Annotated in this window: 30 protein-coding genes (1 of these 30 running past the window's edge); 11 read left to right on the top strand and 19 right to left on the bottom strand. The window is 66.9% G+C overall.

Annotated elements, in window-relative coordinates:
* Both ACQR3U_RS04835 and ACQR3U_RS04830 read right to left on the bottom strand, forming a co-directional pair.
* A protein-coding gene (locus tag ACQR3U_RS04835) for a dynamin family protein (protein WP_230809846.1) crosses the window boundary here: on the bottom strand, window positions 1-3 show its 5' end (the start). Its footprint begins 1,815 nt before the window's first position; 3 of the gene's 1,818 nt are visible here — the first part of the coding sequence; the start codon lies at window positions 1-3; the stop codon falls past the left edge of the window.
* 71 nt (window positions 4-74) lie between these two features.
* Window positions 75-2,063, bottom strand: a complete 1,989-nt coding sequence (locus ACQR3U_RS04830; RefSeq protein WP_230809845.1) for an IniB N-terminal domain-containing protein — start codon at window positions 2,061-2,063, stop codon at window positions 75-77.
* A 264-nt stretch (window positions 2,064-2,327) separates the two neighbouring features.
* Here ACQR3U_RS04830 and ACQR3U_RS04825 point away from each other — a divergent pair, with 264 nt between their 5' ends.
* The 5 genes from ACQR3U_RS04825 to ACQR3U_RS04805 all read left to right on the top strand — a co-directional run bounded on the left by ACQR3U_RS04825 (window position 2,328) and on the right by ACQR3U_RS04805 (window position 11,147).
* Window positions 2,328-4,148 carry an Hsp70 family protein gene (locus ACQR3U_RS04825; RefSeq protein ID WP_230809844.1) on the top strand — a complete coding sequence of 607 codons (1,821 nt, stop codon included), beginning with the start codon at window positions 2,328-2,330 and terminating at the stop codon, window positions 4,146-4,148.
* Between the two features lie 9 nt (window positions 4,149-4,157).
* Window positions 4,158-6,635, top strand: coding sequence for a LuxR C-terminal-related transcriptional regulator (locus tag ACQR3U_RS04820; protein ID WP_230809843.1), 2,478 nt, complete (start codon window positions 4,158-4,160; stop codon window positions 6,633-6,635).
* Window positions 6,626-8,203 carry a hypothetical protein gene (locus ACQR3U_RS04815; RefSeq protein ID WP_230809842.1) on the top strand — a complete coding sequence of 526 codons (1,578 nt, stop codon included), beginning with the start codon at window positions 6,626-6,628 and terminating at the stop codon, window positions 8,201-8,203. The genes ACQR3U_RS04820 and ACQR3U_RS04815 overlap by 10 nt, the downstream gene beginning before the upstream one ends.
* Before the next feature lie 138 nt (window positions 8,204-8,341).
* Entirely contained in the window at window positions 8,342-9,673 is a 1,332-nt protein-coding gene (locus ACQR3U_RS04810; RefSeq protein ID WP_230809841.1) for a S1 family peptidase, read from the top strand.
* Between the two features lie 166 nt (window positions 9,674-9,839).
* Window positions 9,840-11,147, top strand: a complete 1,308-nt coding sequence (locus tag ACQR3U_RS04805; protein WP_230809840.1) for a S1 family peptidase — start codon at window positions 9,840-9,842, stop codon at window positions 11,145-11,147.
* A 514-nt stretch (window positions 11,148-11,661) separates the two neighbouring features.
* Here ACQR3U_RS04805 and ACQR3U_RS04800 read toward each other — a convergent pair.
* Window positions 11,662-12,348, bottom strand: coding sequence for an ammonium transporter (locus tag ACQR3U_RS04800; protein WP_230809839.1), 687 nt, complete (start codon window positions 12,346-12,348; stop codon window positions 11,662-11,664).
* A gap of 434 nt (window positions 12,349-12,782) precedes the next feature.
* Between ACQR3U_RS04800 and ACQR3U_RS04795 the strand changes: the two genes are divergently transcribed.
* The gene (locus ACQR3U_RS04795; RefSeq protein WP_230809838.1) at window positions 12,783-15,977 is read left to right on the top strand and encodes a heterodisulfide reductase-related iron-sulfur binding cluster; all 3,195 of its coding nucleotides are present in this window, start codon (window positions 12,783-12,785) and stop codon (window positions 15,975-15,977) included.
* A 61-nt stretch (window positions 15,978-16,038) separates the two neighbouring features.
* Here ACQR3U_RS04795 and ACQR3U_RS04790 read toward each other — a convergent pair whose 3' ends face one another.
* The 4 genes from ACQR3U_RS04790 to ACQR3U_RS04775 form a co-directional block, all read right to left on the bottom strand.
* The gene (locus ACQR3U_RS04790; protein ID WP_230809837.1) at window positions 16,039-16,563 is read right to left on the bottom strand and encodes a hypothetical protein; all 525 of its coding nucleotides are present in this window, start codon (window positions 16,561-16,563) and stop codon (window positions 16,039-16,041) included.
* On the bottom strand, window positions 16,524-16,997 hold the full coding sequence (locus ACQR3U_RS04785) for a type IV toxin-antitoxin system AbiEi family antitoxin domain-containing protein (protein ID WP_230809836.1): 474 nt from the start codon (window positions 16,995-16,997) through the stop codon (window positions 16,524-16,526). Before ACQR3U_RS04785 ends, ACQR3U_RS04790 begins: the two co-directional genes overlap by 40 nt.
* Before the next feature lie 87 nt (window positions 16,998-17,084).
* Window positions 17,085-18,269 (bottom strand): alkane 1-monooxygenase, encoded by a 1,185-nt coding sequence (locus tag ACQR3U_RS04780; protein ID WP_230809835.1) that lies wholly within the window; start codon window positions 18,267-18,269, stop codon window positions 17,085-17,087.
* Between the two features lie 213 nt (window positions 18,270-18,482).
* Window positions 18,483-18,686 (bottom strand): cold-shock protein, encoded by a 204-nt coding sequence (locus ACQR3U_RS04775; protein ID WP_006553044.1) that lies wholly within the window; start codon window positions 18,684-18,686, stop codon window positions 18,483-18,485.
* Between the two features lie 166 nt (window positions 18,687-18,852).
* Between ACQR3U_RS04775 and ACQR3U_RS04770 the strand changes: the two genes are divergently transcribed.
* Entirely contained in the window at window positions 18,853-20,109 is a 1,257-nt protein-coding gene (locus ACQR3U_RS04770) for a pyridoxal phosphate-dependent aminotransferase (RefSeq protein ID WP_230809834.1), read from the top strand.
* Between the two features lie 327 nt (window positions 20,110-20,436).
* The gene (locus ACQR3U_RS04765) at window positions 20,437-21,708 is read left to right on the top strand and encodes a YibE/F family protein (protein ID WP_230809833.1); all 1,272 of its coding nucleotides are present in this window, start codon (window positions 20,437-20,439) and stop codon (window positions 21,706-21,708) included.
* Between the two features lie 9 nt (window positions 21,709-21,717).
* Here the strand turns inward: ACQR3U_RS04765 and ACQR3U_RS04760 are convergent, their stop codons facing one another.
* On the bottom strand, window positions 21,718-23,133 hold the full coding sequence (locus ACQR3U_RS04760; RefSeq protein WP_230809832.1) for an Hsp70 family protein: 1,416 nt from the start codon (window positions 23,131-23,133) through the stop codon (window positions 21,718-21,720).
* 181 nt (window positions 23,134-23,314) lie between these two features.
* Here ACQR3U_RS04760 and ACQR3U_RS04755 point away from each other — a divergent pair, with 181 nt between their 5' ends.
* Window positions 23,315-23,830, top strand: a complete 516-nt coding sequence (locus ACQR3U_RS04755) for a low molecular weight phosphatase family protein (RefSeq protein WP_024101937.1) — start codon at window positions 23,315-23,317, stop codon at window positions 23,828-23,830.
* On the opposite strand, the gene ACQR3U_RS04750 is transcribed toward ACQR3U_RS04755, so the two are convergent.
* Together ACQR3U_RS04750 and ACQR3U_RS04745 are read right to left on the bottom strand one after the other, a co-directional pair.
* Complete coding sequence (locus ACQR3U_RS04750; protein ID WP_039585706.1) at window positions 23,801-25,552, bottom strand: polysaccharide biosynthesis tyrosine autokinase; 1,752 nt, start codon at window positions 25,550-25,552, stop codon at window positions 23,801-23,803. The genes ACQR3U_RS04755 and ACQR3U_RS04750 overlap by 30 nt on opposite strands.
* A complete protein-coding gene (locus ACQR3U_RS04745; protein WP_269572327.1) occupies window positions 25,552-44,331 on the bottom strand; it encodes an amino acid adenylation domain-containing protein in 18,780 nt (6,259 codons plus the stop codon). Before ACQR3U_RS04745 ends, ACQR3U_RS04750 begins: the two co-directional genes overlap by 1 nt.
* Before the next feature lie 215 nt (window positions 44,332-44,546).
* Here ACQR3U_RS04745 and ACQR3U_RS04740 point away from each other — a divergent pair, with 215 nt between their 5' ends.
* Both ACQR3U_RS04740 and ACQR3U_RS04735 read left to right on the top strand, forming a co-directional pair.
* Window positions 44,547-46,379, top strand: a complete 1,833-nt coding sequence (locus ACQR3U_RS04740; protein ID WP_372477526.1) for a DUF4012 domain-containing protein — start codon at window positions 44,547-44,549, stop codon at window positions 46,377-46,379.
* Between the two features lie 207 nt (window positions 46,380-46,586).
* Window positions 46,587-47,921: a UDP-glucose dehydrogenase family protein gene (locus ACQR3U_RS04735; protein ID WP_200360242.1), complete on the top strand. Its 1,335-nt coding sequence runs from the start codon at window positions 46,587-46,589 to the stop codon at window positions 47,919-47,921.
* A gap of 30 nt (window positions 47,922-47,951) precedes the next feature.
* Here the strand turns inward: ACQR3U_RS04735 and ACQR3U_RS04730 are convergent, their stop codons facing one another.
* From ACQR3U_RS04730 to ACQR3U_RS04690, 9 genes are all read right to left on the bottom strand, one after another.
* Window positions 47,952-49,073, bottom strand: a complete 1,122-nt coding sequence (locus tag ACQR3U_RS04730) for an acyltransferase family protein (RefSeq protein WP_269065331.1) — start codon at window positions 49,071-49,073, stop codon at window positions 47,952-47,954.
* Window positions 49,074-49,178: 105 nt separating this feature from the next.
* Window positions 49,179-50,234 (bottom strand): nitroreductase family protein, encoded by a 1,056-nt coding sequence (locus tag ACQR3U_RS04725; RefSeq protein WP_200358625.1) that lies wholly within the window; start codon window positions 50,232-50,234, stop codon window positions 49,179-49,181.
* Window positions 50,203-51,702, bottom strand: coding sequence for a lipopolysaccharide biosynthesis protein (locus tag ACQR3U_RS04720; RefSeq protein ID WP_269572326.1), 1,500 nt, complete (start codon window positions 51,700-51,702; stop codon window positions 50,203-50,205). The genes ACQR3U_RS04725 and ACQR3U_RS04720 overlap by 32 nt, the downstream gene beginning before the upstream one ends.
* A 10-nt stretch (window positions 51,703-51,712) precedes the next feature.
* Window positions 51,713-52,879, bottom strand: a complete 1,167-nt coding sequence (locus ACQR3U_RS04715; protein ID WP_200358627.1) for a polysaccharide pyruvyl transferase family protein — start codon at window positions 52,877-52,879, stop codon at window positions 51,713-51,715.
* Complete coding sequence (locus tag ACQR3U_RS04710) at window positions 52,876-54,141, bottom strand: hypothetical protein (RefSeq protein ID WP_230809829.1); 1,266 nt, start codon at window positions 54,139-54,141, stop codon at window positions 52,876-52,878. The genes ACQR3U_RS04715 and ACQR3U_RS04710 overlap by 4 nt, the downstream gene beginning before the upstream one ends.
* Window positions 54,138-55,247 (bottom strand): polysaccharide pyruvyl transferase family protein, encoded by a 1,110-nt coding sequence (locus ACQR3U_RS04705; RefSeq protein WP_230809828.1) that lies wholly within the window; start codon window positions 55,245-55,247, stop codon window positions 54,138-54,140. Before ACQR3U_RS04705 ends, ACQR3U_RS04710 begins: the two co-directional genes overlap by 4 nt.
* Window positions 55,244-56,452, bottom strand: coding sequence for a glycosyltransferase family 4 protein (locus ACQR3U_RS04700; RefSeq protein WP_230809827.1), 1,209 nt, complete (start codon window positions 56,450-56,452; stop codon window positions 55,244-55,246). Before ACQR3U_RS04700 ends, ACQR3U_RS04705 begins: the two co-directional genes overlap by 4 nt.
* 132 nt (window positions 56,453-56,584) lie before the next feature.
* Entirely contained in the window at window positions 56,585-57,367 is a 783-nt protein-coding gene (locus ACQR3U_RS04695) for a WecB/TagA/CpsF family glycosyltransferase (RefSeq protein WP_200358632.1), read from the bottom strand.
* Between the two features lie 141 nt (window positions 57,368-57,508).
* Window positions 57,509-57,671 (bottom strand): sugar transferase (locus tag ACQR3U_RS04690; RefSeq protein ID WP_428692117.1); only part of this gene is annotated, 163 nt, incomplete at its 5' end.

Below are 57,671 nucleotides of genomic sequence, written 5' to 3'. Positions count from 1 at the left end.
CATGGGCTGCGTCGACTCGCCTTCCGTCGGTGCGGGCTCCGGACATTATGTCCCGGAGCCCGCACCGCTGCGGGTCAGGGCAGCAGTTCGTCGAGCTCGGTGGAGTCGGTGGCGCCGAGAGAGGAGTCGCCGCCGAGACCGGAGGTCGCGGTGAGACCACCCTCGCCGAACAAGCCCGCAGCTCCAGAGGCAGAGCCGAAGACGTCCTCGCCGACCGATGCCCAGCTGTCCGCACCGCCCGACAGGGCCGTATCGATCCCGCCCGACAGGGCCGTCCCCACCTGCGTGGACAGCTCGGCACCGAGGTCGGCTGCGCTCTCCAGACCGCCGGAGACACCGAGGTCGGCAGCCGCGCCCAGGTCTGCTGCACCACCGAGATCCAACCCGTTCGCGACATCGGTGGCTGCACCCAGATCGACGGACGTTCCCAGTCCACCGGCCGCGCCGATCCCCGAGCCGATCGCCGCGCCGAGGTCCGCTCCCACGTTCACTCCGGCCCCGAGTTCCGCCGCCGCGTCCAGTGCGCCGTCGAGGGCGTAGCCGAGCTGACCGGTGGCTTCGGCACCGGCATCGAGGCTGCCGCCGATCGTCGACGCGAGTTGCGTGCCGAGATCGGCCCCCGCATCGAGGGACGCCGACCCTGCGGCCGTCTCGAGTGCACTGCCGAGTTGCAGGCCGAGCTCGGCGCCGGCCGAGCCGCCGGTCGCGAAGGTCGAGCCGAGGACGGACGACAGATCCGATCCGAGGTTCGTCCCCGCCTGCACGGTCGAATCGACGGTCGCGCCGATACCGGTGGTCGAGCCGATGGCGACGTTCAGCGCCGACGACAGTTCGGTGGCCGCGGTGGTCTCGAGGCCGAGCGCACCTCCGAGCACCCCGCCGACCAGCGTGCCGAGTTCGACGCCCGCCCCGGCCTCAGCGTCGATCTCACCGCCACCCGAGAGGACCGCGTCGAGGTCGACACCGCCGAGCAGACCGCCCTGCGCGCTGTTCTCGATGACGGTCCCCAGCGCGGCGCCGAGATCGGCCGCAGCTCCACCGCCCGCTCCGAGCAGGGCCGAGAGGGACGCACCGAGGCCGAGCGTCGCGCCCACACCGGCGTCGAGACCGGCGGAAAGGTCGGTTCCCAGTCCGGCGCCGAGATCGGCCACACCACCGAGGACGCCGCCCAGGCTCGTGCCGAGCGCGCCGGTCGGTTCCGTGCCCACGCCGAGAACGCCACCGAGGGTCGTGCCGAGTGCGGCACCGAGTTCGGCGCCGCCCTCGAGGGCCGCGGTGAGTTCGGTCGAGAAGGTGCCGCCGACGTCGACGGCCGATTCCAGCAGGCCACCGAGGGCAAGCCCGATGTCGGCGCCGAGGGTGCCGCCGATGCCCAAGGCTCCTTCGAGGGTCGTGGCGAGATCTGCGCCGAGGCCGCCCGAGGCCTCGACGGCCGCGTCGATCGCCGCGGCCAGGTCTGCAGCGGCACCGACGCCCAGGCCGAGCCCACCTTCGAGCGCTCCGGCCACGGCACCTCCGACGTCGAAGGATCCGCCGAGTTCGAGGCCTGCGTCGAGAGCACCACCGAGCGCTGCACCCAGGGAAGCGCCGAGTTCGCCACCGGCTTCGAGCGCCGCTCCGAGCTGCGCACCGAGGTCGACGACGATCCCGGTCTGCGCGCCGACGGTCCCGCCGAGGTCCAGTCCGCCGCCGAGGTTAAGTCCACCACCGAGACCCAGGCCCCCACCGAGGCCTGCTCCGACACCGAGGCCCAGGCCGGCGGCGCCACCGAGGCCCACTGCGCCACCGAGGCCCGCTGCTCCGCCCAGACCGGCTGCGGCGGTGCCTGCGATCGACGCCCCGACGTTCGCCGCACCGTTCAGCGCTGCGGTCAGTTCTGCTGCGGTTCCGGCGAACAGACCACTGTCCGCAACGAGCGGGGCGACGGCGACGATGTCGGCGTGGCACACGCTGTCCAATCCGGCTTCGGCGAGGACGGCCTCGGGGTTGTTGCAGTACCGGGCGAGTTCCTTCTCGTCACGGAACAGGCTGAGGATGAAGTCGAGTACGGCGTTGGTGGCCATCGCGTGTCTCCTGAGTCGTCGGGATCTACGGACGACGCTACGAAACGGCCGGTCGCGGGCACAGGGGGTGCGGCCCCCTGTCCGCCTTCACCCGTTAGGGGATCGGGGTTCGGGGGCGTGGGGGTCGTTAGGGGGCAGTCCCTACGATCGGGCCGGTGGCGGCGTGGGCGCTAACGGGCCGCGCGGCGCGAACGACAGGCTCATCGAGACCGAACGGTGGAACGAGATCGCGGACCGATGTCCGCCCAGAACACGGGAGCGTGCATGTATTCAGGACTCGGCGTCACGATCGGGTCGGTCAACTCGGTGGCCCTCACCGTGCTCGACCAGCCCCGAGCCGGCGATCCCAGCGTTCTGTCGGTCCCCACCGAACTCCACCTCCCCGAGGGCGGAGCCTTCGTCCTCGGCGCCGGTACCCCGGCCCCCGGTGCGCAGGTGTTCTCCGGCTATGCGGCCCGGGTCGGCGATCCGGTCGGCATCCTCGCCGACGACGGCTCCACCTATCTCGGTGAGGATCTCGTCGCGTCGACCGTGGCCTGCCTGCAGTACCGCACCGGCACCTCCGATGTGCCGACGATGCTGGCACATCCCGCCGCGTGGTCGGCTCACACCGTCGAGACCTTACAGGCGGCACTCGTCCGCGCCGGCGTGACCGCACGGACGATCCCCGAACCGATCGCGGCGGTGCGCTGGCTCGACGCCACACACGGGCCGCTGGGAGACGACGTGACGGTGGTCTACGACCTTGGTGCGCGCAGCCTCGACGTCACCGTTGTGCAGGGCGGCGCCCATCCCATGCTGCTGGGCCGCCCGTTGAGCAGCGACGACGTCTCCGGCGACCATTTCGACCATCTCGTCACGACCTATCTGCTGGAAACGCTCGGCGGGGACTCGACCGGCCTCGATCCGTTCGATTCCGCCACCGTCGCGGCACTCGCCGACTTCCGCGGTCGGTGCCGCGCGGCGAAGGAGGCACTGTCCAGCGACACCGAGACGGTGGTGCCGGTCGCGCTGCCCGGCCTGCACCGCGACCTGCGCCTGGTGCGCAGCGAGTTCGAGGAACTCGCCCGGGAACCGATCGGGGCGTCGCTCGCCGTGGTGCAGGACGCGATCCGCGGGGCCGGGCTCGATCGTGCGGACATCGGACGCGTACTGCTGATCGGTGGTGGCTCGTCCACCCCGCTCGTCGCCGAACTGATCTCGTCGGAGCTGGGTCTGCCGATCGTCTCGTCGGCGCGACCGGCCTTCACCGCAGCGCATGGGGCCGCGCTTGCAGCAGCCGCGGACGGTGCCCCGACTGCCGCGGTGCCGATGGCGCCTCCTGCACCTGTCGTCGACGACGAGCCCGAGACCGTCGCGCTCCCGGTGGTGCCCGCCGCTGAGGCGCCGCCGGTCGCCGCCGCGCATCGGCCTGCGGTCGTCGACACCGGGTCCGGCACACCCTCACGCGCCCGTGCCCGCTCGTTCGCGCTGGTGGGTGCCGCTGTCGCTGCCGTCGTCGTCCTCGCCGGGGGTGGACTGGCGATCGGCACCCTGTCGTCGGAGGCCGAGACACCCGGTTCGGAGGTGGGTCCGTCGAGCGAGGTCGTGGCCGGCAACTCGACCACCACCGCGACCGTCCCCGGTACGACCGTTCCCGGCACGACCGGCGCGCAGCCGTCCGAGGCGGGAACCACCGTCCCGATCTGGGTGCAGGGACCGGACGGCACCGTGACCGCTGTCCCGGTCGCCGCGACGCCCGCTTCCGGCGCCGCACCCACCGGCGCTGTACCTACGCCGGACCCGACCGCACCCGCGCCGGTAGCACCCGGTCAAAGCCCGCAGGCACCCCAGCCTGCGCCGCAACCCGCTCCTGCTCCGGCCCCGGCGCCCGCCCCTCAGCCTGCGCCGCAACCGACCCCGCCGAGCACGGGTGGCAGCGGCGTCGGCGACGCCCTGTCCGGCGCAGGTCAGGGTGCCGGTGCGGTCGTCGAGGGTGTCGGTAACGGCGTCGGCGGGGTGCTCGACGGCACCGGCAACGTGGTCGGGGGTGTCCTCGACGGCACGGGGCAGGTCGTCGGCGGACTGCTCGGAACCGGACGCTGACCGATCCCGATGACGTCCGCTCCCGCTCCTCCGCGACGCCCGGTCCCCCGGGAGGTCACGCGTGCCCTGACCGCGGCCGCTCCTCCGCGACTGCTGCTCGTCGGCGGCGCCGGAAGCGGGAAGTCCGCCGTACTCGCTTCGCTCCGAACCGATCTCGGCGACACCCGCACCGTCGACGACGCGCACCGCATGACCGCCGCGGAACTGCACGAGCTCGTCGACCACGTCCGGAATGCGCCGACCGGAATCGTAGTGGCCACCGAAGCTCGACCCCACCGAGCCGAGATACGTTCGCTGACCGCAGCGTTCGCGGGAAACGGGACAGTGGTGGAACTTGGCTCGTGGACGCCCCGTGAGATCGCCGGTCGCGCGGCATCGTTCGAGCTTCGGCTCGCGCCACCCCAGGTGCGTGCCCTGCACCGCCTGACGGGCGGCGTACCGCATCTCGTCGACACCGCCCTCGAAGCCGTGCGGACGGAGGCCGATGTCCGGCAGGCCGTCGAGGAGGGGATCCGCCGGCAGCTCCTCGCCGATCTCGATCTCACCGCAGCCCTCGCGCTCGTCGATCTCGGTGCGGCGCTCGATCCCGGCGAACTCTCCGCCGTACTCGAGGTACCCGCCGAGCGGGCCCTCGATCTCGTCGACGCGGCCCGCGCGAGCGGTCTGCTCGGGGCCGATGCAGCGAGTCTCACTGCGGGAGCGAGCGGCGTGCCCGCCGCGGTCCTCGGGAGACACAACCTGTTCGCCGTCGCCCGCCGCCTCCTCGCGACACGCATCGACGCCGGAACACTCACGCCGCACCTCGCCCGGGGGCTCGCCACGATCGGCCTCACCGATCCGCATCTCGCCCGACGGCTCGTGGAGTTCGCGGTCGACGCAACGCCGCGCGAGGCCGCCGATCTTCTCGACGCCGCGGTACCGACAGGAGCCGATCCCGATGCCCTCGCAGTGCGGCGCGCCGAAGTCGCCTTTGCGGCAGGGGATCTCGAGCGAGCCGAGCAGGTCACCGACCGGCTGCTCGACCGCGCCGACACGGTGGACGTCGACGACGTGCGCGCCGCCACCCGGATCTCCGCGAGTATCGCCGCGCATCGCGGCATGCTCGACCGCAGCGCCGACCTGTTCGAATGGCTCGGCCCCGAACGGGTCGGTACGGACGCTCCTCTCGCCGCCACAGTGCTGCTCGCCGCCGGACGCCCCTCGGCCGCAGAACGTCTCCGCGGTGCCGCCGTCTCGGGTGCGCCGACCTCTGCGGCCTCCGCCGCACGACTGCTCGAGGAGGGCCTGCGCGAATCCGTCGGAGGCGACGGCCGGATCGCGATGAATCACCTCGCCCGCGCATTGACGAGCCTCGGATCCGACGGTTCGTTGCGCGCCTGGCCCGACACGGTCGACGCCGTCGCCGCACTGCTGTGTCTGCACTCGGGCGAACTCGGGTACGCACGCGCGATCCTCGACCGTCCGGAGACTCCCACCGTGCGCAATCGCATCCTGGTGGCGTGGACCGAGATGCTCGGCGGTGATCTCACCGCCGCCGCGGCGACCGCCGAAGCCGTCGCTCCCGAGGTGACCGGGCAACGCAATCTCCTCTTCTTCCACGCCCTGCAGGTCGGGCTGGCGCGACGCAACGCCGACCTCGGAGCGTTGACGGTGCGATGGCAGGCCGCGCAGGCGGTCGTCGCCGAGTACTCCGTCGACCTGTTCGGATTGCTGCCCCTGGGTGAACTGTGGCTGGCCGCCGTCCGCCTCGGGGAGTCCGCGCGGGTCGCGCACCTCGTCGTCGGTGCCCGTGCGCTGCTCACCACCCTCGGCGAGCCACCGCTGTGGGGTGCGGCGCTGCACTGGTACGGAGTGCAGGCCGCGATCGCCGCGGACCGTCCGGCCGACCTTGTCCCGCACGCCCGCGCGCTCGCCCTGGCCGCGGAGACCACTGCCTACGCCGCGGTGCTCGCGCGGGCCGGGCATGCATGGCTCTCGGTGCTGCGCGGTGAGGTCGACGCGACGCGCATCCGCGAGGCGGCCGAGTCCCTCGCGTCCGTGGGTCTCCCGTGGGACGGCGCGAAGCTCGCGGGAGAAGCAGCGCTCCGGACGGACGACACCACCGTCGCCACCGGATTGCTGCAGGTCGCGCGGACGATCCGGCAGGACGGCCCGGCCGGTCGCGCACCGGTCGACGTCGCCCCCGCCGCTCCCCCGAGCGTTCCGGACGAATCACCCCTCGGCGCACGGGAGAAACCGGGTGCACTGTCCGAGCGCGAGGCGCAGGTGGCCGACCTGGTGGTTTCGGGCCTCACCTACCGAGAAGTCGGGAACCACCTGTACATTTCCGCGAGGACCGTGGAACATCATGTCGCCCGTATCCGGCGCCGACTCGGTGCCGGTTCCCGCTCGGAGCTCCTGTCACTGCTCCGAGCCATGGGGCACGGCGCAGATGTATCCCGTCACATGCACTCCGACCGGAATGGAGGAAAGCCGGCATGTCCGTAGGCGTAGGCTTGAGGGTGGGGACCACCGTGTCGTCGGTTGCGGTCACCTCACCGACGCCGGGACGGCCGGACCCCGCACCGATCGAGCGGTTCACCGCCGTCCACCTGCATTCCGACGGCACCGCGACGCTGGGCGACCACGACGTCGTCGACGGGCACACCAGTTCCTTCACCGGCTTCGTCGACCGCCTCGGCCACTCCGGCGGTGTCCGCGCCAACGACGGGTCACTCTCCCGCGCCGAAGACCTGGTCGCAACGGCCATGGAATGTCTCCTCGCCGACGCAGCCTCCCTCATCGGCGACACCCCGTACACGGCTGTGGCGACGCATCCCACCGACTGGCCGAGCTCGACGGTCGCGGTGCTGCGCAACGCCCTCGACTACGTCGGGTTGCGTCACGTCTCGCTCGTCTCCGACGCCGAGGCCGCCGCGGCATGGTTCGAATCGCAGGTCGCGCATCAGACCGGACGGCTCCTCGCGGTCTACCACATCGACCCGCAGGGCTCGACCGTCACGCTCGTGCGCTCTGGAGTCGCGGCGGGTAAGGCCTTCCGATTCCCTGAGGACGACGCTCCGTCGGTCGCCGCGCAGCTCTCGTCGGCGCTCGGCGCGTTCGGCTGGCTCGTGAGCAACCTCGACGCCATCGTCGTCACGATCGACGAAGCAGTCGATCCGAGCGCCGCGCAGCTCGTCGCACAGTCGGTGAAGACCGGTCTCGGTGTGCGGTGTGCTTTGGCGCCCGCCCCGCACCAGACGATGGTGCGGGGCGCCGCTCTCGCCGCGGCCGCCGGCTCGGTCGACCTCCTCGGTTCGACGCAGATCCTGCCCACCGCCAAGCTCACCGAACCGCGACGCAGCGAACTCGACCCCGAGATCACCGCGGTGATCTCGAAGATCACCGCGACTCCCCCTCCGGGCGCCACGCCCGCTGCCGCCGCGGCGAACACGCCGAAGGCGACGGTCGCCGCCGTCGCAGCCGGAGATGCCGCCGACGAGAAGCCCTCGGGTCGCTCGTCGAAGGTCACGGCCATCGCGGTGGCTGCGGCGATCGCGTTGCTGGTAGGCGTCGGCGCGTTGGTGTTCGGGCTGCGGGACTCCCCGACGGCCACCGCGGGCACGCAGGTCGCCGAGACCCCGACCGCTCCCGCAACCACGACGACCTCGAAGTCGAGCAAGCCGCCGGCTCCCCGCAGCACCGAGGAGACCACCACCGAGGAGTCGACCGAGCCGGCCACCGCCGAGCAGGCGGTCCCGGTGGCCCCGCCGGTCGTGCAGCAGACCTGGGTCGATCCCACCACCGGCACGAGCGAACAGTCCTCTTCGTCGTCGTCGCCCGGCTCGACCACCTCGAGCACGTCCTCAACCACCTCGAGCACCGGCTGGTCGCGGCGGAACCAGCCCGATGATTCCTCGGGTGGCGGACGCGGCAGTGGTGGCAGCGGCGGGAGCGGTGGCAGTACCACCACCACGACGACCCAGCCGACGACCGCCCCGACCGATCCCGACCCTTCTGAGGAACCGCCCTCGCCGGACATTCCGGGAACGACAGAGACTGAGACCGGCAGTTAGACAGCGCGGGTATCCGAGTGGTGACCTACGGCACTATCGGCGGTCGCCGGGCCGTCCCGTAGGCTGTCCCGCGGGTCGGCTCACCGATTCCACGAAGCACCTGTTCAAGAGCACATCGAGCACACATGAAAGGCCTCCATGCGTCTCTCGTCGGCGTCGCGCGCCGCAGTCCGTTCCACCACCCGCCGCGTCGCAGTCGCAGCGGCCTCCGCGGTTCTGCTGGCTGTGCCTCTGAGCGCCACAGCGAACGCCGCGCCCGCCGAACAGTTGCCTTCCGCTGAACTTCCCGCCGAGCTCGTCGAAGCGATCCAGCGCGACCTGGGTCTGACGCCCGAGGAATACCTCGATCGCGCCGCGCGGGCGCAGGAACTCGGTGACTACGCCCGCGACTTCCGCTCCGAGCGTCCCTCCGAGTTCGCAGGCGCCTGGCTCGGCGAGGACGGCAAGCCCGTTATCGCCGTCACGAACCCCGAGGCCGCAGAGAAGGCAGCCCAGGACGGCTACCGGGCGACGGTCGCGCCGGTCTCGGCCGACGGACTCGAGCAGGCCCTCGCCGAACTGAACCGCTGGGTGGCGGGGCTCCCGCGCGAGGTGTCGTCGCAGATCAACTCCGCGTCGATCGATGTGCTCAACAACCAGATCGTCCTCGACATCGTGAACTCGCCGATCGGGCGCGCGCTGAACCTGCCGTCGCTGGTGGCGAACGTGCAGGTCCAGTTGTCGCCGGGCATGCCGTCGAACGATCCGGCCCCGATGGGTGGCGACACCTACATCACCGCCGACGGCGACGTCCGCGCCACGCCCATCGAGCGCATCGGCATCTGCTCGTTCGGCTTCAACGGTGTCGACGCCGAGGGCGACGCCGTCAACCTCACCGCCGGTCACTGCGACGCGGTCGCTCGTTCCGACGGTGGTTCGACGGTCTACCTGCCCAATCGCGCCAACATCGACGAGAGCGTCCGGATCGGCAAGTTCACCGAGTCCACGGTCGGTACCGACAGCACCCTCGACTACGGCGTCGTCTCGCTCGACAAGGCCGGCGTCGAGGCCGGCCTGGACCGCCCGTCGGTTCGCGGCGGCAACGGCTCGACCCTCACGGTCACCGGCACGGCCGTTCCGGTCGTCGGCGCGCCCGTCTGCAAGTCGGGACAGTCGTCGTCGTTCACGTGCGGGCTCGTCGTCGCCGATCGCATCGAGACCCAGCTGACCTACGACTCGGGCTTCTCGAGCACCATCCGCGGCTTCGCGACCTCCGCCTGCACCCTCGCGGGTGACAGCGGTGGTGCCATCGTCACCGGCACCCTCGCCCTCGGCGTGATCAGCGGATCGAACAGCGCCGGCGCACCGAACTGCGTCGAGGCGAATCTGGTACTCGCGCCCAACGGTGGCACCTCCAGCCTCGGCATCCCGATCCAAGAGATCGAGTACGCCACCGGCGCCCGAGTCCGTACTGCGGCGAACCCGTCATAATGCCCGGAACACCCGAGCTGTTCGTCACAACAGTCACACGAGTCTCATACGTAACCGAGAAGTAGCTACATACATCCGCGATCACCCCTTAGGATCGGACGGACGCCGATCCGCGGGGGAACGGCGCCTTCGCGCGTGCATGCGCGAAGGAACGAGAAAGGTATCCATGCGACGCACCTTCGCACGTCGGACGGCCGTCATCGGTTCGACCGCACTGCTGCTCCTCGGCCCTGCCGTTGCCATCGCGCAGGCCGAACCCGAGACCGAACCGGCGCAGACATCGTCTCTGCCGGCCGAGCTCGTCGAGGCGTTGCAGCGCGACCTGAACATCGATGCCGAGCGCTTCCTCGCCGATGCGCAGCGCAGCCAGGATCTCGCCGCGTTCGCCGAGAAGGCACGGGAGCAGTTCGAAGCCGTCTTCGCCGGTGTGTGGCTGGACGACCAGGGCACCGCCACCGTCGGCCTCACCGAAGGTGACGGCTTCGAGGAGGCCCGCAAGGCCGCCGAGGATGCCGGATTCACCGTCGCCGAGACCGAGCGCAGCGAGGACGCCCTCGAAGATCAGCTCGGCGCGCTGGGCGACTGGCTCGAGACCCAGCCGCCCGCCGTCGCCGACGTCATCCGCGGCATCGCCATCGACGTGGTCAACAACGATGTCGTCGTGCGCACCGACAACGTGTCCGGCGTCGAGCTCCCCGACTTCCTCGACGGCGTGCGCGTGCTATTCGCTCCCGCCGAACTGACCCCGGAGGGCGCAACCGACCTGCAGCCCATCGCCGGTGGCCTCGACGCCCCCGACGCTCTCTTCGGTGGCGACGCCTACGCCGCGCTCGGCGCCGGCGAGGGCCTGCGCTGCTCGCTCGGCTTCAACGCCGAGGACGGCAGCGGACAGCCCGTGAATATCACCGCCGGCCACTGCGACCCCAACCGCGCGCAGGCCGGCACACAGTGGGCCTCCCAGGTCCACCAGCTCATCGGCGACAACCTCGGCCAGCACCTCGGCTCGTTCGAGAAGACCGTGCTCAACCGCAGCGACTACGCGCTGATTCGCCCCGCCTCCGCTGCCGCGGGTCGCTTCGAGAACAACGGCGTGCGCGTTCCGTTCGCCGCTCCGCTCCCCATCACGGGCGTCGCGGATCCCGTCGTCGGCGCTCCGGTCTGCAAGTCGGGCCTGCGCACCGGCTACAGCTGCGGTGTCGTGACCGCCACCGGCCAAAACGTCGAGATCGGCCACCGCGTGCTCGAGAACGGCATTTCCACCAACCTGTGCGCCCTGCAGGGCGACAGCGGTGGCACCCTCGTCACCGGCACTCTCGCCCTCGGCATCTCCAGCGCCTCGAACGTCGGCCAGTACGGCATGTGCGAGATCGCCGGGTTCGTCAGCGGCCTGCTCGGTGAGAGCCCTGAACTGTTCGCCACGCCGATCAAGACGGTCCTGGCCGAGAACCCGGGCCTGAAGGTCCGCACCTGGTAATCCCCAGAACATCACGAAGGTCCGCTTCCCACGGGGAGCGGACCTTCGTCGTTCGTCGGGGCGTACGGCCGTGCCGGTCGACGCGGGCTCGGGGGCTGCTTGCGGAAGCCCCGGAATGGCCCTGAATCTTGATGGTAAAACGTCTCCGAGCTGCGATTCCCAGGAAGCTGACCACGTCCGGGATGTTGCGCCGAATGTCTGTTTAGCGTGGGTTACGATCCTCGCACCCCGGCTGATAGCGCCATTCCTCGAAAGGACTTCACTTGAGCAGCGAGATCTTGATGACCAGCCTCGAACTCGGCTTCGACATCCTTGGCTATGTCTGGGACATCATCCGCCACGGCAGCCGACTCATCGGGTCCATCTAAAGACACCCGATTCGAGCTGAAAGCCCTGTCCGTACTTCCGGACAGGGCTTTTCTGTGCGCGTTCCGACGCCCGGACAGAGAACGGCCGCTGTAAGGAGCTCGTCCTTACAGCGGCCGTTCGAGTTCGAATGCCTAGCCGACTGGAATCAGTTCGCGTAGACCGTGGTGCCCGGGGGCGCGGTAAGGGTCTGGATGAGACCGATGCCTGCAACGATCAACGTCGGACCACCGGCGACAATAGTGCCGATGACGCCGCCGATACCGGCACCCAGCGGGATCGAAGCCAGGCCCACAGGGCCGCCGAGCAGGCCGAGACCGCCCACCACGGCGCCGATGATGGTTCCGGCCAGGCCGCCGACCGCGGTCGCGATACCCAGCTGCGACGCGAAGTTCTGCTGAGCCTTCAGGTTCTCGTCCGGCGAAGCGACATCGGACAGCTTCAGGGCGACCGGCGTGAGGCTCGCGCCGACCTTGTCCTCAGGGGCGACGGGGGTCGCCTTGGACAGGTCGGTGACGGGGGTCAGCGTGAGAGTCTTGCCATCCTCGCTCACCTCACGCTCGAAAGGCAGCTGCAGATCGCCGAGCTGGATGGCGAGCGGCAGGCTGAGGACGGTGTCGCCCTCGTCGTCCTGCAGTTCGACGCTCTTTCCGTCTCCGGAGACCTGGAAGGAACCTGCGTCGATGACGGTCACGACGGACTCACCCTCGGGCCGGACCTCGTAGTTGATCGCGTCTTCGTCGGCTGCGGCCGGAGCGGCGTACGAAGTTCCGGCGGTGATGCCCATGGCGGCGATCGTCATCGTCGCCACAGCGGCAAGCTTCTTCAGCTTCATCTTTTTCCGTTCTGTGACATGGCGCACGCCTGTTAAGACGCCCCCATTCTGCTGTATCGACCTGAAGTTCTACGTCCCCCGACGTGTACATCCCACGTGCGAACCCCACGTACCGGGCAAATCATAACCGACATCACATCCGGAGCGTTATACCCCCTTGTTCGAATGGACACCGCATCGTGGCCGGTAGAGCGTGTCGTGACCTCCGTGTGACACACGCCTCGTTTCGGGCGAGTTAGGACATCCTGCGCGACGGCGGTATCGCGTTTGACCTCTAGCGTGTCCGGGCACACGGTCTCCGATCCGACGCAGATTTTGCTACTGGTGGGTAACTCCAGTTCAGACCAAGTTACCGGTGGGTAACTTAGCTTGCGTTACGATGCGGTGACTCATACCAGGCGGCACGACGCCGCCCCCGACACGAAAGGCCACGTATGAATGCCCTGACGATTACGTTGGGCACGATCGGCGTGCTGCTGAGCCTCGTGTGTTGGTTCGCGTTCATCAGCGGCGCGCTGAAGATGGTCAACACGATCCGTATCGGCCAGCCGGCCCCGGACCGCTGGCGGCCGTTCTTCCCGCGCTTCAAGCAGATGGTCGTCGAATTCCTCGCGCACACGAAGATGGTCAAGTTCCGCACCGTCGGCTGGGCGCACTGGCTGGTGATGGTCGGCTTCATGCTCGGCGCGATCGTCTGGTTCGAGGCCTACGGCCAGACGTTCGACCCGAGCTTCCACTGGCCCATCATCGGCAACACCGCCGTCTATCACTTCATCGACGAGATCCTCGGCCTCGGCACAGTGATCGGCATCCTGACGCTGATCTACATCCGCCAGCGCAATCATCCACGTCAGCCCGGACGGATGTCGCGCTTCAGCGGCTCGAACTTCAAGGCCGCCTACTTCGTCGAAGCGGTCGTGCTGCTCGAGGGCCTGGGAATGATCCTGGTGAAGGCCGGCAAGATCGCCACCTACGGCGGCGGTCACCTGTCGACCGACTTCTTCACCATGCAGGTCGCCCGGATCCTTCCGGAGAGCCCTGAACTCGTGTCGGTCTTCGCGTTCATCAAGCTCATGTCGGGCATGGTGTGGCTCTACATCGTCGGCCGCAACATCACCTGGGGTGTCGCATGGCACCGCTTCTCGGCCTTCTTCAACATCTACTTCAAGCGTGAGGACGACGGCGGTCCCGCCCTCGGCGCCGCACGCCAGATGATGTCCGGCGGCAAGCCCGTCGACATGGAAGACGCCGATCCGGACAAGGACACCTTCGGTGCCGGCCGCATCGAGGACTTCACGTGGAAGGGCTGGCTGGACTTCACGACCTGCACCGAGTGCGGTCGCTGCCAGTCGCAGTGCCCCGCCTGGAACACCGGCAAGCCGCTCTCGCCGAAGCTGCTCATCACGTCGCTGCGCGACCACGGCTACGCCAAGGCGCCGTACCTGCTGGCCGGTGGCCGCACCGACATCGGGGGCGACGAGGTCGGCCTGGTCGACGCCGACGGCAACCCGAACGAAACCAAGCTCGCGAAGATCCCGGCATCGGCACGTGAAGAAGCGGGCCGCAAGCTGGTCGGTGAGACCGAGGCGCTGGTCGAGGGCGGCGAACTCGCTCCCGTCATCGACACCGAGACCCTGTGGTCGTGCACCAACTGTGGTGCGTGCGTCGAGCAGTGCCCGGTGGACATCGAGCACGTCGACCACATCATCGACATGCGTCGCTACCAGGTGCTCATCGAGTCGGACTTCCCGTCCGAGCTCGCGGGTCTGTTCAAGAACCTCGAGAACAAGGGCAACCCCTGGGGGCAGAACGCCAAGGACCGTCTCAACTGGATCAACGAGATGGAGTTCGACATCCCGGTCTTCGGCCAGGAGGCCGACAGCTTCGACGGCTACGAGTACCTCTTCTGGGTCGGCTGTGCCGGTGCCTACGAGGACCGCGCCAAGAAGACCACGAAGGCCGTCGCCGAGCTCCTCGCGACCGCCGGCGTGAAGTTCATGGTCCTCGGCGCCGAGGAGACCTGCACCGGCGACTCCGCTCGCCGCGCGGGCAACGAGTTCCTGTTCCAGCAGTTGGCGCAGCAGAACATCGAGGTCCTCAACGGCGTGTTCGAGGGCGTCGAGCAGAGCAAGCGCAAGATCGTCGTGACGTGTGCGCACTGCTTCAACGCGCTGAACAACGAGTACCCGCAGGTGGGTGGCAGCTACGAGGTCGTCCACCACACGCAGCTGCTCAACCGTCTGGTGCGGTCGAAGAAGCTGGTCCAGGTCAAGGCAGTCGGCCAGGACGTGACCTACCACGACCCGTGCTTCCTCGGACGGCACAACAAGGTCTACAACGCTCCGCGTGAGCTGATGGCGGCGTCGGGCGCGAAGCTCGTCGAGATGCCGCGTCACGGCGAGCGGTCCATGTGCTGTGGTGCCGGTGGTGCCCGCATGTGGATGGAGGAGAAGATCGGTAAGCGCATCAACATCGACCGCGTCGACGAAGCGCTCACCACGAATCCCGCCAAGATCGCGACGGGCTGCCCGTTCTGCCGCGTCATGCTCACCGACGGTGTGACGGCGCGTCAGGAAGAGGGCAAGGGCGAGGGCGTCGAGGTCATCGACGTTGCGCAACTCATGCTCGAGTCCATCTCGCGTGTCGACGCAGCCAAGCTCGGCGACAACCTCAAGGTGGTCCAGCAGCCGAAGACTCCGGTCGAGGTCGAGGAGACCGCGGAAGAGGTCGAGAAGGAGCGCGTCGAGGAGGTCGAGGCGGCAGCGGCAGCGCCGGCTGCTCCGAAGACCACCGGTGTCCCGAAGGCCGGCGGCCTGCAGATGAAGGGCGGCCTCAAGGCTCCGGGCGGACCGAAGGCTCCCGGGGGCGCGAAGGCTCCTGCTGCCGAGGCAGCCGAGGCGCCGGCAGCGCCGAAGGCGAAGCCGGGTGGACTGCAGATGAAGGGCGGCCTGAAGGGTCCGGGCGCGAAGAAGGCTGCGGCTCCGGCGGCGTCGTCCGAGGCTTCTTCTGCTCCTGAGACCGAGGCACCGGCAGCGCCGAAGGCGAAGCCGGGTGGACTGCAGATGAAGGGTGGTCTCAAGGCTCCGGGCGCGAAGGCCCCGGGCGCGAAGGCCCCGGGCGCTGCGAAGCCGGCCGCACCTGCTGCTCCCGCCGCTCCTGCCGAGTCGTCGGACGCTCCCGCTGCCGAAGCACCCGCGGTGCCGAAGGCGAAGCCGGGCGGACTGCAGCTCAAGAGCGGCCTGAAGGGACCGGGCGCCAAGAAGGCGGCTCCGGCGGCACCTGCCGAGGAGGCACCTGTTGCCGAGGCTCCCGCGGCCGAGGCGCCTGCTGCGGAGCAACCGAAGGAGTCGGCGATCCCGCAGGCGAAGCCGGGCGGACTGCAACTCAAGAGCGGTCTGAAGGGTCCGGGCGCCAAGAAGGCTGCGGCTCCGGCCGCACCGGCCAAGGCGGAGCCGACGCCGGAACCCGAGCCGGCCGCCGAGGTTCCTGCAGAGCCCGAGGCGGTCGCCGAGGATCCTGCAGAGCCTGAGGCACCTGCGACCCCGGCGAAGCCGGAGGTCGAGGCACCGAAGGCGAAGCCGGGCGCGCTCGGCTTCAAGCCCGGCGCCAAGGCACCCGGCCGCAAGTAAGCAGGACTGAAACAAAGCTCGCAGCCCCAGTGACTGGTCACTGGGGCTGCGAGCTTTTCTGCTACCGTGCGAGCTTCCGCACCACCCAGTCTCCTGTCGGCTCAGCCGGCCGTGCCGCCAGGTCGATCGCCTCGCGGATCCGACTCACCACCTCCCCCGGCGTCTGCAGATCTGCCCACGTCCATCGAACGACGACCCAGCCGGCACGACGAAGCGCGTCCTCGTGCAACTCCTCCCGGAAGACCACATCTTCGGCGTCCGTCGACGCGACCCCGTCGCGCCGGTATTCGACCCGCCCGTCGAACTCCCCGATCACGCCGTGATCGGGCAGGAGGAAGTCCACTCGCGCGAGCCACTTGCCGGTTGCGTCGAACACGTCGACCTGCGTGTGGGGTATCGGCAACTGTTCGCGCACCATCAGCACGCGGCTGCGCGACTCGCCGACACTGTCGCTGCGATCGTTCATGAAGCAGACCGCGCGGGCCGCGCGGGCACGTCCCGGATGGCGCCCCATCCGTTCGAGGGCAACACACAACTCCTCGGCGGTCACCAGACCGTTGCGTAGCGCGTGGTCGCCGACGACCACAGCGTGCTCGAACGGCAGGTGGCGGCTAGATCGACGACCGTCCGCGCGACATTCAGTACCCGTACACCGCCGATTTCGACGACTTCGTCTTCACCGAATCGCGAGGAGTGCAGCACGCGTGCGGTGCTCCTCGTCGCCCCGCCGGTCCGGTTGCGCGTCAGATGCACGGCATCGAGCGGCAGCTGCCATGTCTCGAGGCCGTGCAGGACCGCTGCTGAGACGTGGCTGAGTGCGCTTTCCTTCACAGCATTCGCCGACGCGGCACGCGCCCGGTAGGCATGCCGGGTTCGGTCGTCCGACCTCTCGTAGGAGGCGGTGGGCACGTAGATCCCTTGTGACAGGCGCGTCCATGTACCGATGCGCACCAAGCGTCGAATCTCGGAGGGCGTCAAGCCCCGTCGGATCGCCTCGCTGCGGCGAATGATCTCCTCCATGCCACACAGCGTCGCCCACTCGAGCGGAGCGATCGGGCCTACGTGGCACGCTGCCGCCGATCTGGGGATGAGCGGGCGGCCTGTGGACTACTGCGATCCACGCTGCGCGCGCGCATAACGCGCGAGCACGGATTTGCGTGTGGACGGGTCTATGTTGATCCGCGAGAAATCGTGACTGTAGTGCTCGAGCAGTCGCGGGTCCATGATGCGCCGCCACAGCGGCGGGAACAGAGCCAGGATGATCAATACCGCGTAACCGGCGGGTAGTTGCGGCGCCTGCGGCATCGACCGCAGGGTCTGGTAGCGGCGCAGCGGATTGGCGTGATGGTCGCTGTGCCGTTGCAGGTTGTAGAGGAACAGGTTGGAGCACACGTGGTTGCTGTTCCAGCTGTGCTGGGGCTGCACCCGTTCGTAACTGCCGTCCGGTCGCTTCTCGCGCAGCAGCCCGTAGTGCTCGAGATAGTTGGCGCCTTCGAGGAACATGATCGCCATGACGGCCTGGACGACGAGCCACGGGGCGATCGACCAGCCGAACACGGCGATGAGCACCGCGTAGAGGACGACGCTCAGCGCCCATGCGTTGAGGATGTCGTTGTGCCGCAGATTCCAGAACGACGTGCCGCGACGTTCGAGCCGGCCCTTCTCGTAACGGATCGCGGAACGGAGGCTGCCGAACACCGAACGGGGCAGGAAGCGCCAGTAGCTCTCTCCCATGCGGGCGGTGGCCGGGTCCTCCGGGGTCGCCACACGGGCGTGGTGCCCCCGATTGTGTTCGACGTAGAAGTGGCCGTAGAACGACTGGGCGAGCGCGATCTTCGCGAGGCGCCGCTCGATGGTGGTGCGCTTGTGTCCGAGTTCGTGCGCCGCGTTGATGCCGACACCGCCGACGATGCCGAGTGTGGCGGCCATCGCGAATCGTTCGGCGCCGCCCATGGGCTGCGACACCCACATCCAGCACCCGAATGTCAGGCCCGCGTATTGCAGTGGCAGATAGAGATAGGTGCAGTAGCGGTAGTACCGGTCGTTCTCGAGCGTCCGCATCGCGCTCTCGGGCGGATTGCTCGTGTCCAGCCTCGCGAACGCGTCGACCAACGGGCAGACGACGGCGATGACCAGTGCACCGGTGGCCCAGAAGACGCCGAGGTGGAGGTATTCGACGAGGAAGTAGGCGATGAAAGGGCTCAGGGGGACGACGAGCCCGTACAGCCAGAGGTGTTTCTTGGGGTCGGTCCATCGATCGTGTGTCGCACTGCGAGGAGTAGCCGAATCCACAAACACCAATCCCCCAGGAAGGAAAAACCGTCCGGTACGAATGCCCCCGCACCGGAGAAAACAAACTGTTATCCCACGAACCGCATATACCTTACAAGCAGTACTTACCGACGGGTAGGCCCACGCCTCCCGGCTGTGACGGAGAGCACACGACGACGGCGCCGCACCGGAAGTGCGACGCCGTCGAACGCGGAATTCTCGAAAGAGTGCGACCTAGATGGCGCGCACACCCTGAGCCTGCGGGCCCTTCTGCCCCTGGCCGATCTCGAACTCGACTCGTGCCCCCTCGTCCAGGGTCTTGAAGCCCGAACCCTGAATCTCGGAGTAATGGACGAAAACGTCTGCTCCCCCACCATCCTGCTCGATGAAGCCGAAGCCCTTTTCCGCGTTGAACCACTTGACAGTGCCCTGCGCCATACCACTTGCTCCTTGCATTCCCCCACGTCACCCCGACGTGAGGCCTAGATGGACCTCGATCATCGCATTGATCCGGACATTCGTCGCGCCTTGTTTCCCAACTCGTTACCGCAACCGGCAAAACGCGGATGAAATCCTGTTGCGGCACGGTGGCACGATGTAAGCCGTGACTATCGAGGAGCAAGGCCAACTTCACCATCACATCAGCCGTCGGCTCGAGCAGTCGTCGAAGCTCCAGAACGTGCTCTACGAGATCCGCGGGCCGGTGCACGCCCACGCCGCGCGGCTCGAGGCCGAGGGGCATCGCATCCTCAAGCTCAACATCGGCAACCCCGCACCGTTCGGGTTCGAGGCGCCCGACACGATCGTGCAGGACATGATCGCGGCGCTGCCCCACGCGCAGGGCTACTCGGAGTCCAAGGGCATCGCCTCCGCCCGTCGCGCGATCGTCACGCGCTACGAGCTCGTGCCGCGCTTCCCGAAGTTCGACATCAACGATGTCTACCTGGGCAACGGAGTCTCCGAGCTCATCACCATCACCATGCAGGCCCTGCTCGACGACGGCGACGAGGTGCTCATCCCGGCACCCGACTATCCGTTGTGGACGGCGATGACCTCGCTCGCCGGTGGCACCCCCGTGCACTACCTGTGCGACGAGACCAACGACTGGAACCCGAATCTCGACGACATCGAGTCCCGGATCACCGACCGCACCAAGGCGATCGTGGTGATCAACCCGAACAACCCGACGGGCGCCGTGTACTCGCACGAGGTGCTCGAGGGGATCGTGCGCCTCGCCCGCAAGCACCAGTTGCTGCTGCTCGCCGACGAGATCTACGACAAGATCCTGTACGACGATTCGAAGCACGTCTCCCTCGCGTCGCTGGCCCCCGACCTGCTCTGCCTGACCTACAACGGCCTGTCGAAGGCGTACCGGGTCGCCGGCTACCGGTCGGGCTGGATGGTCATCACCGGTCCGAAGGATCACGCAGAGGGCTTCCTCGAGGGCGTCGACCTGCTCGCCTCGACCCGCTTGTGCCCCAATGTGCCGGCCCAGCACGCCATCCAGGTGGCGCTCGGCGGCTATCAGAGCATCGAGGACCTGGTACGGCCCGGTGGGCGCCTGCTCGAGCAGCGCGACGTCGCGTGGGAGCGCCTCAACGCCATCCCGGGCGTGAGTTGCGTGAAGCCGCGCGGTGCGCTCTACGCCTTCCCGCGTCTGGATCCGGAGGTCTACGACATCCACGACGACGAGAAGCTCGTGCAGGATCTGCTGCTGCAGGAGCGCATCCTCGTCACGCAGGGCACGGGCTTCAACTGGCCGAACCACGACCATCTGCGCATCGTCACGCTGCCGTGGGCACGCGACCTGGCGGTGGCGATCGAGCGGATCGGTAACTTCCTGTCCTCCTATAAACAGTAGGAACAGGGCTTCCGACCCCGGGCTGGCAATCGTTGCCGAACAGTTATGTTGTGCCTTTCGGGACCAAAGTCCCTGTTTAGAGGCACGGTCGACCTACCCGAACGGACAGTTCGTCGGCTTCGTGACCATCGACACATGCCAACCCCTCCCCAATCCGGGGTCGGAACCAGTAATTTGCCTTATGGCACTAAGCACTACACACTGTGCCGGGCTCCCTGATCGATCGCCATCCCCCCTGTGCGAGATCAGGTGACGGTGGCGGGGACACCCCCCTGCTCCCCGCCACCACCAGCCCCAACCATCTCGCCTCTTGGCTAGCCTGTCCGGGTGAATCACGGACACGGCCATTTCGGCCACGGGCAGGACGAAAGTCCCATCCCACTCGGACCCATCGCCGCGAAGATCGTGGTCGGCCTGCTGGCTGCGATCGGTCTCCTGGTGCTCTTCGGCACCGCCCTGTTGTGGCCGAGCAGCCGTGCCGTGGACATCCCCGCCCCCTTTCAGACGAGTAGCGGCGGCGCGGTCGTCACCGAAGCCGGAACGGTCGTTGAGCAGAACACCGGCCCGTGCGGCAGCGCGTCCTTCGGGCGCGTCTTCACCGGTGAGCCGTCCCCTCCCTCGAGCAACGCCTTCGACTGCGAACGCAGCATCGTCGCCATCGAATCCGGTCCCGACGACGGTGCCCGGACGCTCCTCGAGGTGATCCCCGGCCCGGGTCAGCCCGATCTACAGGCCGGCGACGAGATCCGTCTCGTCCGCCAGACCGATCCGGCGGGCGCCACCCAGTACTCCTTCTACGACTACGCCCGCGGCTTCCCGCTCGCGCTGGTGGTCGCGGTGTTCGCTGTCGTGGTGGTCGCGATCGCCCGCTGGCGCGGTCTGCGGGCCCTGATCGGCCTGGTGGTCGCGTTCGGTGTGCTGGTGGTGTTCATGCTCCCGGCGCTCCTGGACGGCAAACCCGCCGTGCCGGTCGCACTGGTCGGCGGTGCACTGATCCTCTACGCGGTGCTGTACCTGGCGCACGGTGTGAATCTGAGGACCAGTTCGGCGCTGCTCGGCACGCTCGCCTCGATGGTCGTCGCGGCCCTGCTGTCCTACGTCGCGATCCGCATGACACATCTGACCGGTCTGTCGGAGGAACAGAACACCGACGTGCAGTTGTACATCGGGCACGTGTCGATCTCGGGCCTACTGCTGGCGGGATTCATCATCGGCTCGCTCGGTGTGCTCAACGACGTCACCATCACGCAGGCGTCGTCGGCCTTCGAACTCGCCGGGCTCGATCCCGAGTCGTCGCGTCGTGAGATCTTCTCGGCGGCGATGCGCGTGGGCCGCGACCACATCGCCAGCACCGTCTACACGCTCGTCCTCGCCTACGCGGGCGGCGCGCTGCCTCTCCTGCTGCTGTTCTCGGTGGCCGGGCGGTCGATCACCGATGTGATCACGAGCGACGCCGTGGCGATCGAGCTGGTCCGCGCATGCGTCGGCGGCATCGCGCTCACGTTGTCGGTGCCGCTCACCACGGCGATCGCCGCCGTGCTCGCGCGTACCGACGCCCCCGGACAGCAGACGGGTGGCCGGCACGCGCGACGCGCGTGAGCGGGTGACTCAGGGAAGCCGGATCTGCGGCAGCGGCGGCAGCTCGATCGTCGGCAGCGGCGGCAGCGTCGGGACCGGCACTCCCAGCCCCGGGATGGTCGGAGCCGGAGCGGGCGGAGGTTCGGGGGCCGGCGGAACCGGGCGCGGTGAATGGGTGGTCGGAGCCGGCTCCTGCTCGACCGTGGTGGTCGTGGTGACCTGCGTGGGCGCTACCGCCGGCGCGGGGTTCTGCCGCGGCGCGTTGGTGGTCGTCGGGATGTACGACTGGGTGGGGCTCGTCTCGTCGGTCGACGAACTCGTGAAGCCGGTGCTCAGCGCCACGCCGATGACCGCGACGACCGCGAGAGCCGTGCCCGCGATCCCGGCGTCAGAGATCTGCCTGCCGCTGACCGACGGACCGCGACCGGCCAGCGACGACCACCACGGCTTCTTCGCGTCGGCGGACTCCGCACCGGTGGCGGCAGCCGTGGGCGCAGCGGCCGCGGCGGCGACGACCGGGATCTGCTCGGTGTCGGCGCTCGTCGACGGGGGCTGACCCGGCACGATGCGCGTGAGGGTGCTCACCGGTTGCGAGGTGGCCGGTTGCGCGGCGGCCAGGGCCCCGCCCTTGGCGAGGACGAGTTCGGGCTCGTGCGGCACCACCAGGGGCAGGCCGAGCCAGGAGCGCAGCACCTCCTGCACGAGCGGGATGTGCGCGCCACCGCCGAGCAGGACCACGGCCTCGGGGTTGCGACCGGCACGGGAGATCACCTGGTGCACGAATTGCGCCGACGACTCGACGCACTGCGCGATGAGCGGATCGAAGGTCTCGCGCGACATGAGCACGACCCCTGCCGCGCCCGGCACGGCCACGGTCTCGCTCTGCGAGAGCTTCTCCTTGGCCTCGCGGCACTGGGCCGACAATTCGTCGTCGGTGGCGGGGTCGTCGGGGCGCCACACACCGTTGGTGTCGAGCTGGTGGTCGCGGATCACGTTGTCGAAGACGCGGCCGCCGATGCTGTCGGTGCGTTCGGCGAGCACCTCGCGGGAGACGAGGTCGACGACGGTGACGGTGAGCCCGGCGTCGCCGAGGTCGTAGAAGACGGCGGTGTTGCTGCCGAGCTCGCCGGTGGCCTGCAGATAGGTGACGGCGGCTTCGGGTTCGGAGACGAGCAGGTAACGGTCGATGTGCTCGACGGCCATTGCCGCGCGCAGGCGCTCGCCCTGGGCCTGGTCGCGATAGACCAGTCCCACCCGCTCGATCGGATCGCCCGCCACACCGGTCTGGAAGAGCACCCCGAGGGTGCCTGCCGCCAGCCGCGCCGGATCGTCCTTACCGGTTTCGACCACCTGGAACTGGAACCCCGCCGTCGGGGTCGTTCGATCCACCGGCCGCACCACCCGAACGGCGCTCTCCCCCACGGTCACACCGAGAATAGAACTCATCAGCCGCCTTCGACGTTGGATGCGCCAGCCGCGTCAGCTTCCCCCGGCGCCCGAAATCACCGACGATGGTACAGAACGTTACCGGCGGGTCACGAGGGCCGTTCGTATGACGTACGCCGGGACCGGGCACCCCGGAGATGGCTCCTGAGCGCCTGGATAGCGTCTCCCATAGGATCGCCGAATGCGGATTCTCTATGTGTGTACCGGAAACATCTGCCGATCACCCACCGCAGAGAGGTTGACCACCGCATACGCGGCCGAGGCCGGTCGCGAGGACCTTTCGGCGCACAGCGCCGGCACCCGGGCGATGGTCGGTTACGGCATGGAACCCACCGCGGCACTCGTGTTGCAGCAGCTCGGAGGCGATCCGGACGGATTCGCTGCGCGTCGGATCACCCCGCCGATCGCGGAGGACTCCGACATGATCATCACGATGAGCGAGCGGCACCGCGCCAAGGTCATCCAGCTCGCACCGCGCAGGATGCGGGTGACGTTCACGCTGCGCGAGGCCGCCCGGCTGCAGAACGCCACCGGTGCGCGGACCATCGCAGAACTGACGACGGCCCGGGCGCAGATGTCTGCACCCGGGCCGGAGGACATCGTCGACCCGATCGGCCGAGACGAGGAGACGTTCGTCACGGTCGGATCCGAGATCGCCGATCTGTTGCTACCTCTCCTCGCCGCTCTCCGAGCCTGAGTCGTTCACCGGGCGTCGCGGTGCGTGCACCACGGGTCGCGACAGCGGCTCGGCGGCGGAGTAGGCCTGCGGCGCCTGGTAGGGCTCGCTGCCGTATCGCTCCGATGCCGGCTGCGGCGCCGGCGGGAACTGCTCCGCAGCGCGGTAGTGGTAGGCGTCGTTGCTCGGCGCCGGGTGGGCCTGCGTGGCCGGCGGCTCGACATGATGCTGACCGTTCTGCGGCCGGGCCGGTCCCTCGACGGGTGCCGACGCGGTCGTCTGAGCCTGCGCAGCCGGCTGGGCGGCCGGTGCGGTCGGTGCCGGCGCTCCGACACGCTGCGTCGCCGGCGTGCTCGTCTGGGCGGCTGCCGGAGCAGCACCGTCCTTGTCGGAGCTGTAGTAGTAGCGGTATTCGTAGGCCGTGCCGCGTCCCTTGGTCGGGGTCAGCGCCAGGATCGTGCCCAGCACGGGCGCGTTGACCGCCCGCAGGTTGCCGACGGCCCGCGCGAACTGTTCGCGGGTGGTCTTGCCGTAACGCGCGATGAGCAGCGCACCGTCGGCGATGTTCGTGAGGATCGCCGCGTCGGTGACGGGCAGCAGCGGCGGCGCGTCGATGATGACGTAGTCGAAGCGCGACCGCAGGTCCTCGATGACCTCCCGCGCATGCGCGGAACCGAGCAGCTCGGACGGGTTGGGCGGCAGACCGCCGGCCGCGAGCACCCACATGCCGTCGAAGCGCGTGGGCTGGAGCACGTCCTCGAGTGCAGCCGTGTGTGCGAGCACGTTCGACAGGCCGGCGTCGCCGAGCGTGCCGAGGTACTTGGTCACACGCGGGCGGCGCAGGTCGGCTTCGACGAGCACGACGGAGTGACCGGCCTCGGCGAGCACCAGGGCCAGGTTGACGGCCGTGGTGGTCTTGCCCTCGCCGGGCAGGGAACTGGTGATAACGATCGCGCGCGGCGGGTTGTCGACCTCGAGGAACTGCAGGTTGGTCCGCATCTCCCGGTAGGCCTCGGCGTCGCCGCTGTTGGCGTCCGCGAACACGATCGCCGGCTCTTCTTGCCGGGCCTTCTCGAGCGGGATCACACCCACCACACCGGTGCCGGCGAGCTCCTCGACGGCGTTGCGGTCCTTGATGGTGTTGTCGAGGCGGTCGCGCAGCACCGCGAGGGCGATGCCGAGCAGCACACCGACGGCCAGACCCAGCGCGACGTTCCGTGTGGTCTTCGGCGTCACCGGCGCCGACGGCGTAGCCGCGTACTGCTCGACCACCACGCGGGCGGTCGGCGGGCCGCCGTCCTCGGGGGTCTCCAGTTCGCGTGCCATGACGACGAACTCGTCCGACAGTGCGTTGGCGAGGTCGCGGGCACGCTCGGGCGACTCGTCGGTGACGGCGGTGTCGATGAGCACCGTGTCGGGGGTCGACGAGGCGGTCACCTTGCCGGCGAGATCGACGGCCGACATCTCGCCGAGACCGAGCTTGTCGAGGGTGCGCTGCGCGAGGGTGGTGCCCTCGAGCAGTTCGGTGTAGGAGGTGACTCGCTGCTGCGAGAACAGGTTGCCCTGATAGATCTCCTGCACCGATGCGCCCGACGAGGTCGACACGAACAGGCGTGTCTTGGCTTCGTACTGGGGCGTGGTCAGCAGGGAGGCGCCGAGGGCGGCAAGAACCGCCACCACCGTCGTGACGGCGACGATCTTCCACCTCGCCTGCAGAATTCGCAGGTAATCATGTACTTCCATCAGGGCGTCTCCCTCGTTGCGGTAACACTGCGTGCGCACCCGGCGGGCGCGGTGTGGGGGTCGTCGTGGCGCTCGAGCACGCTGTCGAGCACCGGGCCGATCGCACGCACCGCGTCCGGATCGGCCAGTTCCGAGTGCGTGAACGGCACCGGATGTTCGACGACGAGACCGCGCACATATCGCTGCCAGGTGGCGGCGAGATCTGGGTGCCGGTCGAGATCGGGTTCGGCGACCACCAGGTCGATGTCGCCGTCGTATTCGCTGAGGGTGTGTCGGCGCACCGCGTCTTCGACGGCGTGCGCGGCGGCGTCGGTGCGGCGCCGGACCTCGGCGACGAGTTCTTCGGGCAGCCCGGCGATGTCGGGTACGTTCTCTGCCGTCGGGTGGGGCTCGGCAGGCACAGTCTCGGGCGTGAGCGTGTCGAGCAGCACTACCGCACCGACCTGCTCTCCGTGCTCGCGGAGCTGCACGGCCATCTCGTGTGCGATGGTGCCGCCCACCGACCAGCCCAGCAGGTGGTAGGGACCATCGGCCCTCACCTTACGGATTTCGGCCACATACCGCGCGGCGAGTTCGCCGATGCTGTCCGGAATGTCGTCGAAGCCGGTTGCCTGGAGACCGTAGAGGGTGCGGCCGTCGAGATGCTGCGCGAAACCGGCGTACATCCATGCGAGTCCGCTGATGGGGTGCACGCAGAACAGCGGCGGCTTCTCGTCACCGCGACCGGCGATCTCGACGAGGCTGCCGAGCGGGTCGCGTTCGTCATTACTGCGGCCGTGGTCGATGCGGTCGGCGAGCGACGCGAGATCCGGGCTGGTGAACAGCCACTCGACGGGAACGTCGGCGCCGAGCTCGTCGCGCAGTTCACCGGCGACGGTGACGGCCGCGATGGAACTGCCACCGAGGTCGAAGAAGCTTCGGTCAGCAGAGATCTCGTCGATCGGCCGGTCGAGGTGGCGGGCGAACACCGCGGCGACGGTCTGCGCGATGTGTCCCTGCGGCGCCACATATGGTTCGTCGACGGCGGTGTCGGGGGCGGGCAGCGCCGCGCGGTCGACCTTGCCGGATGCCATCAGCGGCAGTGCGTCGACGACGGTGATGCTCACCGGCCGCAGGTGACGCGGCAGGTCGGCGACGAGCGCGCGACGCAATGCTGCCGTGTCGGGTGCGGTGCCGGTCTCGGGCTGGATATAGGAGACGAGCACGGTGTCGCCGTCACGTCCGGGATGCGGAACGGTCACGGCCGCCGCGACTCCCGGACAGTTCAGCAGCGCCGCGTCGACCTCGGCGGGTTCGATGCGGATGCCGTGGATCTTCACCTGGCCGTCGATGCGGGCCACGTGATCCAGTACCCCGTTCGGCAGGATCCGAACCAGGTCGCCCGTGCGGTACAGCCGCGACCCGTCGTCGCCGAACGGGCTCGCGACGAATCGCGTTGCGGTGAGGCCGGATTCGTAGCGGTAGCCGCGGGCGGTGCTGTCACCGGTCACGTAGAGCTCGCCGACGGTGCCGCGCGGCACGGGGTGCAGACGCGAGTCGAGCACGTAGGCGGTGGCTCCCGCGACAGGCGTGCCGATGCTCGGCTTCTCGTCATCGGTGAGCGGCGCGGAATACGAGACGGCGACGGTGAATTCGGTGGGTCCGTAGCCGTTGACGATCCGGTGCCGCGACCAGCGGCCCACCAGTGCACCGGGCAGGGTCTCACCCGCGGCGACGATCGTCGTCGGCTCGAATGCCTCGGGGTCGAGGGTGCCGAGCACGGTGGGCGTGAGGTTGAGGTGCGTGACGCGCTCGTCGACGATCAGCTCCTGCAGGGGTTCCCCGGCGAAGGTGTGGTCGGGGGCGATCACGAGGGCGCCGCCGTGCGCGTGGGCGGAGAGCAGTTCGAAGACCGCGGCGTCGAAGGTGTGCGAGGCGACCTGCAGCACGCGAGATTCCGGCCCGAGGTCGAGCAGGGCGGTCTGCACGTCGAGCAGCGCCGCGAGCCCACGGTGGGTGACGTCGACGCCCTTCGGCGTGCCTGTGGTGCCGGACGTGTAGATCGTGTAGGCGAGGTCGCCGGATGTGACTGCGGGACGCGGGGGTTCGACGGCGTCGAAGTCGATGCTGCGGTCGGCGGTGAGGTCGAGCCACGTCACGTGGCCGAGTTCGCGGTAGCCGACGGTCAGGCCGATGCGGGCACCGGAGTCGGCGAGGATCGCGGCGCTGCGCGCGTCGGGCTGGGTGAGGTCGACGGACACCCATGCCGCACCGAGTTTCGTGATCGCCCAGACGGCGAGCGGCCAGTACTCGCTGCGCGGCACGGCGATCGCGACGAGGTCTCCGCGTCGTACGCCGTGGGAGGCGAGCACGGAGGCGATCTCGTCGGCGCGGGCGTCGAGTCCGCCGTACGTCCAGGCGACGGTGCCGGAGCGCACCGCGATGCGTCCGCGATGCTGCTCGACGGCGGTCGCGAAGATCTCGGGCAGGGTGCGCGGTGCGACGGCGGGAGCCGACAGCGGTGCGGGCACCGGCACGGCGAGATCGCCGACGGCGCGGTCGGGTTCGGCGAGGGCGGCGGCGAGCATCGCCACGAGGTCGGTGAGCATCGCGTCGCCGGTAGTGTCGTCGAACAGATCCGTCGCATAGACCAGGCGCAGGTCGAGTCCGGCCTCGCGCTCGACGAGTTCGACGACCACGTCGAACTGCGCGGCCGGTTCCCCGGCGTCGGTCTCGGCGATCTGCACATCCGGCAGTTGCGGCAGCACCTCGCCGGCCTCGACGCGGTGCGTGAGCAGCACCTGGAAGAGCGGGCTGTACGACGGGTCGCGGCGCGGCGCGAGGCGGGCGACGACCTCGTCGAACGGCACGTCGGCGTGCGCGAGCGCGCCGAGGTCGGTGGCCCGCACGTCGCGCAGCAGGTCGGTGAACGGCCGCGACGGGTCGACGGCGGTGCGCAGCACGACGGTGCCGACGAACATGCCCACGAGCCGGTCGAGGCGGGCATCCGTGCGACCCGCGATCGCCGTGCCCACGGCGATGTCGGTGCGTCCGCTGCGACGCGCGAGCATCGCGGCGAGCACCGCGTGGACGAGCATGAACACGGTGACGTCGTGGCTGCGCGCGACGTCCCGGAGGCGTCGGTGGGTCTCGGTGTCGAGGGTCGAGACGATCTGCGCGCCACGGTGGGTCGGCTGCGCGGGGCGCGGCCGATCGGCGGGCAGCGGCAGCGGGCTGTCGGGCAGGCCGGCGAGTGTGGTTGTCCAGTAGTCGAGTTGGCGGGCGGCGAGCGAGCCCGGATCGGTGGGGTCGCCGAGCAGTTCGTGCTGCCAGCGCGCGTAGTCGCCGTAGGTGACGGGCAGCGACTCGAAGACCGGCGCTTCTGCCCCGCGACGCGCGGCGTAGGCGACGGCGAGATCGGTGAGCAGCGGACCGACGGATGCGCCGTCGAACGCGATGTGGTGCACGGCGGCGGCGAGCACCCAGCGGCCGGGTTCGACGTCGAACAACCGGATCCGCATCGGGGCCTGCGCCGTGATGTCGAAGGGCGTGGTGATCGTGGCGGTCACGGCCGCGGCGACGTCCTCCGGCGCGGAGTGTTCGAGCACCGGCGGGTCGACGGGTACCTGCACGTCGTCGGTGAAGGCGGTGCGCAGCACGCGGTGGCGGTCGACGACATCGCTCACCGCGGCGGTGAGGGCGTCGACGTCGAGGTCGCCGCTCAGCGTGAGCACGACCGGCACGAGATATCCGGCGGTGCCGGTCTCGGCGCGCGCGACGATGCCGAGGCGACGTTGCGCGGGGGCGATCGGTGCCGGGGTGTCGTCGTCGTAGGGCCGCAGCGCGACGCGCTGGTCGTCGCCGGATTCGATGCGGGCGGCAAGCGCGGCCAGGGTGGGGGCGGCGAGCACCTCGCGCACCGGCACGTCGGTGCCGAACGCCTCGCTCAGCCGCGCGGCGAACACGACGGCCGACAGCGAGTCGCCGCCGGCGGTGAAGAACCCGCGGTGCGCGGCCGGGCGGGCACCGAGCACGTCCTCGGCGACGGTGACGACGAGATCCTCGGCGTCGGTGAGCGGACGGTCCAGGGCGGCGTCGTCGTCGAGGGCCGCGGCGTCGTGCAGTTCGAGCGCGGCGACGTCGAGCTTGCCGTTGGGCGTGAGGGGCAGCTGGTCGAGCGCGTGCACGCGGGTCGGCATGCGGTGCGGCGGCACGACGAGCGCGACTCGCGCGGTGATGTCGTCGGCCGACAGGTCCGGTCCGGCCGCGAACGCGACGAGCGTGCCACTCACCGCGACCACCGCGGCCTGCCGGATACCGGGCTGGGCCAGCAGCGTCGCCTCGAGTTCGCCGGGTTCGATGCGCACGCCGCGCACCTTGAGCTGGCGGTCGGTGCGGCCGAGATAGCCGAGGGTGTCGTCGACGCGGCGGTGGACGCGGTCGCCGGTGCGGTACATGCGTGCACCGCCGTGGGCGGCGACGAAGCGTTCGGCGGTGCGCGCGGGGTCGTCGAGATATCCGGCGGCGAGGCCTTCACCCGCGAGATACAGCTCGCCGACGCCTCCGGCGGGCACGGGACGCAGGCGCGCGTCGAGCACGTGGGCGACGGTGCCGGGCACGGGCTTGCCGATGCTCGGGCGGGTGCCGGGTTCGATGTCGACGAGGGTCGCGACGATCGTGGCCTCGGTCGGTCCGTACGCGTCGAGCATCACGCGGCCGTCGGCCCAGCGCGCCGCGAGCGACGGCGACAGCGATTCGCCACCCGAAGCGACGACCTTCAGGTCGGGCAGTCCCTCGGGATCGAGGGTGCCGAGCACCGTGGGGGTCGACAGGTAATGGGTGATGCGCTGTTCGGCGAGGTAGCGGTGCAGGTCCTGCCCGGCGTAGACGTCCGGGGGTGCGACGACGAGCGTCGCACCGGTGGTGTGCGCGAGCAGCAGTTCGAGCAGTGCCGCGTCGAACTCGGGTGAATAGCCGTGCAGCACGCGGTGTCCGGGCTCGACCCGGTAGCGCTCGGCCACTTCGGCGGCGAGCGGGGCGAGTCCGCGGTGCGTCACCGCGACCCGCTTCGGGGTGCCGGTGGACCCGGAGGTGGACACGACGTAGGCGGTGCCGGGCAGGCACGTCTCCCCTGCCTGCCGCGAATGTGTGAAGGCCGCACCGGTCTTGGTGATGGCCCACAGGGTGCGGATGTAGTCGACGCTGCGCGGTGCGTCGATGCGCACGATCTTCCCGTCCCGCGCGCCGTCGGCCCGCAGTTCGTCGGCGAGGGCGTCGGACTGCTCGTCGAGTTCGCGGTAGGTGAGCGATTCGCCCTCGCCGCGCAGGGCTTCCCGGTCGGGATGGGCGGCGGCGGTGGCGCGCAGCATCTCGGCGAGTGTGCGTGCCGGGGCCGGTTCGCCGCCGTCGAGGGCGGCGGCCGGGGCGTCGACGACCACTTCACCGATGGTCCTGTCGGGTGCGCTCGCCAGGCTGCCGAGCAGCGCGACGAATCGGCTGGCGAGCAGTTCGGCGGTGCGGCCGGCGAAGCGGGCGGCGTCGAACACGAGCGTGCCGGTGTAGCCGTCGGGGCGCGGGGCGAGCGTGAACTGCAGGTCGAACTTCGGTGTGTCGTCGAGGACTTCGCGCGCCTCGACGGTGAGCTCTCCCAGGCTGATCGGGTCGATGCCGAAGTCCTGCAACGCCAGCGCGACCTGCGGTGCGCTGCTCTGCCGCTCCGACAGCAACTGCTCGTACGGCACGGCGACGTGATCGAAGGCCGCGACGTCGAAGTCGCGGACCTGGCCGAGCAGTCCGGCGAACGACATGTCGGGGGCCACGCGGGCGCGCAGCACGAGGGTGTCGAGGAACGGGCCGACGAGGTCTTCGAGCTGCGCCCAGCGGCGTCCACCCACCACGGCGGCGACGGCGATGTCGTCGCTGCCGCCGAGCCGAGCGAGCAGCACCGACAGCGCGGCGTGCAGCACCATGAACTCGGTGGCGCCGTGTGCGCGGGCGAGGTCGGCGAGCGCGTCGCGCACACCGGCGGACACCGTGAAGTCGACGCTGCGCGCACCGGTGTCGATTCCGGTGGCGTCGGCGGGCAGTTCGGTGACGGTCAGTCCGTCGAGGGCGCGTCGCCAGTGCTCGAGGTCGCGCTCGGGGATGCCGCGTTCGGCTTCCCACAAGGCGTAGTCGGCGTACTGCAGCGGCAGCGGTTCCCACTGCGGGGCCGCACCGTTCACGCGGGCGAGGTAGGCGATGGTGAGGTCGCGCAGCAGCGGCCGCAGCGACGTGCCGTCGGCGATCGAATGGTCGACGTCGAGATACAGCACGTGCTGGTCGGGGCCGGTGCGTTCGAGTCGCACGCGCCACCGGTCGCTGCGCGGCGCTTCGTGGACCTGCTGGTACACGCCGTCGCCGTCGACGATGTAGTCGGTGCGCAGGATCTCGTGGCGCAGCGCGACGTCGCCGAGCGCGGCCTGCAGGGCACCGAGGTCGAGCGGTCCGCTCAGGTTGACCTCGCTGCGCAGCCGGTAGGCATCGGGGGCAAGCGAACTCAGCCCCCACAGGCGACGCTGCGCGCGGCTGAGCGGGATCCGTTCCGGTCGCGGCGACACGGCGACGGGTCCGGCGTCGGTATCGAAACCACCGGCGTCGAGGGCGGCGGCGAGTGCGTCGACGGTGGGGTTCGCGAAGACGGTGCGCAGCGGCACGTCGGTGCCGGTCTCGTCGCGCAGGCGTCCGACGAGGACGGTGGCGAGCAGCGAGTTGCCGCCGACCGCGAAGAAGTCGTCGGTGCGTCCCATCGTGGTGCCGTCGCCGAGGACGTCGCCGATGATGCGGGCGACGAGCGCTTCGGTCTCGGTGCGCGGTTCGCTGCCTTCGCCCGCGGCGGGTTCGGGCAGTGCGGCGGCGTCGACCTTGCCGTGGGAGGTGAGCGGGATCGCGGCCAGCGGCACGATCGCGGTGGGCACGAGGTGCGCGGGCAGGACGGTGCGCAGCTGCGCTCGCAGGCCTGCGTCGTCCAGGTTATCGCCGTCGAGGTTCTCACCGGTGACGTAGGAGATGAGGCGGCCGCTGCGCACGAGGGTCACGGCCCGGTCGACGCCGTCGAGAGCGGTGAGAGCGGTGTCGATCTCGCCGGGTTCGATGCGCACGCCGCGCAGCTTGATCTGGTTGTCACTGCGGCCGACGAATTCGAGGGCACCGGCGCGGGTCCAGCGCACGAGGTCGCCGGTGCGGTAGCGACGGCCGTCGGGTCCGGCGACGAACCGCGAGGCGGTGCGCCCAGCGGCATCCCGGTAGCCCGACGCGAGTCGCGGTCCCGAGACGTACAGTTCGCCGACCACGCCGGCGGGCACGGGACGCAGTCGCTCGTCGAGGACCTCGACGGTGACGCCGCGGACCGGGGTGCCGATGACGATGTCGTCGCCGGGTCGCAGCGGCTGCGAGTTGGTGACGAACATCGTGGCCTCGGCCGGGCCGTAGCTGTTGACGAGGGTGCGCCCGTCTCCCCAGCGATCGACGATCTCGCGGGTGAGCCGGTCGCCGCCGAGCACGAGGGTGCGCAGGGCCGGCAGGTCGCGCACCGGCACGGTCGCGAGCGTCGACGGCGTCATCACCGCGTGCGTGATCGCGGCACTGTCGAGCAGGTCGCCGAGGGCAGCGCCACCGTAGCTGTCGGCGTCGGCCACCACGAGCGTCGCGCCGGAGATGCCGGCGGTGAGCATCTCGAGCATCGCGGCGTCGAACGACGGTGCCGCGACGTGCAGGACGCGATCGCCCGGGAAGGCTGCGAGGTATTCGCCGATGTCCTCGGCGAACGCGCTCGCGGCGCGCTGGGTGACGGTGACGGCCTTGGGGTGTCCGGTGGTGCCGGAGGTGAAGACGAAGTAGGCGGGGGCGTCGGGTGCGGGATCGACGACGTCGGCAAGCGGTTCCTCGTCGTCGGAGGTCACCTCGAGCCACCGCACGGTCGCCGGAAGTGTCGGCGCTTCACCGACTCCCACACGCACGTCGGCGAGCATCTCGGCCAGGCGCGCGGTGGGGGCGGTGGGGTCGACGAGCATCGGTGCGGCGCCGGCGCCGATGATGCCCCACACGGCGAGCACCGATTCGAGCGAGCGCGGGTAGGCGCACGCCACCGGATCCCCCGGGCGCACACCGGCGAGCTGGAGACGCGCCGCGAGAGCGTCGGAATAGTAGAGCAGTTCGGGATACGACAGTTCGCGGTCGCCGTCGACGATCGCGAGTTCCTCGCCGCCGGCGGCCGCGCCCTGCGCGAGCCACTGGCGCAGCGACCGGGGTGCGCCCGGCACAGCGCCGACAGTGGGCAGGCCGGCGTCGCCGTGCAGGTCGATCTCCCCGACCCGCACGTCCGGATCGGCGACGGCCGCGCTCAGGATCGTACGCAGGCGGTCGGCGTAGCCGGCGACGGTGTCGGCGTCGTACAAGTCTGTGCTGTAAAAGAATTCGAGGTCGATGCCGTCCTGCTGCTCGGTGACGGTGACCTGCACGTCGACGTTGACCGTTTCGGTGTCGACAGGCGCGGCGGTGACGTTCAGGCCGGGCAGCGCAAAGGTCGACTCGACGGGTCGTGCCTGCGACAGCGCCACCTGGAACAGCGGGTGCCGCGCTTCGCTGCGGGCGGGCTGCAGCTTCTCGACGAGCGTCTCGAACGGCGCGTCCGGGTTGCTGTAGGCGGCGAGGTCGCGGCGGTGCACCTGCGTGAGCAGCTCGGTGAAGGTGGCGTCGGGGTCGACGTCGGTGCGCAGCACGAGGGTACCGGCGAACATGCCGACGACGTCGTCGAGCTGCGGGTCGCCGCGACCGGAGACGGCGGTGCCGATGGGGATGTCGCGACCGGCACCGTGCCGCGCGAGCAACGCCGCGAGTGCGGCGTGCAGCACCATGAACACCGTCGCGCGACCCTCACGGGCCAGCGTGTGCAGTCCGCGGACGAGGTCGGCGTCGAGCGAGACGGTTTGGGCGGCACCGTGTCCGGTGGGTTGCGCGGGGCGCGGCCGGTCGCCGGGCAGGGTCACTTCGTCGGGCAGGTCGGCGAGTTCGCCCAGCCAGTACGGGATCTGTTCGTCGGCGACGCTGCGCTGCCACCGCGCGTAGTCGGTGTACTGGACGGGCAGCGCCGGCAGCTCGGGGCTCGCGCCGGTGAGGCGGGCGTCGTAGGCGACTGCGATGTCGCGCAGCAGCGGCGTGAGCGACCAGCCGTCGGCTGCGATGTGGTGCAGGACGACGAGCAGCACGTGCCGGTCAGGTGCCGTCCGGTACAGGCGCATGCGGGCCGGGGGTTCGACGGTGAGGTCGAATCCGGTGGTGGCGTAGTCGCGGACGAATTCGTCGAGGGCGTCCTCCGGCACGGCCACCGGGTCGAGATCGGGGCGTGCCGGGGGCAGCACGGTGTACTCGTCGGCGGCCGGGTAGACGGTGCGCAGCGTGCGGTGCCGTTCGAGCACGTCGGCCACGGCGGCGGTGAGGGCATCGACGTCGAGGTTCCCGTCGAGCCGCACCACGAAGGGCAGGTTGTAGCTCGGGGAGGCCGGGTCGAAGCGGTTGATGAACCACAGGCGCTGCTGCGCCGCCGACAACGGGGCGGGTGCGTCGGGGTCGGCGACGAGACGCGCACGGCGAGAGGGCTTATCGCTTCCACTGGTTATGTGTGAAGTTAGGGCTGTAATGGTCCGGTTCTCGAAGATGTCTCTCACGGTGACGTCGGCGTCGAGCACGTCCGACAGGCGACCGGCGAGGCGCGTGGCGAGCAGTGAGTTGCCGCCGAGGTGGAAGAAGTCGTCGTCGGCGCCGAGGGTGCCGGAGGTGATGCCGAGCAGTTCGGCGCACACGTCCGCGACGAGTTCCTCGACCGGTCCGTGCGGTGCCGCTCCCCCATCGGCCGTGACGTCGGGGGTGGGCAGGGCGGCACGGTCGAGTTTGCCGTTGGCGGTGAGCGGCAGCGCGTCGAGGGCCACGGCGGCCGACGGGACGAGGTAGTCGGGCAGGCTGCGTCGCAGGTCGCACAGGGCGTCGATGGCGTTGCCTCCGACGAGATAGGCGACGAGGCGGTCGTCGCGCAGCAGCACGACGGCCTGGCGCACGCCTTCGCTGCGCAGCAGGGCGGCTTCGATCTCGCCGGGTTCGATGCGGTAACCGCGCAGTTCGATCTGCTGGTCGGCGCGACCGAGATAGTGCAGGGCACCGCTGGTGTCGCGGCGGCCGAGGTCGCCGGTGCGGTAGCGGCGCGTGCCACCGGGGGCGGCGACGAAGCGGGTCGCGGTCTGGCCGGGGCGTCCGCGGTAGCCGCGCGCGAGTTGGTCTCCGCGCACGTACAGTTCGCCGCTCGCACCGGGCAGTGCGGGTCGCAGCGACGAGTCGAGCACATCCACGGCGAGACCGGGCAGCGGCGCACCGATGCCGGTCGCGGTGGCGTCGCCGAAGGTCACGTGCACGGTGGTCTCGGTGATGCCGAACATGTTGATCGTCCGCACATGCGGATGGCTTGCGGCCCACGGGCGCACGCGCTCCGGGTCGAGGGCTTCGCCGCCGAAGATCACCAGCCGCAGGTCTTCGAGCGGCGCGTGATCGGTGGCGGCGAGCTGGTAGAAGGCCGTGGGGGTCTGGTTGAGCACCGTCACCCGGTTGCTGGTGAGCACGTCCACGAAGGCGGCCGGGTCGCGCACGGTGAGGTGGTCGATCACCACCACGGAAGCGCCGGTGGCGAGCGGTGCCCACATCTCCCACACGGAGAAGTCGAAGGCCGGCGAGTGGAACATCGTCCACACGTCGTCGGCGCGCAGTCCGAACTCGTCGACGGTCGCGGCGAGCAGCGACAGCACGTTGCGGTGCGTCACCTGCACGCCCTTGGGGGTTCCGGTGGAACCGGAGGTGTAGACGATGTAGGCGCCGAGATCCGCGACGAGCGGGAAGTCGAACAGCGCGCCGTCGTCGAGGCGGCCGGCCACCTCCGGGTCGTCGAGTCGCAGCGTCGGCACGCGGACGTCGGTGAAGTCGTTGTCGGTGACGACCAGCGAGGGCTGCGCGTCGTCGAACAGGACCTGCAGTCGCGTGGCGGGATGCGTGACGTCGACGGGCAGGTAGATTCCACCGGCGCGGGAGACGGCGAGGATCGCGACGACGAGGTCGGGGGTGCGCGGCAGCGCGACGGCGACGACGTCCTCGGCGGTGACGCCGCGTTCGCGGAGGAGTTTGGCGAGCGCGCCCGAGCGCGACCACAGCGCGCCGTAACTGAGGGAGTACCCGTCCCCCACCACGGCGACGGCCGCCGGATCGTCGGCCACGCGCTGCGCGACCAGCTCGGGCAGCGACTCTGCCGAAAGTTGTTGCGCGACGCCGACGGGGGTGAGGTCGGCGTCGCCCAACTCGATACCGCCGACCGACACAGCCGGGTCGGCGGTAACGGCATCGAGGATACGCACGAACCACGACTGCCACTGCGCAATCGTGTGCGAATCCAAAAGTTCGTCCGCGTACGTGAGGACCGTTTCCAAACCGGCGGGTACACCGGTCTCGGAACGGCGTTCGCGGACGGTCAGTTCGAGGTCGACGCGGGCCGTGCCCACCGGGATTTCGCGGATCGTCGTGGAGCTGCCGGGCAGCGTGAACTCGTCGAGCGAGAACGACTCGTACGCCAGGATGACCTGGAACAACGGGTGGTGCGCGTCGGTGCCGGCACCCACCGCGTCGACGATCCGATCGAACGGCACGTCGGCGTGAGCGAAGGCGTCGAGATCGGCGCGACGGGTATCGGCGAGCAGGTCGGCGAAGGTGCGGCGCGGATGCACCCGCAACCGCAGCGGCACGGTGCCGACGAACATGCCCACCACGTCGTCGACCGCGGCGTCGCTGCGTCCGGAGACGGGCGTGCCGATGGTGACGTCGTCAGTGGCGGCGAGCGCCGACAGCAAGATCGCAAAGGCCGCGTGCATCACCATGAACGGCGTGACGTCGTGGGCGCGGGCGAGCTTGTCGACCGCGGCGTGCAGTTCGGCGGGGATCGTGAAACTCGCGCGACCCGCGGTACCGGTGGTCGCCGCGCTGCGGGGACGGTCGGTGGGCAACGCGAGCAGCGGCGACGCGTCGTCGAGGGTCTGCTTCCAGAAGGCGAGCTGCCGTGCCGCGAGGCTGTCGGGATCGTTCTCGTCGCCGAGCACGGCCCGGTGCCAGCGCGCGTAGTCGCGGTAGGTGACCGACGGTGCCGGCAGCTCCGGCGTCTCCCCGTCGCGGTGGGCGCGGTAGGCAGCGACGGCGTCACGTCCGAGCGGCAGCAGCGACAGGCCGTCGGCGGCGATGTGATCGATCACCACGGCGAGCACGTAGCCGGAGTTTGTCCGATACAGCCGGGTGCGGATCGGCGGGTCGACGGTGAGATCGAAACGCGCGCGCGCGAATTCGGCCAGATCCGCATCGAGATCGGTGCCGGCGTCGACGGGCTCGAGGTCGAGCGTCACCGACGACAGCACGTGCTGGCGTGGGCCGGACGGGCTGTCGGGGAAGACCGTGCGCAGCGAGTCGTGGCGAGACAGCACGGTGGCGGCGGCCGCACGTACGGCGTCGAGATCGGTGTCGGCGTCGAGATCGAGCGCGAAGGCGATGTGGTCGCCGCCGTCGATACCGTCGGCCACGTCGAACCGGTTGAGCAGCCACATGCGCTGCTGCGCGGGTGCGAGCGGCGCGTCGCTGTCGTCGTCGATGTGCACGAGCGGCAGGTGCTCGCCGATGGGTTCCTCGGCGAGCAGGTTCGCGAGTTCGGCGACAGTGGGGTGCTCGAAGATGTCGCGCACACCCACCCGGCGACCCGCGACTCCCCGCAGGCGCGCGGCGAGCTGGGTCGCGAGCAGTGAATTGCCGCCGACGGCGAAGAAGTCGTCGGATCCGGCGACGCTCGGCAGGTCGAGCAGGTCGGCGACGACACCGGAGACGAGTTCTTCGGTGGCGCTGCGGTATCCGTCGGTGCGGGTCGCGGTGACCACCGGCTCGGGCAGCGCGGCGCGGTCGATCTTGCCGGTGCTGGTGAGCGGGAACGCGTCGAGCACGGTGACGATCGCGGGCACCATGTGCCGGGGCAGCCGCTGGGCGACCCACTCGCGGATCTCGTGCGGGTCGAGGCGGCCGTTGCGGCTGTGCACGTAGGTGGCGAGGGTGTCGCCGCGCACCACGGTCACGGCGGTGCCGATGCCCGGGTGGGTCTGCAGGATCGCGTCGATCTCGCCGAGTTCGATGCGGAAGCCGCGGATCTTGACCTGATGGTCGCTGCGGCCGACGAATTCGAGCGCGCGGTCGTCGTCGTGTCCCGTCCAACGGACGAGATCGCCTGTGCGGTAGAGACGTCCGGTGCCGAACGGGTTGGCGACGAAGCGGTCGGCGGTGAGTGCGGGTGCGTCGAGGTATCCGCGGGCGACGCCCTGTCCCCCGAGATACAGCTCGCCGGTCACACCTTCGGGCACGGGCCGCAGGCGTTCGCTGAGCACCACCGCGGTGACGCCGACGAGGCCGGTGCCGATGGTGAGCCGGTCGCCGGGTTCGAAGGGTTCGCTCGACGTGGCGAGCACCGTCGTCTCGGTGGGGCCGTAGACGTTGAGCAGGGTGCGGCCGGGCGCCCAGCGTTCGGCGGTCTCGACCGGCCATGCCTCGCCGCCGATCGCGATGGTGCGCAGGGCGCCGAGCCCGGTGGGGTCGAGCTGGGTGGGCACCGAGGGCGTCGAGAACCAGTGGGTGATGCCTTCGGTGCGAAGCAGTTCCACGAGTTCGCCGCCACCGAACAGGTCGGCGGGCGCGACCACCAGCGTGCCGCCGGAGGTGAGTGCCAGGACGTATTCGAGCACCGCGCCGTCGAAGGCGGGGGTGGCGAAGTGCAGCACCCGTGCGTCGGTTGCGGTGTCCGAGATGGTGGGCAGGTCGAAGCGTTCGACGAACGACTGCGCGAGCGGGCCGAGTCCGCGATGCGAGACCACCACGCCCTTGGGCCGGCCGGTGGAGCCCGAGGTGTAGACGACGTAGGCCGTGTTGTCGACGTGCAGCGGCCGCACACGATCGGCGTCGGTGATGGGGCGGGTGTCGCCCTCGACGGTGAAGGCGATCGGCTCGACCCCGGCGGGCAGCGTGACATCGCCATCGACGATCGCGTACCGCGCGCCGGAGGCGCCGAGCAGCTGGGCGATGCGTGCGGCGGGCTGGTTGGGGTCGACTGGGACGAAGGCCGCGCCGCTCAGCGCTACGGCCGCAGCGGCGAGCACCGAACGCGTCGACCGCGAGAGCACGACGGCCACACGGTCTTCCGTACCGATGCCCTGCTCGATCAGCGTCCACGCGAGCGGGCGTGCCGCCGTGCCGATCTCGACGGCCTGTCCACCGGGTTCGGCGACGCAGGCCGGCGACCGGTCGATGATCTCGGCGAAGGTCGCTTCCGGCCCGGGTTCGGCCGGTTCGATGGAGAGGGTGCCGAGGTCGAGGTCGCCGACGGGCAGCGACGGATGCTGCGCGACCTGCTCGAGTACTCCGCTCAGGCGGGTCACCCAGCGGGCGACGGTGTCGTCGTCGAACAGTTTCGTGTCGTAGACGAGGCGGCCGGTGAGCGATCCGTCGCGCAGTTCGCGCAGCGAGATCTCGAGGTCGAATCGCGCCTGCGACGAGGCGATCTCCTGCGGCCGCACCGTGAGGCCGGGCAGTTCGAGGTCGGGCACGTCCACGTTGTCGTAGGCGAGCATCACGTGGAAGGGCGAGAAGCCCAGGGCGTCGACGACGTAGTCGAACGGCACGGTGGCGTGCGCGAAGGCGTCGAGGTCGGTGTCGCGGGCCTGCGCGAGCAGCGCCGTGAACGGCTGTGCCGGGTCGACATTCGTGCGTAGGGTGACGGTGCCGACGAACATGCCGACGAGCGCGTCGAGATCGGGATGGTCGCGACCGGCCGTTCCGGTGCCGATGGCGATGTCGGGCCCGGAGGTCCAGGCTGCGAGCCACACGGCGACGGCGGCGTGCACGGCCATGAAGGTGGTGGCGTCGTGTGCGGCGGCGACGGACCGCAGTGCCGCGACCTGGTCGGCGGGCACCGTGAAGTCCACGGTCGCAGCGGGACCGAAGCCGCCGTTGCGGGGGCGATCGGTGGGCAGCGGCGCCGCGTCGGCGAGACCGTCGAGTGTGCGGGTCCAGTAGTCGATCTCGCGACCGGCGCGGGCGTCGGGTGCCGCCGGATCGCCGAGGCGGTCGAGGTGCCACTGCGCGTAGTGCCGGTAGTGCAGCGGCAGCGCCGTCCACGCGGGGGCCTCCCCGGTCGTGCGGGCGAGGTAGGCGGTGGCGACGTCGGCGGTGAGCGGCACGAACGACGCACCGTCGAGCGCGATGTGGTGGGCGACGACGGCGAGCACGTGCTTGTCGTCGGCGAGTCGCAGCAGCCGGATGCGGAACGGGATCTGCGCGGTGAGGTCGAACGGTTCTGCTGCCCACTCGGTGATGAGGGCTTCGACGTCGCCCTCGGCGGTTTCGGGTTCGAGCGCGAGACCGGCGACGGCACGCTCGAGCGGCAGCACGTCCTGCACCGGGCCGTCGAGTTCGAGGCGGAACAGCGTGCGGAGGGTTTCGTGCCGGTCGAGGACGTCCACCACCGCGGCCTGCAGCGCCGGCAGGTCGAGGGCGCCGTCGAGGTGCAGCGCGAACGGCAGGTGGTAGGCAGCCGGGTCGCCGTGCGCGCGGGCGAGCAGGAACAGTCGGCGCTGCGCGGGGGCGAGCGGCGACGGTCCGGTGTCGGGGGTGGCGACGGGTCGCGATTCCGATTCGGGTCGCTTCGCCGCGGCGGCCGCCAGTCGGGCCACGGTCGGGTGGGCGAACACGTCGCGCAACTGCACGTCGCGACCCAGTGCTGCACCGAGACGGGCTGCGAGTTGCGCGGCGCCGAGCGAGTGACCGCCGAGTGCGAAGAAGTCGTCGTCGGCTCCGATGTCGTCGATGCCGGTGAGTTCGGCGAACAGCTCGGCGACGATCTTCTCGGTCGGGCCGTTGGGCGGCCGCGATCCGACGGCCACGGCCCGCTCGGGTGCGGGCAGCGCGCGCCGGTCGACCTTGCCGCCCGGAGTGAGGGGCAGCGCCTCGAGCACGGTGATCGACGACGGACGCAGATAGGTGGGTAGTTCGTCGGCGAGGCGGACGGTGAGATCGGCGGGGTCGACGTCGCCCACGACATAGGCGGCGATGTGCTCGCCGTGGACGGTGACGGTCGCGGCCTGCACCTCGTCGAAGGCGACGAGCGCGGCTTCGATCTCGCCGAGTTCGATGCGGTATCCGCGGATCTTCACCTGCTGGTCGGCGCGGCCGAGGAATTCGAGGTGGACGTCGGTGGTCCAGCGGGCGCGGTCGCCCGTGCGGTACATGCGCCCACCGAACGGTGAGGCGACGAATCGTTCGGCGGTGAGGGCCGGTGCGCCGAGGTAGCCGCGCGCCACACCCGGTCCCCCGAGATACAGCTCGCCGATCACGCCGGCGGGCACGGGATGCAGGCGGGCGTCGAGGACGACAGCGGTCATGCCGTCGATCGGCCGGCCGATCGGAACGCCCGCGCCGGGCTGCAGCGGGTCGCTGAGCGTCGCGAGGATCGTGGTCTCGGTGGGCCCGTAGGCGTTGAGCATCGTGCGGCCGGTGGACCAGCGGTCGGCCACGGCCTGCGGCAGTGCTTCGCCACCGGCGTCGAGAACCTGCAGGTCGGGCAGGTCGTCGTCGGGGGTGACGGCGAGGATCGCCGGTGCGGTGATCGCGTGGGTGACGGATTCGCTGCGCAGCAGGGTTGCCAGCGCCGGTCCGCCGACGGCGTCGGGCGGGCAGATCACCAGGGTGGCGCCGGCGTCGAAGGCGAGGAGCAGTTCCTGCAGCGATGCGTCGAAGGACGGCGACGCGAGGTGCAGTACCCGCGACGTCTCGTCGGCGCGGTAGCGATCGCGCAGCGTCGACACGAGCGCCGACACTCCGCGGTGGCCCACCGCGACGGCCTTCGGGGTGCCGGTGGAACCGGAGGTGTGGATGATCCACACCGTGTTGTCGACGTGCAGCGGCCGCAGGCGATGCTCGGCAGTGAAGGTCTCGCCGGAACCGTCGGTGGGAGGCGCGAGGCGGGTGACGTGCTCGGGCAGCACCGGGTGGTCGTGGGCAATGGCGATCCGCACGTCGCGCAGCACCTGCTCGAGGCGGCGGGCGGGAAGTTCGGGGTCGAGCGGGGTGTAGGCGGCACCGGTCTTGGCGACGGCCCACAGTGCGACCACCGAATCGATCGAGCGAGGCAGCAGCACCGCGACGCACTCTTCGGGTCCGGCACCGGCCGCGACCAGCGCATGAGCGAGCGCGTCGGAGCGAGCGTCGAGTTCGCGGTAGGAGATGCTGTCGTTTCCGTCCACGACGGCGACGGTGCGGCTCGCGGCATGGCGGGTGAGGACGTCGGGCAGCAGTTCCGGTTCGGGCGCGGTGCGTCCGCGGGCGGGAGCCAGACCGTCGAGTTCGGCTGGCTCGGCGAGGGCGAGATCGCCCACCGCGACGCGCGCGTTCTGCACGAACTCCTTCAGGAATCCGAGGAAACGGCTGTGCAGCGACGAGAGGTGTTCGCCGCTGTAGAGATTGGGGTTGGCCTCGAAATCGACGCGCATCGTGCGGCCGGCGATGCCCGGGTAGACGTTGACCGACAGGTCGTCGACCGGTCCGGTGGACTGCACGTGGTAGTCGCCGATCACGTCGCCGAACGCGATCTGCGGGTGGAACATCATCAGGTTGACGACGGGACCGAACGCATTGCGGGTCTCGCTGTGCTCGCGGCCCATCTCGCGCAGGTCGGCCAGCATGTCCTCGTAGCGATAGCGCTGATGACGCAGGGCTCCGGTGAGTTCGACCTGCACGTCGCGGATCAGATCGGTGGCCGGCGCCGCCTGATCGACGCGGACCCGCAGCGGAACAACATTGGAGATGGCTCCGGCGGAGCGACGCAACGGCGCGGTGGTGCGGGCCGAGACCGGAAGCGTGAGCACGACGTCGTCGGTACCGCACGCGCGGGACAGAAATGCGGCGAAGGCTGCGACGACGACCGGGACGTCGGTCGAATTCGCGTCGTGGGCCAGAGCCGTCACGGCGTCGGCAACCTCGGACAACAACTCGGTACCGGCCTGGCGCGCCGGCACCTTCGGCGGAGCGACGCCCTCGACGAGCGAAATCGGTTCGGGCAGGTCGGAAAGCCGCTCGAGCCAGTGGGCACGATCGGCGGTCTGACGTTTCGACCCCGTATATGCAGCCTCGAACTCGACGATCTTCTCGACGGGCATCGACGTGACCGGCGGTGTCTCCTCTTCCGCAATCCACGCCGAGTAGAGCTCGGCCGAGCGGTTGAGCATGATCATCGCGCCGTGCCCGTCCAGAGCTATGTGGTGGACGTAGCTGGACAGGAAATACCGGCCGTCGGCGACATGGAGCAGCGCCGTCGCGATCAATCGGTCGCGCAGCGGATCGATGGGGCGCGAGAACCGCTCGCTCATCCACCGGTGGGCCGCAGTCTCGGGGTCGTCGCACGAACGGAAATCCATGTACGGGACGTCGTCGTCGAACTCGACATCGACGACCTGCTCTGGAAGCCCTTCCTTTTCGACGAGGAAAAGGAAGCCGGACTCCACGTCGCGTGCACCCTGCACACATGCCTTACGAACGAGGTCGTGATCGGGCTCGCCTCGAAGTTCTACGTACTGGGCGATCGTGAAGGGCACATCAGGATGGAGTGCTTGCGCGTACCAGAGACCCCGCTGACTAGGGGACAGCGGAAGTAGATGCACCACGCTCCCCTCGCCCTCGCCCGACACAATTCAGGACAGGGGACGTGCAGAATCCTCCCCTATCGTGCGATCGTGGACGGAGCCTCCCAACTCCACTGTCACGATCACCGTGCAGAAGTTTACTTACAGTCACGGTTACTCACCACTTGAACGGTCGGCCAGATCAGAATCGGGTTATCGTCTCGAGCGGAAACCACGAAGGGGGCACAAGCGGCGTGAACGATGTTACCGGTGAGTCAGATTCGCCCGAACGGCGTCGACGCAAGGTGCGGAGACGTCTGTCCGATGAGGAGATCGCAGCTCAGCGCACGAAGCGCCGTCGCGTGCAGATCGGCTGCGGCGTAGGCGCACTCGTTGTCGTCGGATTCATCGGCTGGCTGGGTTACGAAGGCCTGCAGGCGAAATCGAACCTGGAAAAGGCGCAGAACTTCGCGACGCAGGCGAAAGACGCTCTGCTCGCAGGCGATACCGACCAGGCTCGCATTGCCGCCGGCGACGCCGATCGTTACGCCCAGGACGCCCAGAGTTCGGTCGACTCGGTGCCGTGGCGCATAGCTGGCGCCGTCCCATTGTTGGGGAGCCCGTTCGATTCCACTCGCCAGGTGACCACCATTGTGAGCGGTCTCACAGAGCAGGTCCTCCTGCCGGCGGTCGACGCAGGCAGTGCAGTATCTCCGGATCAGTTGATTTTGGACGGCGCACGCATCAATCTCGCGGCACTCCGCGACGCGGCGCCTGTCCTCGAGACGACCTCTGCGGCGATCAGCGATCTCGACGAGCAGGCCCAGAATGTCGACAGCACGTGGTTGGGACTGATCGACGACGCTCGGGTCGATCTGCAGGAGCAGGTGTCCGAGTTGTCCGGACTACTGAACAACACCTCGCTCGCGGCGCAGATCGCGCCGGCCATGCTGGGCGCAGACGGTCCGCGTAGTTACTTCGTCGGTTTCCAGACGAACGCAGAGGCACGCGGTACAGGCGGACTGCTCGGCGGCTTCACTGTGATCAGAGCAAATGACGGAGCGGTCTCCGTCGACGAGGTCACGAGCAACCGGGAATTCCGGTTCGACTACGACCCGATCGACCTCGGCCCCGATTTCCAGCGTGCCTACGGGCACAGCCGCCCCACCCAGGACTTCCGCAACAGCAATGTGAGTCCGCACTTCCCGTATGCGGGCCAGATTTGGCAGTCGATGTGGCAGCAGGAGACGGGACAGCGCGTGGACGGAGCGATCGCGACCGATCCGGTGGCGTTGAGCTACGTCCTCGATGTGGTCGGTGACGTCACCCTCCCGGGCGGAGAGAAGATCACCGCCGAGAACGTCGTTGAACTGACCGAATCCACGGCCTACGCCCGTTTCGGAGACGACCAGAGAGCGCGTAAGGCATATCTGGAAACGGTTGCACAGACCGTGGTGAAGAAGCTGACCGGCAGCATTTCCAGGCCGCAGGCATTGCTAGAGGCACTGGGACGTGCAGCGGGTGAAGGTCGACTCGCGGTCTGGAGCTCCGTTCCGGAGGAACAAGACGTACTCGCCACCACGCCTCTCGGTCACGTCGTGCCCGACGACCCCGCCCCATACGCCCATGTGGTGGTCAATAACCTCGGTGGAAACAAGCTGGACTACTATTTGGAACGCGAGATTGAATACACAGCTGGGTCGTGTGATGGAGACACCCGCGAATCGAAGGTGACTGTGCGGCTGACCAACGGACTTCCTCAAGGCGATTACACCGACTACGTGGCAGGAATGTTCGACAATCCTGTCGGTGCGCCTGTAGGCACGAACCTCACCGACGTCGGGCTCCTTGCAACACAGGGCGCCAAGTTGAAGAAGGTGACCGTCAACGGCACCACCGCATTCGGCTACACCGGAATGGAGCGTGGTCACCCTCTTTTCAACATCCAGGCTCCGGTGCCACAGGGCGAAACCGTTGAGATTGTCTACGAGCTCGAAGAACCTGCTGTCGAAGGCGCCGCGCGCGTTCCGATTCAGCCGCTTGTCGACGCGCCGGCGGTAAAGGCAGACGTACCGGCATGTGGCTGAGCCGGTTCACCTACTCGCCCTCGAGATAGAGGCTCTGACGAGACCAGGGATCGACACCACCAGCGTTCGATCCCTGGTCTCGGCATAAGACTGCTCTTGCGGTTTGAGCTGTGCCGGTCCCGGGTAGCTGGAGATGTACACCGAAAGTTCTCCTTCGACGATGGACAGGTACGCGGAATGCTTACTCGGGAACAGTATGAAATGCCCATGCGTTGTACTGTTTTCGGAACCGGATACCTTGGCGCTACTCACGCGGCCTGCATGGCCGAACTTGGACATCAAGTTCTCGGCGTCGATATCGATGCAGATAAAATCGCGAAACTCGAAGCGGGAGAGGTTCCATTCTTCGAACCCGGGCTGCTCGACGTTCTTCGCCGGAATATCGAATCAGCACGCTTGTCGTTCACTACGTCGTACGAAGAGGCAGCATCCTTTGCCAACCTGCACTTTATTGCCGTAGGCACCCCACAGCGGCACGGTGACTACGCAGCTGACCTTACCCAGCTCCATTCGGTAATTGACCGACTAGCGCCCAACTTAACCCAAGCGGCGGTCGTCGTCGGCAAGTCGACCGTTCCTGTAGGAACTGCGACGGCGTTGAGTGAACGAGTGCGTTCGCTCGCTCCGGCCGGTGACGCCGTCGAATTAGCATGGAACCCTGAATTCCTTCGCGAAGGGTTTGCTGTCCAGGACACCCTGGCGCCCGACCGGCTCGTCTTCGGGATCGAACATGATCGTGCAGGACACGCAGAGAGCGTCCTGCGAGAGATCTACCGATCGCTGATCAGTGCCGACGTTCCGCTGGTCGTGACTGACCTTGCAACAGCTGAACTCGCGAAGTCCGCAGCCAATGCTTTCCTCGCTACCAAGCTCTCCTTCATCAACGCCATCTCAGAGGTATGTGAGGTCGCGGGGGCAGACTCTTCAGAGCTCGCTGACATTCTCGGATATGACCCCAGGATTGGTCGTCGCTTTCTCAATGGCGGCCTCGGATTCGGTGGTGGCTGCCTACCCAAGGACATAAGGGCTCTGATGGCCAGGGCAGGCGAACTCGGTGCGAACCAGGCACTACATTTCCTCCGCGAAGTCGACAGTATAAATATGCGTTGCCGTTCACGGATGGTCGAAATGACACGAAAGGCATGTGGAGGATCTGTTCTTGGAGCACGCATTACGGTGCTCGGTGCCGCATTCAAGCCCGAATCGGACGATGTCCGCGATTCACCCGCCCTGAATGTCGCGGGGCAGCTTCAATTAGGCGGCGCCGAAGTAACCGTCTTCGATCCCCAGGCTATGGACAACGCGCGGAAAGTCTTCCCGACTCTCAACTACGCCACAAGCGCTCATGAAGCCTGCCGAGGAGCGGATGCAGTTCTCGTGCTCACCGAGTGGCCCGAATTTTGTCAACTTGACCCTGCCACCGTCGCAAATCTTGTCCGAACCCAGAACGTTCTGGATGGCCGCAACTGCCTGGACGGAGCTCGATGGCGGTCCCAAGGATGGCATTACTGGAAGCTCGGTTCTGCCGTGACATTGGCGTAACCCTCATCGAAGCGCCGCTACCTGCCCAAGTCAGCGCCTTTCACGCGCTCCCGTAAGGGCTCGGGGTGCTTCCAGCATCCACGACGTGTACCGATGAGCGAGTACCACGTTGTTCCCTACCCAGATGCAGACAACAACCAGTGTCAACGACATAACGATAGGCGTGAGCTGCTCCACCCACCCGTACCTGGTCAACAGATCTGCCAATCCAAATCTACCCACCAAGGCACTGATCACCGAAATCGCGAACATATGGAGGACGTAAACTGACAGCGTGGAGCGTCCGACCCATTGCAGAAAAGACATAACTCTGGTACGCATGCTCAACAACGAAAATGCTTGACTGCAGATGAAGAGGGCCAACGGGGCGAGTAAAATCTTCGATTCGTCGCGGACTCCCCATGCCAGCACAGGAACGATTAGGACACAGTACAGTCCCAGCGAACCAGCAAGGTAGCTCCACCTAGCATTTTTCATAAGCGCATACCAAAGAGATGGGGCGCACGCCCCCAGATAGAACCAGAGCGCGTTCGAAGCTACCGACCCGAGTTTCAACGGGTCCAGGGGTTCGCGCATTATTGAATCCGTCGCCGCATCGATAAGCGGAGCGACAGCCGAAAGGGCGACCAATGGAATAAGTACCACGAGACGATACCTTCCACTTAGTACTCTGAAAATGAGCCACGTAAACAGGAAGTACACGGGGAGAGCCCATAGGTACCAGAAGGGGGTCGGCAACAGAACGCTTTGCAAAAACTCCACCGCCGTCGGCGGGTTATCGCCATCACTCGCGCCCGGAACAAAAAGTCGCGCTACAAACAGTATCGTCCACAAGACGTACACCCAGAGCAATCCGATCGTGCGCTTGCGACTCTGCTGTAAAGGACGCGCTAGAGCGTTTACGGAGAACAGACCTGAGATCAAGAAAAAGAAAGGCATTCGAAACGGAGCGAATACATCCGTAATCGTTAGCCAAAGTGTCGAATTGCCCTGCACCTGCTGGTCGAACCAAAGCGCTGAGTGCCCCAGTACGACCAGCACCATGCAAAGCCCCTTCGCCGCATCAGGCCAAGCGATTCGCTTAGTGCGATCTGTTGGTCTCGCTGAGGCGACCCGCCAACTGGCCTCCTGCGCGACTTCGTGACTATTCATCCGTCTTCCAGAGAGTCTCGTCGAGCCACAAAGGGCTAGATTTTCCGTTTTTCGACCGAGAAGCCGGACGTTCCGCAAACTACCTCTGAAACGCCCAGCACTCGATCAGCTGGCCGGTGTGCGCGCCACCGATGCTTCGTCCCCTCTACCAACACCAGGAACACTGTTCGAGGCGTCACGCCTCAAAACTTCGGTGACGTTTCGGCGAACGCTCGCAGGAACAACATCGCTGGGTTCGAGGTGCCCGAATGAAATCCCTACAGCTGCACGTTCATACTCGGGGATTCCCAGTCCTCGGATTAGTGCACGTTCCTCCGCGGCGGTGTTGCCGAACTGAAGCAGGCAGGCGCCGATTCCCTTCCAATGAAGGGCGTACACCAATGTCATCGCGAACAAGCCCGCGTTCAGATATCCTTGGTTCCTCTCCCCGTAGAATTCAAGGCTACGAGAATCATAGGTAACCAGGCCGATTCGGCAAGTGTCATAATCGACCCCGCCGGTACCGTGCAGGGTGTCATAAAGAAGTCGCTTCCCTTTCGGATCATCAATTACGTGCAGCCGAACCATCTGACGGTTGCACGCGGAAGGGGACAACATTGCTAGATGCACGGCTTCGTCGAGGATTTCATCCGCGACCTTTGCACCTGAGTAGCGCCGGGTCGAATGGCGCGATGCAACGAACTCGTTAAAAGGAAGCTCGGCCCATGCTTCCGGGTCCCGGTCAGCAATTGTCTTGACACCGGCCTCGCACCATTCCACGTCCGGATCGTCAGATTCCTCCAAGAACCGCTGAACAGTCTCATATGCATCCTGGTTTCTGTCGTCACGCTCGGCGTGGAAGGAAACCCATGCCCGTAAGACGGATTCACCCATGCGGTACGCAGTCGATGCACGCGTCTCCATGCTGGCATTCTCGAGCATCTTCGCAAGTGCGATTGCTTTGGCGGCCCCGAACGATCTGGGAGCTCTGTATGCCATTCCCTTCTCCAGGGAATGGACCCGCAGCATGATCCGATACTGCTCATGGCTTGAAGCACGTCCACCGTCCAAGAGGTGACTGGACATAAACCGTGCATCGTAGAAATATTCCCGATGAATCTTGATCCGCTTCACGAACTGCCGCAGCGAATCAACGGACTTCAGCTTGTTTTTGAGATTCACGACGAATCACGCTCCTTGCTGCGTTGACAAGATTTGGGTCGCAAACGAATAGGTATGCGACAAGGACTATCCAAACGAGGACTTTGACGGAAAGAACAGGCCAGAATCCCAAACCCCACCATGAGAAGTGATCTCCGACCATTACGACGCAAACCGCAGCGAGGCCACTGGTTTGGAGTCGCACGACGCGCGCCCATGGGATTCTCGGCGTCTCCAGTCGCCTGGACGAACGGACTGCCATCCCACTCATAATGACGCGTTGTATCAGCTGAGCAGCAGCGACGCCCGTCAAACCGAACTGTGCAGCACCCAATACAGCCAACGGTATCGAGATAACACTAGATGTGCCTGAAATCAGCAACACCGCGCGGGTACCCTTCTCGTGGTAGAGCAGGGCAGACAACGACGGGTAGTAAACCGCCTTCACCATCATGCTGAGCGCGAGAAGCGGAACGATGCTAGCGGCGGCATGGAAGCTTTCCGGCGTCATCAACATCAATAGCTCGGACGCGAAAAGCGCGACCGAGGAAGAGATGACGACGGAAGCGCCGACAAATGTAGCGATTACATCGCGCACACGGTCGCGCCAACCGGAGGGTCGCTCGTCCATCTGCGTGAAGTACCACGACAAGAATGCTCGATGGAAGGCGGTTTGTATCGCATCGATGAAGTTCACCGCATACATCGCGATATTGAACAAGCCAGCCGCAGCAACACTGATCAGGTGCGAAATGATAACCCTGGTCGCTAACGAAGTCGCCTGCAGAGTGAGAGTGTGAGGCAGCATCGGTACCGCATAGCCGAGCAGCCGTCGTGCGTCGTCTCGCTCGAACCGAACCCAGAGCATTCCCATCTTCATTGCGTTGATCGTTGCGATCAAAGCAAACAACCCGTTAGCTGTCACCAATGCCAGCGCAATTCCCAGAAGTCCAAAATCCAGTGGCCCGAGAAAAAGAACGGTCAAACCCCCGTTGCAAAGGAAGAGGGCAAGGGAGTAAATACCGTACGACTTGGCCATTGATCGAGCTTGGAGTAGAGCAAGATACACGACCGTGAGTGGCTGGAATAGCAACGAGGCTAGCGCGACCAGGATAACTGGATAGAAATCGAAGTTCGGAAATATCAGAGGCGCATACAACGGCCCGGTCAATGTAAGAACGATAGTGAGGATGACTGCAGCGGACAGCACCGATGCGTAGGCAGCTGTGTAGAACTTGGCCTGGCGCCTGGGATCACCCGAGCCCTCTCCACTGCCTTTGATATTGAAGGACGGGTGACAGAACCGCACCACCGCATACTCCATACCCAGAGCAGCGATCGCGCCTCCGAGCATCAGCAGGGTGACGATCAGGTTGAAGTATCCGTACTCCTCAGGCGTGAGGAGCCTCGTGTAGATCGGGAGCAAGATAAGTGACGAGAGCTTCTGCAGAATGGAAGCTACGGCGTAAATGAGGGAGCGTCCCGCCACTCCCGTTGAATTACCCGACTTCGGCAAGGCCTTCTCCGACTGCCTGCTTGATCCGCGCCAGGACCGCTAGCCCGTGTTTCCGCTCGCGTTCTACAGCAGATTGCGCCGTCCATGCCGGCGGTTCGGCGATCGTCCTTTCGACCACACTCAGCAACGCACGGTGAGCACCAGCATCGCCCGCCTCGGTCAGATTGACGTAGCGGTCTTCCAACCCCAGCTTGGAAAGGAGGTTCTTGATCTTGCTCTCATACTTCGAATAGAGCGGCTCGCTATCGAAGCTGACGAAAGGCACCTGGTTTAGTGTGCTCATACAGGTGCCATGGAAGAAGTCCGTTACCACACAGTCGTACTGGCCGAAGATACCGGCGAACTGAACAGGGTTTAGCTGCAGGAACCCCGCCCCCGGGTACCGAATGAAGACTGTGTCGATATCCACCGAATCGCGCAGATGGGAGATCAGGTCTGTGCCGACTCGCCGATCGCGCACCATCAACAAGACCCGCTTCCGCCCGGAATGGGCGCTCGCGGTGTAGGGCACAACGAACTCCGCTAACCCATGAATGAGCGTCGGATCCACGATCTCGTCGATCCCCACAGAATCCCCCAACAATTCGCGAACAAAGGAATATGTATTCGCGTCTCGCACGGAAATATGGGCATACGACGAGAGCGAGCGCCGGAGAATTTCTCTACTCTCGCCCGAGAGACTTGCGATATCGAGCCTGTTGGCTGATGTCGAAAAACTTACTCGGATCCTTCCGAGATTTTCGGGGGCATAATAGATACTCTTGTCCCCAACAAACGCCAAATTCCAAACCTCATCGGATCCCGTTACGAATCCGTCGAACTGAGAATTTAGGTACTCGAGTGCACCGTTTCGGTCGCTGATGTCGACCCAACGCCTACCCGTCGGCCTGTGTACATACGGACTGACAAATTGACGCATAGAGGCGAAATTTCGGGCACGGACCACACCGAAACTCGGGTTCTTCGGGTTCAGGACCGATGCAAGGCGACGCTTCCTTACGTGACCGACGTCGGTCGGAATAAGGGAGTAACGCCCCGGGGTGTCGGCAGAGTCGAATAACTGTTGAGTTGCGTACGCTTGAAGTACCGTCCCATAGTTTTCTGACTGGGTCAGGGTGAGAATGCCAATTTTCCCGGTACTATTATTCACTTCACTCCCCCGATGACAGCTTGGTCCGCACCAGAGCCTTCAGTAGGATGGTCATCCTCTGAGGTCGCAACTAAACGCGCCATGGAGTAATGCAGGTCGAGTAGTGCAATGACGATAAACAGCACAATCCAGTAGCTCATGTGCGTAATCAATCTCGACGTGATCAGCACAAAAAATGTATATGACATGAGGATGAACGCAGGACGGTTCGTCCTGCCGACGAATACGAGCGCACAAAGATAGGCCGCAACGCCGAGGATCCCCACCTCCATGTACACCCGAAGAGTATCGTTATGGAGCAGGCTGTTCCATGATGTTCCGCTTACGCGCATCGCGGTAGCACCGAGACACTGGTTGAGCGACCCAAACGCTTGGGATGAATCAGCACAGTGAACCGCGAGTCTGTAAATCGAAACACGACCGCTGGTGAAATCGTCGAATGTTACGCCAAAGTAGTTGTAGAACAGACGAGAAAATTCTGTGGAGTACGTCGACTGAACGATGAATGGGCTTGCAATTCCTACTGCAAGCAAAGTGCCGAGCGCACCCTTACTCGGCTGTACATTCTTTCGAATCCACCGTCGGAATACGAAGAATAGAGGAGCGGCCACGAATGCGGCGCGCTTCAACGCGATCATGGTGAAGAAGGCCGATACTCCGCTCCGGACCGCCTTTTGTCGGACGACAAAGTACATTACCAGCACCAGCATATCGTGCGAGAACGACGATTCGAACGGCGAAGAGGAAGCCGACCAACTGATTGCACGTAGAGCTGCCAGACTGAATTCACCTGAGAACAGAAAATAAACAACATATCGAGCCAGCAAGATCGTCATGTACACATCCGCTAGGCGCAGACTGACCGTATTTGCTATGCACAATGCAATGGTCGCCGGGACCAGAATAAATCCCACGGCTCCGAAGCTAGTGAACGTGAAGTCTCCGCTCACGATAAGCTCGTTGATCAACGACACGACGACAAGAACTCCCGACGCAGCTGCCAATGCGAGCGTCGACCTACCAAACACCAGCGGTGAGCCGGGGCGGGACTTGAGCATCAACCCGGCCACCCTTACCGCAGCGAAGGCGACCAATCCGTAAAGACAAGCATAATACGCGGATCCAGGCAGAATTCCCGCCATGTAGAAGGCGTAGCTGAATGCATACGCGAAAAAGAGAGCTAGCTGGACATAGTCAGCCAACAGCATTGGACGTGCCTGGGGAGGGGACTCCATCTCAGACTCAGCTATTGCTTGGTTCATGGACGTCCCTCCGTCCCTACCAGTGCTCGAAGATGTGACCAGGAATCTCTGGCACGTCCCTGGAGATTGGCTGTCACCTCGGCAGCGTCGTAGATTGGGTCCTCCACAGGGGGAGCTTCAAGTGTCGACGCCAGCCGAGCAAGTCCGACAGATGTCAAGAGGTCTTCGTTCCTCGTCGAGTTGCTTTGCGGGAGCAAGGCGTAGATCGGCCTTCCGAATACGAGGGAAAAAGCAGTCCCGTGAAATGAGTCTGTAACTACGTAAGAGGCGTCCCTGAAAAGGGCAACAAATTTCGCCGGATCGACCAAATAATCAGATGCACGATGCTCAACGAGCATCTTGGCGTCGGGCGTGACCCGTCGAACCGGCAGATTGTGCCGGCCTTGAATGGCGGCCAGTCTCTCACTGAAACCCGGCGTGTTGTGAAGTTGGTATACGAGAATGTAGTCGTTGTCCGTCGGGTCGTAAGACTTTGAGAAGTCAGTCCAGTAATCTTTTCCGTGGAGAAGGACCGGATCGACATCGACGCGGGAAGAAATCCCGATTTTTGCAAGAGCTGTCTGCGCGGAGGTTTCACGAACGGACACGGACCTGAAGTCCTCGAGCCATTCGGCAACGCGATCGATATCTGCAGACGATGGCGCACTCGAACCGAAACTAGCTGCGTAACTGTGCTTCTTGTCGGGCTTTTGCCCCTCCAAGAAGTAGACAGGATCCAGTTGCCCATGGATCGAGTTCCAAACTTGATCACTACCGGACAGCACAAAGTCGAGATCGTCCGCGGTCTCCAGCACGCTCCTGTCATCGCCACAGGTCTGAGTGAGCGTCAAGTGCCGGCGTTGAAACTTACGGAATCGAAGGCTCATGGTCGCCATATTCGGCGTCTGAATCGCTAGATATGCAGCACTTTTTGCGGCAGAACCCCTCACACGAGATTCTTTGAGTCGCGACGCTGCCAGCCTCAACGGACGGTCTGTTACTGGAAAATAGTCGATGACACGAGGCTCGGCGCCCACCGCAACCAGCGCACTTTCGAGCGCGCGAGACTGGAGTAACGATCCGTAGTTAGGATAGACGTGCCGCGTAAGGATACCGACTTTTTTCACTGGCCCTCCATCGTCTGGGCAGTCCCGTTTCGCAAAGGAGTTGCCGGAACTATTGCCGTTTTGATTTTCCGCCAGAGAGTCGGACCGCGGAATCCACCGACTCGCTTGCTGACGACACGGTCGTACGCTTCATCCAACTGTGCAGACACCACGTCGGAAGAGAATGTTTTTCTCGCCCAGCCGGTCAACTCAGTGCGGTAATCGTGACTATCGGACGCGCAGTCGATCAGCGCATCAGCGAGAGATGCCGCGATTTCACTTTCCGATTTCAGATCGGTATCAACGAGTCGCATTCCCGGCGCATTTTTAACGACCTGCCATTCACCAACCTTGGTGTAAACAGTAGGAGTTCCTTGAGCGTGGGATTCGATCAGTGCCATAGGCAGAACCTCCGCCCTGCTTGGGAGTACAACAGCTGTAGCCGTTGCAATCTTCTCTCGCAACGCTTCTCGGGTCAGATTGCCAAGATAAATGATCCCGTCCTGGGGAGTCACCGAATACCCGTGTGCCAAGGGCCCGGCGATCAGCAGGTTTGCATCTGGAAACCGGGCGTGCACAGCAGGCCAAGCGTTGATCAGTCGATCGTGTCCTTTGCGCGTCCCAACTTCCCCCGCGAACAAGAACGTCGGTGACGCCTCTCGCTGAGGCGGCGCGCCATCGACAGAGAGGAACGCTTCAGAACTGAGCGGGTTAGCAACGACTTGCGTCGCCGTACCTGCAATCGCACTTACAATTTCCGCGTGATTCTTACCCAGGCATAGGACAAGATCAGCTCGGTTCAACACGTATTTCGACAGCAACGGATACTTTGCCACATGTTTCGCGAGGTCAGCACCGTGAAGTGTCACGACCGTGGGCTTTCGTAGGATCTTCGAGAGGACGAGCAGAAATCCCTCCCGGATAAAGCTGCCATACTCGCTTAAATGAACGTGCGCCACTGCCCATCTCCTTGCGCTCCCGCACATCTTGATGGCAGTTCGTGCTGCAATCGCAAAGGAAGCGAACTTACTGTTCGGCTCCCATGATGGGCATGCCTGTTGTTCAAAAAGCGCCGATTCGAACTTCAGCGTTTCCTCTATTACTGCTGCGATACCCCCGGATGTCCCAGGCGCAGGACCGATCTGCAGGACGATCTTCGGATTACCTCCCACCTTCGTCGAAGCCAATGACGCCATTGCAGTGGGAGGATTTTCGCGATCAGACATGACGCAGCACTTTGTCATTGACGATGCGATCGGACGTCTGACAATCTGCACGTCCCGCGACATCGACGTTGTTCGGTAAGGGCGACAAAGCCGGGAGTGGTTGGTTAGAGAGAGGACTCGAAGCAGCGCACTTCACTTCTTCAATCCCCCGTTCTCAACCAAGGTTGGAACGAACGCCATAGCGTCCCGGGCATACCGCGGCAGCAGTCGACGCGGTTCAGTGGCGATTCGATGCACCCATTCCAGACCTGCCCGCTGCATCCATAGCGGAGACCTCCGGTATCGACCTGCGCTGAAGTTAATTGCCATTCCTAGACAGAGAATCTGTCCAGAACCACCTTCGGCGCGAATCTCGTGCGCGATTCGCTCCTGCTTCGGCGCGCCCAAGCCGAGGACGACGAGTCCACCTGTGCCGTTCGAAGCCACCCGCGCAATCAAGGCGTGTCTCAGTTCGGGGTCATCGACTTCGGACCGCGGTGCCGGCTCCTCGTAGACCTTCCATGACGAGCGGCGCGCCCTTTCCGCTACAGCTGCCAGGGCATGGTGATCCTCTCCTCCGACCAGGACTAGTGGCCTGCCCTGCCCGTCGGTCTCGAGCAGGAGCTCCAATAGATCTGATCCTGCGATGCGGTCGACATCCATTCCAGATGCACGGGAGAGCATCCAGGCCACCGGCCACCCGTCAGGAAGTAGCAGGTCCGCCGATGTGTAGAGATCCACGAGGGACTTGTCCTGTCGCATCAAGTAGATGTGATGCAGGTTCGGAGTGATGACGACTCGCCACCCATCGAATTCGCGTTGAGTAATCTCATCGCCTACTTCCTGCAGTGTCTTGCGCGCAAATGGCATCTGCTCGCCTCGAATGCGTATGGAGACTGAATCGGTTGCACCCCGCAGCATTTCCTGCCCTTTCACGATTTATGCCTTGAATCGATGGCGCTCAGACTCTGGGTCCGGCTTGTGTTCTGTATCGAGTTGACTAGTGCTCCGCTTGCTATTCGCGGACCCTTCATCGAGGAGTCGCCGAACGCCATCCCGGCAACGAATACGTGGTCGTCAGTAGGCGCCGTCGCTGGCGAGCACTGCCTTGACGGTCTTACCGATGATCAACACATCCGAGACCATCGACCAGTTCTCCACATACGACAGGTCCAGGCGCACCGACTCGTCCCACGACAGATCCGAGCGGCCACTGACCTGCCACAGACCCGTCACGCCG

Origin of the sequence: Rhodococcus sp. IEGM1339 (assembly GCF_050321925.1) — a bacterium.
Lineage (GTDB): Bacteria > Actinomycetota > Actinomycetes > Mycobacteriales > Mycobacteriaceae > Rhodococcus > Rhodococcus pyridinivorans.
This window is presented reverse-complemented; position numbering and strand designations above follow the sequence as displayed.

What these genes read in the sequence shown, in the direction of transcription:
- ACQR3U_RS04830 (WP_230809845.1), bottom strand. Translation starts at nt 2,063, where the DNA reads ATGGCCACCAACGCCGTACTCGACTTCATCCTCAGCCTGTTCCGTGAC.
- ACQR3U_RS04825 (WP_230809844.1), top strand. Translation starts at nt 2,328, where the DNA reads ATGTATTCAGGACTCGGCGTCACGATCGGGTCGGTCAACTCGGTGGCC.
- ACQR3U_RS04820 (WP_230809843.1), top strand. Translation starts at nt 4,158, where the DNA reads ATGACGTCCGCTCCCGCTCCTCCGCGACGCCCGGTCCCCCGGGAGGTC.
- ACQR3U_RS04815 (WP_230809842.1), top strand. Translation starts at nt 6,626, where the DNA reads ATGTCCGTAGGCGTAGGCTTGAGGGTGGGGACCACCGTGTCGTCGGTT.
- ACQR3U_RS04810 (WP_230809841.1), top strand. Translation starts at nt 8,342, where the DNA reads ATGCGTCTCTCGTCGGCGTCGCGCGCCGCAGTCCGTTCCACCACCCGC.
- ACQR3U_RS04805 (WP_230809840.1), top strand. Translation starts at nt 9,840, where the DNA reads ATGCGACGCACCTTCGCACGTCGGACGGCCGTCATCGGTTCGACCGCA.
- ACQR3U_RS04800 (WP_230809839.1), bottom strand. Translation starts at nt 12,348, where the DNA reads ATGAAGCTGAAGAAGCTTGCCGCTGTGGCGACGATGACGATCGCCGCC.
- ACQR3U_RS04795 (WP_230809838.1), top strand. Translation starts at nt 12,783, where the DNA reads ATGAATGCCCTGACGATTACGTTGGGCACGATCGGCGTGCTGCTGAGC.
- ACQR3U_RS04785 (WP_230809836.1), bottom strand. Translation starts at nt 16,997, where the DNA reads ATGGAGGAGATCATTCGCCGCAGCGAGGCGATCCGACGGGGCTTGACG.
- ACQR3U_RS04775 (WP_006553044.1), bottom strand. Translation starts at nt 18,686, where the DNA reads ATGGCGCAGGGCACTGTCAAGTGGTTCAACGCGGAAAAGGGCTTCGGC.
- ACQR3U_RS04760 (WP_230809832.1), bottom strand. Translation starts at nt 23,133, where the DNA reads ATGAGTTCTATTCTCGGTGTGACCGTGGGGGAGAGCGCCGTTCGGGTG.
- ACQR3U_RS04755 (WP_024101937.1), top strand. Translation starts at nt 23,315, where the DNA reads ATGCGGATTCTCTATGTGTGTACCGGAAACATCTGCCGATCACCCACC.
- ACQR3U_RS04750 (WP_039585706.1), bottom strand. Translation starts at nt 25,552, where the DNA reads ATGGAAGTACATGATTACCTGCGAATTCTGCAGGCGAGGTGGAAGATC.
- ACQR3U_RS04735 (WP_200360242.1), top strand. Translation starts at nt 46,587, where the DNA reads ATGCGTTGTACTGTTTTCGGAACCGGATACCTTGGCGCTACTCACGCG.
- ACQR3U_RS04730 (WP_269065331.1), bottom strand. Translation starts at nt 49,073, where the DNA reads ATGAATAGTCACGAAGTCGCGCAGGAGGCCAGTTGGCGGGTCGCCTCA.
- ACQR3U_RS04710 (WP_230809829.1), bottom strand. Translation starts at nt 54,141, where the DNA reads ATGAACCAAGCAATAGCTGAGTCTGAGATGGAGTCCCCTCCCCAGGCA.
- ACQR3U_RS04700 (WP_230809827.1), bottom strand. Translation starts at nt 56,452, where the DNA reads ATGTCTGATCGCGAAAATCCTCCCACTGCAATGGCGTCATTGGCTTCG.